Origin of the sequence: Shewanella sairae (assembly GCF_023283535.1) — a bacterium.
Taxonomy (GTDB): domain Bacteria; phylum Pseudomonadota; class Gammaproteobacteria; order Enterobacterales; family Shewanellaceae; genus Shewanella; species Shewanella sairae.
The window spans coordinates 1-49,651 of the sequence record NZ_JAKILT010000039.1 but is presented as its reverse complement, the minus strand read 5'-3'; the positions used below and the strand labels follow the sequence as shown (position 1 = coordinate 49,651).

Annotated in this window: 36 protein-coding genes, 4 tRNA genes and 2 pseudogenes; 19 read left to right on the top strand and 23 right to left on the bottom strand. The window is 42.8% G+C overall.

Annotation, left to right across the window (positions count from 1 at the left end):
* Window positions 1-175: 175 nt before the first annotated feature.
* The 7 genes from L2748_RS15850 to L2748_RS15820 all read right to left on the bottom strand — a co-directional run bounded on the left by L2748_RS15850 (window position 176) and on the right by L2748_RS15820 (window position 3,115).
* A tRNA-Val gene (locus tag L2748_RS15850) sits at window positions 176-252 on the bottom strand.
* A 2-nt stretch (window positions 253-254) separates the two neighbouring features.
* A tRNA-Met gene (locus L2748_RS15845) sits at window positions 255-331 on the bottom strand.
* 38 nt (window positions 332-369) lie between these two features.
* Window positions 370-446: transfer RNA gene (locus tag L2748_RS15840), tRNA-Val, on the bottom strand.
* A gap of 14 nt (window positions 447-460) precedes the next feature.
* Window positions 461-537: transfer RNA gene (locus tag L2748_RS15835), tRNA-Met, on the bottom strand.
* A 494-nt stretch (window positions 538-1,031) separates the two neighbouring features.
* Complete coding sequence (locus L2748_RS15830; RefSeq protein WP_220781192.1) at window positions 1,032-2,246, bottom strand: MFS transporter; 1,215 nt, start codon at window positions 2,244-2,246, stop codon at window positions 1,032-1,034.
* Window positions 2,246-2,437, bottom strand: coding sequence for a hypothetical protein (locus tag L2748_RS15825; protein ID WP_220781191.1), 192 nt, complete (start codon window positions 2,435-2,437; stop codon window positions 2,246-2,248). The genes L2748_RS15830 and L2748_RS15825 overlap by 1 nt, the downstream gene beginning before the upstream one ends.
* 180 nt (window positions 2,438-2,617) lie before the next feature.
* A complete protein-coding gene (locus L2748_RS15820; RefSeq protein ID WP_220781190.1) occupies window positions 2,618-3,115 on the bottom strand; it encodes a VF530 family protein in 498 nt (165 codons plus the stop codon).
* Window positions 3,116-3,458: 343 nt separating this feature from the next.
* On the opposite strand from L2748_RS15820, the gene L2748_RS15815 reads away from it, so the two are divergent.
* The gene (locus L2748_RS15815; RefSeq protein ID WP_220781189.1) at window positions 3,459-5,063 is read left to right on the top strand and encodes an ABC-F family ATPase; all 1,605 of its coding nucleotides are present in this window, start codon (window positions 3,459-3,461) and stop codon (window positions 5,061-5,063) included.
* A 186-nt stretch (window positions 5,064-5,249) separates the two neighbouring features.
* On the opposite strand, the gene L2748_RS15810 is transcribed toward L2748_RS15815, so the two are convergent.
* From L2748_RS15810 to L2748_RS15795, 4 genes and pseudogenes are all read right to left on the bottom strand, one after another.
* On the bottom strand, window positions 5,250-5,900 hold the full coding sequence (locus L2748_RS15810; RefSeq protein ID WP_220781188.1) for a CatB-related O-acetyltransferase: 651 nt from the start codon (window positions 5,898-5,900) through the stop codon (window positions 5,250-5,252).
* 42 nt (window positions 5,901-5,942) lie between these two features.
* Window positions 5,943-6,602 (bottom strand): annotated as a pseudogene (locus L2748_RS15805) (phospholipase A); the annotation flags it as partial.
* Between the two features lie 368 nt (window positions 6,603-6,970).
* Window positions 6,971-8,980, bottom strand: coding sequence for an excinuclease ABC subunit UvrB (gene uvrB / locus L2748_RS15800; protein ID WP_220781187.1), 2,010 nt, complete (start codon window positions 8,978-8,980; stop codon window positions 6,971-6,973).
* 326 nt (window positions 8,981-9,306) lie between these two features.
* Window positions 9,307-12,432: a UvrD-helicase domain-containing protein gene (locus L2748_RS15795; RefSeq protein ID WP_246616156.1), complete on the bottom strand. Its 3,126-nt coding sequence runs from the start codon at window positions 12,430-12,432 to the stop codon at window positions 9,307-9,309.
* Between the two features lie 346 nt (window positions 12,433-12,778).
* On the opposite strand from L2748_RS15795, the gene L2748_RS15790 reads away from it, so the two are divergent.
* The gene (locus L2748_RS15790) at window positions 12,779-13,120 is read left to right on the top strand and encodes a hypothetical protein (RefSeq protein ID WP_220781186.1); all 342 of its coding nucleotides are present in this window, start codon (window positions 12,779-12,781) and stop codon (window positions 13,118-13,120) included.
* A 189-nt stretch (window positions 13,121-13,309) separates the two neighbouring features.
* Here L2748_RS15790 and ftsZ read toward each other — a convergent pair whose 3' ends face one another.
* Together ftsZ and L2748_RS15780 are read right to left on the bottom strand one after the other, a co-directional pair.
* Window positions 13,310-14,515 (bottom strand): cell division protein FtsZ, encoded by a 1,206-nt coding sequence (gene ftsZ / locus L2748_RS15785; protein WP_220781185.1) that lies wholly within the window; start codon window positions 14,513-14,515, stop codon window positions 13,310-13,312.
* A 44-nt stretch (window positions 14,516-14,559) separates the two neighbouring features.
* A complete protein-coding gene (locus L2748_RS15780; protein WP_220781184.1) occupies window positions 14,560-15,588 on the bottom strand; it encodes a helix-turn-helix transcriptional regulator in 1,029 nt (342 codons plus the stop codon).
* 298 nt (window positions 15,589-15,886) lie between these two features.
* Between L2748_RS15780 and L2748_RS15775 the strand changes: the two genes are divergently transcribed.
* Window positions 15,887-16,972, top strand: coding sequence for an AI-2E family transporter (locus L2748_RS15775; RefSeq protein WP_246616155.1), 1,086 nt, complete (start codon window positions 15,887-15,889; stop codon window positions 16,970-16,972).
* A gap of 106 nt (window positions 16,973-17,078) precedes the next feature.
* On the opposite strand, the gene L2748_RS15770 is transcribed toward L2748_RS15775, so the two are convergent.
* Window positions 17,079-17,513, bottom strand: a complete 435-nt coding sequence (locus L2748_RS15770) for a DUF1090 domain-containing protein (protein ID WP_220781183.1) — start codon at window positions 17,511-17,513, stop codon at window positions 17,079-17,081.
* Window positions 17,514-17,679: 166 nt separating this feature from the next.
* Here L2748_RS15770 and L2748_RS15765 point away from each other — a divergent pair.
* The 4 genes and pseudogenes from L2748_RS15765 to L2748_RS15750 all read left to right on the top strand — a co-directional run.
* Window positions 17,680-17,817 (top strand): annotated as a pseudogene (locus L2748_RS15765) (hypothetical protein); the annotation flags it as partial.
* Between the two features lie 279 nt (window positions 17,818-18,096).
* A complete protein-coding gene (locus tag L2748_RS15760) occupies window positions 18,097-19,044 on the top strand; it encodes an extracellular catalytic domain type 1 short-chain-length polyhydroxyalkanoate depolymerase (RefSeq protein ID WP_220781182.1) in 948 nt (315 codons plus the stop codon).
* 233 nt (window positions 19,045-19,277) lie between these two features.
* Window positions 19,278-21,554, top strand: a complete 2,277-nt coding sequence (locus L2748_RS15755; protein ID WP_220781181.1) for a TonB-dependent receptor — start codon at window positions 19,278-19,280, stop codon at window positions 21,552-21,554.
* 216 nt (window positions 21,555-21,770) lie between these two features.
* The gene (locus L2748_RS15750) at window positions 21,771-22,442 is read left to right on the top strand and encodes a response regulator transcription factor (RefSeq protein WP_220781180.1); all 672 of its coding nucleotides are present in this window, start codon (window positions 21,771-21,773) and stop codon (window positions 22,440-22,442) included.
* 312 nt (window positions 22,443-22,754) lie between these two features.
* Here the strand turns inward: L2748_RS15750 and L2748_RS15745 are convergent, their stop codons facing one another.
* Window positions 22,755-26,309 carry a hybrid sensor histidine kinase/response regulator gene (locus L2748_RS15745; RefSeq protein ID WP_220781179.1) on the bottom strand — a complete coding sequence of 1,185 codons (3,555 nt, stop codon included), beginning with the start codon at window positions 26,307-26,309 and terminating at the stop codon, window positions 22,755-22,757.
* 215 nt (window positions 26,310-26,524) lie between these two features.
* Between L2748_RS15745 and L2748_RS15740 the strand changes: the two genes are divergently transcribed.
* Together L2748_RS15740 and L2748_RS15735 are read left to right on the top strand one after the other, a co-directional pair.
* On the top strand, window positions 26,525-27,709 hold the full coding sequence (locus tag L2748_RS15740; protein WP_220781178.1) for an MFS transporter: 1,185 nt from the start codon (window positions 26,525-26,527) through the stop codon (window positions 27,707-27,709).
* The gene (locus L2748_RS15735; protein ID WP_220781177.1) at window positions 27,697-28,671 is read left to right on the top strand and encodes an alpha/beta hydrolase; all 975 of its coding nucleotides are present in this window, start codon (window positions 27,697-27,699) and stop codon (window positions 28,669-28,671) included. Before L2748_RS15740 ends, L2748_RS15735 begins: the two co-directional genes overlap by 13 nt.
* Before the next feature lie 687 nt (window positions 28,672-29,358).
* Here L2748_RS15735 and L2748_RS15730 read toward each other — a convergent pair.
* The 4 genes from L2748_RS15730 to L2748_RS15715 form a co-directional block, all read right to left on the bottom strand.
* Window positions 29,359-31,536, bottom strand: a complete 2,178-nt coding sequence (locus tag L2748_RS15730) for an extracellular catalytic domain type 1 short-chain-length polyhydroxyalkanoate depolymerase (RefSeq protein WP_220781176.1) — start codon at window positions 31,534-31,536, stop codon at window positions 29,359-29,361.
* Between the two features lie 238 nt (window positions 31,537-31,774).
* On the bottom strand, window positions 31,775-32,131 hold the full coding sequence (locus tag L2748_RS15725) for a carboxymuconolactone decarboxylase family protein (protein ID WP_220781175.1): 357 nt from the start codon (window positions 32,129-32,131) through the stop codon (window positions 31,775-31,777).
* 122 nt (window positions 32,132-32,253) lie between these two features.
* Window positions 32,254-33,438 carry a thiolase family protein gene (locus L2748_RS15720; RefSeq protein ID WP_220781174.1) on the bottom strand — a complete coding sequence of 395 codons (1,185 nt, stop codon included), beginning with the start codon at window positions 33,436-33,438 and terminating at the stop codon, window positions 32,254-32,256.
* A gap of 74 nt (window positions 33,439-33,512) precedes the next feature.
* A complete protein-coding gene (locus tag L2748_RS15715; protein WP_220781173.1) occupies window positions 33,513-34,295 on the bottom strand; it encodes a 3-hydroxybutyrate dehydrogenase in 783 nt (260 codons plus the stop codon).
* Between the two features lie 286 nt (window positions 34,296-34,581).
* Between L2748_RS15715 and L2748_RS15710 the strand changes: the two genes are divergently transcribed.
* Together L2748_RS15710 and L2748_RS15705 are read left to right on the top strand one after the other, a co-directional pair.
* The gene (locus tag L2748_RS15710; protein WP_220781172.1) at window positions 34,582-35,322 is read left to right on the top strand and encodes a CoA transferase subunit A; all 741 of its coding nucleotides are present in this window, start codon (window positions 34,582-34,584) and stop codon (window positions 35,320-35,322) included.
* A 3-nt stretch (window positions 35,323-35,325) separates the two neighbouring features.
* On the top strand, window positions 35,326-35,982 hold the full coding sequence (locus L2748_RS15705) for a 3-oxoacid CoA-transferase subunit B (protein WP_220781171.1): 657 nt from the start codon (window positions 35,326-35,328) through the stop codon (window positions 35,980-35,982).
* A gap of 175 nt (window positions 35,983-36,157) precedes the next feature.
* Here the strand turns inward: L2748_RS15705 and L2748_RS15700 are convergent, their stop codons facing one another.
* Window positions 36,158-37,279, bottom strand: coding sequence for a DUF4124 domain-containing protein (locus L2748_RS15700; RefSeq protein WP_220781170.1), 1,122 nt, complete (start codon window positions 37,277-37,279; stop codon window positions 36,158-36,160).
* Between the two features lie 313 nt (window positions 37,280-37,592).
* On the bottom strand, window positions 37,593-38,510 hold the full coding sequence (locus tag L2748_RS15695; protein ID WP_220781169.1) for a YeeE/YedE thiosulfate transporter family protein: 918 nt from the start codon (window positions 38,508-38,510) through the stop codon (window positions 37,593-37,595).
* A 102-nt stretch (window positions 38,511-38,612) separates the two neighbouring features.
* Here L2748_RS15695 and L2748_RS15690 point away from each other — a divergent pair, with 102 nt between their 5' ends.
* The 8 genes from L2748_RS15690 to dndE all read left to right on the top strand — a co-directional run bounded on the left by L2748_RS15690 (window position 38,613) and on the right by dndE (window position 48,104).
* Window positions 38,613-39,191, top strand: a complete 579-nt coding sequence (locus L2748_RS15690; protein WP_220781168.1) for a hypothetical protein — start codon at window positions 38,613-38,615, stop codon at window positions 39,189-39,191.
* A 79-nt stretch (window positions 39,192-39,270) separates the two neighbouring features.
* Complete coding sequence (locus L2748_RS15685) at window positions 39,271-39,456, top strand: hypothetical protein (RefSeq protein ID WP_220781167.1); 186 nt, start codon at window positions 39,271-39,273, stop codon at window positions 39,454-39,456.
* A gap of 44 nt (window positions 39,457-39,500) precedes the next feature.
* A complete protein-coding gene (locus L2748_RS15680) occupies window positions 39,501-41,537 on the top strand; it encodes a DNA phosphorothioation-associated putative methyltransferase (protein ID WP_220781166.1) in 2,037 nt (678 codons plus the stop codon).
* 28 nt (window positions 41,538-41,565) lie between these two features.
* Window positions 41,566-42,711, top strand: coding sequence for an HNH endonuclease domain-containing protein (locus L2748_RS15675; protein WP_220781165.1), 1,146 nt, complete (start codon window positions 41,566-41,568; stop codon window positions 42,709-42,711).
* A gap of 160 nt (window positions 42,712-42,871) precedes the next feature.
* Window positions 42,872-43,981 carry a DNA sulfur modification protein DndB gene (gene dndB / locus L2748_RS15670; RefSeq protein WP_220781164.1) on the top strand — a complete coding sequence of 370 codons (1,110 nt, stop codon included), beginning with the start codon at window positions 42,872-42,874 and terminating at the stop codon, window positions 43,979-43,981.
* Complete coding sequence (locus L2748_RS15665) at window positions 43,974-45,740, top strand: DNA phosphorothioation system sulfurtransferase DndC (RefSeq protein ID WP_220781163.1); 1,767 nt, start codon at window positions 43,974-43,976, stop codon at window positions 45,738-45,740. The genes dndB and L2748_RS15665 overlap by 8 nt, the downstream gene beginning before the upstream one ends.
* 1 nt (window position 45,741) lies before the next feature.
* The gene (gene dndD / locus L2748_RS15660) at window positions 45,742-47,742 is read left to right on the top strand and encodes a DNA sulfur modification protein DndD (protein ID WP_220781162.1); all 2,001 of its coding nucleotides are present in this window, start codon (window positions 45,742-45,744) and stop codon (window positions 47,740-47,742) included.
* Entirely contained in the window at window positions 47,742-48,104 is a 363-nt protein-coding gene (gene dndE / locus L2748_RS15655; protein WP_220781161.1) for a DNA sulfur modification protein DndE, read from the top strand. Before dndD ends, dndE begins: the two co-directional genes overlap by 1 nt.
* Before the next feature lie 74 nt (window positions 48,105-48,178).
* Here dndE and L2748_RS15650 read toward each other — a convergent pair whose 3' ends face one another.
* On the bottom strand, window positions 48,179-49,366 hold the full coding sequence (locus L2748_RS15650; RefSeq protein ID WP_248957717.1) for a DGQHR domain-containing protein: 1,188 nt from the start codon (window positions 49,364-49,366) through the stop codon (window positions 48,179-48,181).
* Window positions 49,363-49,560 (bottom strand): hypothetical protein, encoded by a 198-nt coding sequence (locus L2748_RS15645; protein ID WP_248957716.1) that lies wholly within the window; start codon window positions 49,558-49,560, stop codon window positions 49,363-49,365. The genes L2748_RS15650 and L2748_RS15645 overlap by 4 nt, the downstream gene beginning before the upstream one ends.
* Between the last annotated feature and the right edge of the window lie 91 nt (window positions 49,561-49,651).

Genomic DNA, 49,651 nt, shown 5'->3' with positions numbered 1-49,651 from the left:
TACTTTCTACAAAAACTCTGCAACGACCTTCGCCTAGCTTTTACAAAGAGTTGAGCCCGAGTAGCTTTTACACTGCTCCATTCCGCGTCCGCAATAACAACTAAGCTCGAGTAGCTAACGTTGCTTCTCAAACCAGTGCTAAATAATAGATTTTTGGATTCTTCTACAAAAGAATTGGTACAACCGAGTGGATTCGAACCACCGACCCCTACCATGTCAAGGTAGTGCTCTAACCAACTGAGCTACGGTTGTATTGGTTGCGGGAGCTGGATTTGAACCAACGACCTTCGGGTTATGAGCCCGACGAGCTACCAAACTGCTCCATCCCGCGACAGGGTAATAGATGTTTTAATTCTGCTATAAAAGAATTGGTACAACCGAGTGGATTCGAACCACCGACCCCTACCATGTCAAGGTAGTGCTCTAACCAACTGAGCTACGGTTGTACTGCTTAAGAAACTGGTTGCGGGAGCTGGATTTGAACCAACGACCTTCGGGTTATGAGCCCGACGAGCTACCAAACTGCTCCATCCCGCGACTGTATTCTTACCGTTCGTTTGGCTATTGCCTTGGAACGAGCGCTATAGTATGGCTATAGCGTGATTGTTGCAAGTAAAAAAACACAAATAGCTGCTAAGCGGTGAATTGCTGGCCAACTTGGGTGTGCTTTAAGCTATTTTGGCATTTTTTAAGTAAAACAATTACAAACGAGAATGTTTAAGGCCAATTTATAAGCTTATATCGTTCGATTTTTAAAGCGGTATTCTCATTATTTCAGTAGAACGAAGTAAAAGTACCGCAATCATGACCTAAATGAGAAAGATATATAGCTAAAGTCGAACTTTGCATCTTTGCAGAGCTATCTATAAGCAACTGTTGCCACCCTAACTCTAAATCAAGTGAAACGACGACTTAGTAAATAGCAAAAAACCACCGACTGGTGGTTTTTCAAAGAGCTTAGATTTTTACTTATATTAAAGTGCTCACTAGAAGTCGAGATTAATCTTCTAAATTATAGCCCTATTCTACTATTAATAACTAAGCTCAGGCTTAACCTGAGTTGCTATTGGTCGCTCATCTATTGGTAAGTGCATTAGTGCAGCAATAAAAGCTAACACTACCGTGCTCCACCAAATTGGCTCGTAACTTCCATAATAGTCATAAATACGACCACCGACCCAAGCGCCTAAGAAACTGCCCACTTGATGAGTAAAGAATACTAAACCATATAGAGTCGAAAGATAACGAGCACCAAAGATCTGCCTTACTAGACCAGATGTGAGAGGTACAGTCCCTAACCAACAAAAACCAATTGCAGCACCAAACAATGCAGCAGTGTTGTCGGTCACAGGCAAAGTCACAAACGCAGCAATAACTGCCGTTCTTACGAAGTAAAGCGCACTCATGACATATCGCTTGCTAAACCTGTCACCCATTACGCCCCAAAAATAAGAGCCAAATATATTAAATATACCAACATAGGCCAAGGCTAGTGCTGCAGTAGAAGCATCTAAGTGCTTATCAGCAAGATAGCTAGGTAGATGTGTGGCAATAAACATAACGTGAAAACCACATACAAAGAACCCCATATGGATTAACCAATAGTTACGATTAGTGGCTGCTTGCCTTAAAGCCTGCCCCAGCGTCTGCTCATCGGCTAGCTCTTTACTATTGCTCTCGCTCTTAGTGGTTTTCATAAAAGAGGCAAACGCAAACATAATGCAGCAAAGAAGCGCAAAAACTTGCAAAGCCGTTTGCCAATCAAAGTGTGTTAATAAGCTTTGCGCCCCAGGGATGACCGCGAACATGCCAAATGATCCAGCCGCCGTGGTTAACCCAAATGCTTTAGCGGTATGCTCCGCAGGTACAACCTTAGCAACGGCGCCTAATACAACCACATAACTTGTGGCACTTAAGCCTAAGCCAATCAGCATACTGATAGAGAAGTAGAACATCTCACTATTAGTTGATATAGAAGTCAGCAATAAACCTAAACCATAAGTAAGCGCCCCAGCCATTATTATTTTCTTCGAGCCTAGTCTGTCAGCGGCCATCCCGACAAAAGGCTGAAACACACCAAAAAGCAAATTTTGTAACGCAATAGCAAAGCTAAAGAACTCACGACCTGAATCAAACGTCATCGATATTGGCATCATAAAGATCCCAAAAGATTGGCGGATCCCAAGGCTGATAATAAGTATACCGATGCCAAGCCACACTAATAATGGAAAACGAAAAATACTCATCAGTTTAACGCTCCATTTTCTAACATCTTTGGTGTTTTATCACTTTTAGGCATTTGGTGGCAGCCAACTTCTGCACCATTGTCGCTAAAAGCATTAAGTAAAGGGGGGAAGTGATTGATTAAAATTAAAGTTAGTCCTAGTACCGCGGTCATACGTAGCAGCTGAGCAGAGATAGATTGAGATCGCATCATTTTACAAGGTTACTTAAAAAGGAGGCGCATACTACTGATTAGTCTGCCATGAAACAAATGAATAAATAGAATCTGCACTATGCACCTGATGCATGTGTTAACTTGAAAGAATGGAGCAAATAAAAAAGGACCTTACAGGTCCTTCTATCGACAAATTACAATAATTGTATTAAATGCAGATCACTTACCCCAAGGGTTAGTAGGGTCTTGTGACGCAGGTGGGCGCTTAGCGCCACTTCGGCGGTTTTGTGCATAAGAATCTTGAGCTTTAGGTTTGTCTTTACCGAAACGTGGACGCGACCCGTTTTTCTTCATTTCTTTATAGTTTTCCATGGCTTTAGTGCGCATTTCTGCAACCAACTCCACAGTTAACTTTTCAGGTTTACGCGGCACAATACCGTCAGCATAACCACGCTCGCGTGGTTTAAGTGCCATTTGGTCTTCATTGCCTTTTGGCATGCGCTTAAAACGATACAGGTAAAACGCTTCTACACGTTCCCGCGCCCACTCAGTCTTTTTCAAAAACTTTACACATGCATCCATATTTGGATTTAAATTAAAGCATGCCAATCTAAGGGCAGCGTAAAGTACTTTATAGTCATAAAACTTCACAAGCTCAGTTAGCATGGTTTCAAGTTTTAAGCCGTGAAGCGGGTTGTTCTGTTGATGTTCAATCATGGGGTGTCCAAATGTCGCAGGTAATATGTAAAGCGCAAGCACCTATTATAATGATAACCATTTAATAAATACTGAAGACCACTCATAGCGCTGGTCAAAACAATGTCTTAATAATAACAAGAAAAAGCCCTTATCACCCAATCAATTCGTACTCCGAGCGCATTTATTGGCAAAAGCCAGCTCAAACACTATAAATATCAGACTTTGCAATACATGATTGCTCGACATCTAAGCACCTACCTCTGTATAATCCGCGGCTGTTTTGCCTCTCGAACAGGATTAGCCTTGCTAACCTGTTAGCGTCTTTGGCTTTCACTTTATATTATTCACTCAGGATACTCTTTTGATTTCTACCGCAAACATCACGATGCAGTTTGGCCCAGAGCCATTATTCGAAAACATTTCCGCTAAATTCGGTAACGGCAATCGCTACGGCTTAATCGGCGCAAATGGTTGTGGTAAATCCACCTTCATGAAGATCTTAAGTGGTGAGCTTGCTCCTACGTCAGGTAACGTTTCAATTACTCCAGGTCAAAAAGTCGGTACTTTGAGCCAAAACCAGTTTGCATTTGAAGAATTCAGCGTCATTGACGCGGTAATTCAAGGAGATGCAAGACTGTGGGAAGTTAAGCAAGAGCGTGAGCGCATCTATTCACTACCAGAAATGAGTGAAGAAGACGGCATGTACGTTGGCGAACTAGAAAGCGAGTTTGCTGAAATGGACGGCTATAGCGCTGAAAGCCGTGCTGGTGAAATCCTGCTTGAAGCGGGCATTGAAGAAGAGTTGCATTTTGGCCTAATGAACCAAGTGGCTCCAGGTAAAAAGCTGCGGGTACTTTTAGCGCAAGCATTATTCTCAAACCCTGATATCCTGCTACTTGACGAACCTACCAACAACTTGGACATTCACACCATTAATTGGTTGGCTGAAGAGCTTAATAAGCGCAAGTGCACCATGATCATCATTTCGCACGATAGGCACTTCCTAAACACTGTATGTACCCATATGGCGGATATCGACTACGGTGAGCTACGTATTTATCCAGGTAACTACGAATACTTTATGGAAGCGTCTGCACTGATACAAGAGCAACTATTAGCGGGTAACGCTAAGAAAAGCGCTGAAATGACTGAACTACAAGACTTCGTTAACCGCTTCGGTGCAAACGCATCTAAAGCGAAACAAGCAAGTTCACGCGCTAAGAAGCTTGAAAAAATTAGCCTTGATGAAGTTAAATCCTCAAGCCGTATGACGCCATCTTTGCGCTTCGAAGACGGTAAAAAGATGCATCGTCAGGCGCTTATCCTTGAAGATGTAGGTCACGGTTTTGATGGCGAAATGCTGTTTGAAGGCGGTGAATTGATCCTTGAGGCAGGTGCAAAACTTGCTGTTATTGGTGAGAACGGTGTGGGTAAATCAACCTTCTTACGTTGTTTGGTAAATGAATTACAAAACAAGCAAGGTATAATCAAATGGTCTGAAAACGCGTCTATCGGCTATTGCCCACAGGACAGCAGCAAAGACTTTGATAATGATATGACGCTATTTGATTGGATGTCACAGTGGCGCTTACCAAAGCATAACGACCTAATGGTACGTGGCATGCTTGGCCGTTTGTTGTTTACTGAAGATGACATCAACAAAAAAGCGCGTAACTGTTCTGGTGGTGAGAAAAACCGCCTGTTATTCGGCAAGTTAATGATGATGGACATCAACGTACTTGTTATGGATGAGCCAACGAACCACATGGATATGGAGGCCATTGAAGCACTAAACAATGCGCTTAAAGTGTACCAAGGCACATTGGTTTTCGTGAGCCATGACCGTGAGTTTGTATCATCACTCGCTACACGCATCATCGACGTAAAAGACAAAAAACTGGTTAACTTCCAAGGTACTTTCAACGAGTACATGGCAAGCCAAGCAGAGAACGAAGCAAAGAAGTAACTTACGCTTAATCAAAAGATGGCGCTACCTTAATGGTGAGCGCCATTTTTGTTTGTACTGCTGCACTTAAATTAAAACTTAGAGCTACACTTAGAACAGTTGTACTTAGCATTTTTAAAGCAATACTTTTAGTACGTTAATACATAGTGCTTTACAAAAGTTGAGCGGTTTATAACAGAACTAAAGCTATTTATTGGCTAAATGATATTGATATAAGCCTTCTATATCAGCACTACACATTAATGGCATCGCCCCTTTCAACTTTTCAAGCGGCCAATCCCACCATTTCATGGTGAGCAACTGGGCAACCGCTGCATCATCGAAACGCTGCTTAACCAATTTATTATTGCCCACCACCACGCTATAAGGTGCGACATCTTTAGTGATCACAGCTCTTGAACCAATCACAGCGCCATCGCCAATGGTAACGCCCGGCATAATCATCGCCTCAGAGCCAATCCATACATCATTTCCAATCACCGTATTGCCTGCTCGCTCAAAGCCGCTCTTAACGTGGTCGCCAAACTCCTCAGGCGAAAATGGATAAGTAGAGATCCAGTCCATGCGGTGACCTTGATTGCCTGCAAGCATAAAGCAAGCGCCCGAGGCGATTGAGCAGAATTTACCAATAATCAGCTTATCGACTTCGCCAAAAACGCCCGCTTCCCATACATCTATGGTCGAGCTGTCTCCGAGAAGGTAGCGAACAGATTGCTCTTCAAAAGACTTGCCATGATAAAACCCGGAATAATAAGAGTATTCACCCACTTCAATATTAGGGTTAGTGATCTGCTGCTTAAGTTTTTTAGACTCTAGCCAACTAGAAAATTCGTTCATTTTTACTGCCTAAATAAATATTCTGCATATTCTTATGTGTTCTTAAAACGCGATACCAAGTCCTACAGCATTATCAAAATGATTGTAGTCGGAAATCGTTAACCCATAACCACTTTGCACTTTTAAATAACCTTTCAATCCTTTATAAATGGGAAACCGCCAACTGAGTTCCTCATAGCCATTAGAAAAGCCACTCTCTAACAAGTTACGCACAGTTACACTAAGCTGATGCTCACCAATATACCAATCGGCTTTGATCGCGCCGTAGCCCATATAATCATCTATATCTTGGTTGTAATCGGTGCTTAAACTTATCCATGGTTTAAAGCTGAGTTCTATCTCATCAAATGCGAGTGATAATTCGGCATAAGCACGATTCCAACTACGCTCATAAATGCCGCCTTTACCGTTAGACTGATGCTCAAAACCAATACTGGTACTCTGCCAGGTGGCTTTCTCATCAGCGTGTTGCCAAAACCAAAGCACCTGCGGCTGATATTGTGAGTCGCGAAAATAAGCAGAATCATCATAAGCCTGCCAATTTGATATTTGACTATAGGCGACGTAAAAACCGTCATTGTCGGTAAACAAGTTTCTAGCAATGCCATATTTTAAACTGAACTGAAATTGTATATTAGTTTCGCTGATCTTACCCTTATTAGGGTTTTGCGGCGCGTAGTAAGCTTGATTCGCAGATTGAGTTTGGTAAACAGGTTATATGAAATTATTGTCAAACACTTTCAAACTATAGAGATCTTGTTCTGGAACCAAGCCTGCAACACCTGTGACTTCCTTACTTAAGTGACCTGCCTCTTTAGCCTGTATACTTGCCGCGGCCAGTGTGCTTGTAAACAATACAATTGTGACTTGATAGCTCAAGATTAGTAATCTCCCTATAGAACCGTACCATCCAACAATAAAAAGACACAGAGGCAATTTATACAAACTCACCTCAATGTCTTAATATATTTGAATAATATTGATTTTTATAGCGAAAATCTCAACTAACCCATCAATTATTCTAAAAGATTAAAATTCTTGATGAAGTATTATCACTTAAAACACCTGCTCTACATATAAATAAACTGACGATAAAGCAGCACTAACTGTTCTCGTACTCGTTTAGCATCCTCTAGATTTGATGAATCTACCAGGCTTATTAATTCTTTCTCTTTATCGGTAATTAATTGGCAAAGCTCAGCCAAACTTTCACAAAAACCGACTCTGTCTTGGGCTCTTGTAATGACCTCAAGACTTGGTTGACCATCGGTTTGTGTCTTCTCAAGCTTACGCCCCGATGAGCTAGGTACAATTGAATTTAAGCGGTTGTACTCAATTTGTTCTGCTCGGCGATTTTCTGAATCATCTATGGCTCTTTTCATCGCAGGAGTCATCTTATCTGCGTACAAAATCGCCTTACCATGTTGATTACGAGCAGCTCTACCGATAATTTGAATCAAGGCTTGTTCTGAGCGTAAAAACCCTGCGTGATCGGCATCAAGTACCGCCACAAGTGACGCTTCGGGAATATCTAATCCCTCTCTTAATAAGTTAATCCCAATCAATACATCATAAGTACCAGCGCGAAGCGCGTTTACCGTCTCAATTCGATCGTGCGTTTTCACATCGGAGTGCAAATAGCTGACTTTAATTCCTTTGGCAGCCAAATGATTATTTAAGTTCTCCGCGCTTTTCTTGGTTAATGTCGTAATCAAGGTTCTTTCGTTACGCTGGTTTCTGAGCTTAATCTCATGAAATAGATCTTCAATACTGTTAGCTGATGGCCTAATTTCAATTTCTGGATCCAGTAAACCGGTTGGGCGAATAATTTGCTTAAACACCCGCGACTGTGATTTTTCAAGCTCATAGTGACCGGGTGTTGCAGATACGAATATGGTTTGTGGTTTGATCCCTTCAAATTCAGCAAAACTCAAAGGGCGATTGTTTTTGGCAGACGGTAAGCGAAAACCAAAATCGATAAGCGTGCTCTTACGGCTCTGATCGCTCTTATACATAGCCGAGATCTGCGGGATCATCACATGGGATTCATCAATAAACAATAAGCCGTCTTTAGGCAGATAATCGAATAATGTCGTTGGCGGTAAACTAGGATCTCGTTGATTAAGATAGGACCCATAATTTTCAATACCGGAGCAATAACCTTGAGTCGTTAACTGCTCTACATCAGCCAACGTTCTTTCATATAAACGTGCCGCCTCTGTGAATCTATTTTCACTGTTAAGTTGCTCTACTTGGCGCTCCATGTCAGCCATGATTTGCTTACATGCTAATTCAACCTGCTCTATCGATACTGAATACAATGTTTTTGGCGATACCAGATATTGTTCAATATCATCAAGCTTGTCACCGCTAATTGCATCTACCCAATAAAGCTTGGCGATATGGGTGCCAGAAAACTCGACAGTGAGCGACCTATGTTCTGAATCCGCCGGAAAAATATCTATCGCTTGGTCACGCACTAAAAAAGTGGCTCGCTTGATGGTGCGTGTACAACGACTGTACTGCAGGCGCTCAAGTTGTGAGATTAAAAGCTCAACATCAACCTCTTGACCTAACTGCAAGTGAACTTGTAACGACCGATACGCCTCAGGATCTCCTAAGCCATATACAGAAGACACCGAAGCAACGACAATTACATCTCGGCGTTCAATTAGGGCTTTAGTGGTCGATAAGCGAAGGCGTTCAAGTTGCTCATTAATAGCAGAGTCTTTACGAATAAAACGGTCACTGCCAGGAAGATAAACCTCCGGTTGGTAGTAATCATAATAAGAGACAAAAAACTCCACTGCATTTTCGGGAAAAAATTGCTTCATCTCACTATATAACTGAGCCGCCAGCATTTTGTTATGTGCTAGAATAATTGTTGGTCGTTTGAGGCGGTGAATAATGTTGGCGACCGTAAAGGTTTTGCCAGAGCCAGTAACGCCTTTTAAGGTTTGATGAGTGGCGCCTTGCTCAATTCCGTCAATCAGGCGAGCAATAGCTTCTGGCTGGTCGCCAGATGGTGGATAACTGGAATGCAATATGAATTTATTTTTTGAAGAATTCGAATGAGACATTAAAACCGCCTTTATAATCGATAGCTGGCAGAGGCTAGCCCCCTATTCAAATAAAAAGTCTAATTAAGGGTCTGGTTGTAGCCACGAATGTAAGATGTATTTTTAGCCGCCTTCTCAATCAATTACAATGTTTTTAGCTATAAACAGTAACAATTATTTAAAATTGCATCACACTTAAAAAATCTAAAACAAGCCATTACTCCCATCAAATTAGTTCAACCTAAATTCAAATAACTTACACAGCATTGAGGTAAAAGGTCACTTTAGCTGATGGCAGGGATTAATAATTTGCATCAATATTATTCACCTAAAATAAAAATAACTCTTTAGGCTGCCGTACTCTGTTTATCACTGGCGAGATCACAGGTGTACTTACAACGAGTCGCATCGCCCCTTTTACCCCGACTACAAGCTAAAAATAGTTTTCCACTTTTAGCATTAGTGCGCTGCACAAGTTTACCCGCTAAACACTGAGGACAAATTTGCTGTTGATGCCCGCAATTTGCAGAGCCACAAACATAATAAGTCTGATTAGCTAACATAGGGCCGCTATTGCATGCTGGACAAGCGTCTAACTTAGTATCGCAATAATCCTTGCCTAGTGAGCAGGTATAAAACAGACCATATGGCCCTTGCCGCGGGATAAGCCTGCCGTCATTACATTCAGGACAAGACGCTGAGTCATGATACAAGTCAGCGAGTTCACTCAAGTGAAGCAGAACATCGTCGCCATAACTGCGTAACTCCTTAACAAAGCTGGATTCTTTACCCAATTCCGCTTGCACAAATACCGTTTGCTTAGCACGAGATAACGCGACATAAAATAAGCGCCGTTCTTCGGTGTCTTTAAATGAGTCCAGCTTAGGTAGCAATACGTCTAAAATCAGGTCATTAGCTATCTTGCTAGGGAAGCCATATTTGTCATCGTTCACATCCAGCACTATCACAAAGTCAGCTTGCTTACCTTTAGATGCATGAGCAGACATGCCTGAAATGGCTAATTGCGGATAACGCTGACGCCAAACACTTAAGTCATTCAAACTACTTTTAAAACGACTTATCAGCATAACGCTAACTTGGCGATTGTTACTCTGGACAACAATGCTTGCAAAAGCCTGCTCCAATGCCGCTTGCTTAGTTTCAATAAGCAAACACACTTGAGGGTTATCACTCTTACTATGGGTGGTAAGCTGTTTGGCTAACTGTGCAGGGTTAGCCTGAATAAACCGAGACGCGACCTTTTCAATCTGGTCATTAAATCTAAAGGTTTTATCTAGGGTAACGGTTTGCGTGGTGCCAAATGTACGTTCAAACTCCGTGGTTAAGTTAAGATCACTGCCAGCGAATCGGTAAATGGCCTGCCAATCATCACCTACACAAAACAGTGCACAATTTGGATTTGCATCTCGCAATGCCTTTACCAGTTGTGCACGTTCACTTGAAATATCTTGAAACTCATCAACCATGATGTATTTATAACGAAAACGATTACCCGTTTTTTGATGAAACGCCTTACTTTTAGTTATAGTCAGCGCTTTGGTGATCATGTCCGAGAAATCAATGGTGTTATTCTCCTCCAGATAAGCCTCATAGCGGTCAATAACCCAACTAAACAAGTGTAAGAATGCCTTCCATCTCAGCTGGTTATATAGATTGATTTGTTTAGCTGCAGCCTTAGCGCTAACGGCAGGCTTTTTGTCATCGTCATCACTGACTTGAACATCAGTCAGCTTTAATTTTAGCGTATTCAACTTAGCAAGGGTTAATCCCGATGATTTAAACAAACCCACAAAGCTTGCCATCAAGCGGCTTACATTACGATAAACACCCAATGCCTTAACTTGCTCAAATACCGCTTGCGGGGCAATTGGCTTAAATAACTCACTTTGGGGGAGTCCAAGCTCATCACATCGCTTACATAACTGTGCTTCAAGGCTTTTCTCTAGCTCGACGATATTGGCCTGCCAACTAAACGTTTGCAGTAAACAAGTGCCTTGCTCTTGATGTAGCGCAATCTTCCATTCACGACTTTGGTTATATGCCGCTTTATCAATATCAGGGCGAGTATTGCCCTTTTTATCGATGCCAAAGTGCTCTAGATACGCATCAAGTTTAGGAATATAAAAATCGGGTTGATAAGCGCCCTTTCCGGGCTCACGGGCACTAACACTGGCGCTGGATTTGACGTTCGCAGAACCGCGGTAGTTAGGCTCATATTCAAACTCAATGCCGTGGGTGTAGAGGTAATTACAGATCTTAAGCTCTTGAAAGCTTTTAACCAAATCACCTGAAAGCGCTCTTATATCGTTATTTTTAAGGTAAGCTCGGTATTGACCTTCCGACTTAAAAGCCAGTTCATTAACCTGCGGATACAAAAAGCGCCCAAAATACTCGGCGACGGGATCAGCCATTGCAGGATCGGTAACAATACTATCAATCTGCTGAGCGATAAATTGGGTAAACTGTTTCTCATCACTGGCAAGCACGGATATTCGTAGAGGCTGATATGCGGTATTTGTCGCTATGCCATCAGAGAAGTACTCAATAATCTCTTTGCCGATAGCGTGAAAAGTACTAATTTTTATACCGCCGTCTTTTACAGCAATATCTTTTACACCACAGTCATGTCCGTTTGTGGGTCGTGTTTCAAAAAGCTGCTCAAATACCGCTTTAGTCCGCTGTTCTAGTTCAACTCGGGCATCCTTACCGTATGCCAGCATTAAAATTTCTTCAGGCTTGGCTAACCCTTGTTTAACTAAATAAGCAGCCTTTGCTGCCATAGTACTGGTTTTACCGGTACCAGCGCCTGCTATGACCAAGGTATTGTTTTCATCAATCACGCAGGCCTGGCGCTGCAGCTCAGTTAATGGGTGCGCTTCAAGAGAGTCGAATAATCCGGCATGAGCAGATAACTGCTGCGTTTGCCACCACTGGTTATATTTATCGGCGAATAGTTGCGGCTGCTTAATAAATTTAGCTAAGCGGCAGTTAAGTTTGTCGGTTGCAAAACCAAGGGAAGAGAAATGCGGCTCTAATGAGAACAGCGCTAAACTGGCTGCATAAGCTTGCTCAAACTGCTTAATGTCAGAACTACGTAGATAGCGCTGATGTTTAGCAAAGTGATGATTAAACGCCTCAATATCCACCAGCAAATCATCAAAACTCACTTGTAACTGAGCGCGATTAGCTACGAGACGATTATCCAGCGCTAATCTAAATAACGGTTTGCTATTGATTAAATGAAAAAAGCTAAAGCGGTTATTGCCCCAGACTAAGGTTTTAGTGAACCAACCTCGCCTCACTTCAACAGTTTGTTCCATCGGCGGATAAGGGTAAAGCTTGCCATTAATGGTTAGGCCTTGTTCACACAAGTGAGCGCTATTACAAAATACCACGCCTTGTAAAAATCCAAACTTAACAGAATGTCGCCTAAGCTCCATCGATAACCCCATCCGACAAAAACGCCATACTATCAATTAACACTGTGACTCAGTAGTAACAAGCGCCTTAAAAAACCAAATCAAAACACGAATGCACAAAAATAATACGATAAAAACCAACGAATTATTCGCTTCAAACATTTTTAGCTTTTTTCACTTATAAAAACCGCGTAACGACTGTGATTAAGCACACAAAAATGATGCTAAACCCTCAAAATGAGGCTTGCCATCACATACCCATTAATAAGTACATGCTAGCCTTTATCCATCTAAAGTAGCACCTCAAATTATTAGAAATGCTACCGAATATCATCTAGATAACGCTTCCATAAGCGAAATGAAAAAAGGGTTCACAATAATGAAAAAATTACTTATTGCAGGTCTTGTAAGCTGTTTATTCGCAGGTACGGCTAGCGCTGAAAACTTAGATACTGACACCGCAGTTGGCATGGCAAGCCTAATGATTTGCACCTCTTTTTATGCCGAGCACGATATGCAAATTGAAGGTCAAATCGTAGGTCAATCTATGATGTCTCATAGAAGTGCAGGCATTGAAGAGATGATTATGACCAAAGAAACAAGCCAAGCACTAGATGCTTATATGACTAAGTTCCAAGCAGCGAATAAAGAGCAGCAAGTGGTACTATGTGAAGACGCGATCAAATTTGCTCGTGAAAGTACATTTGTAAAAGTAGACTAAGCTCATGAAATCATTCCTAGATAGGGAATGAGCTAAGGCCTTTGATAAGTATTGGATTGAATGGGTTTAATGTTTATCACAAGCTTTATTGATAACCCCGCTAGGGGTTATCTTGTTTTAGGGATAATATGACAGAGCTCAATAGCTCATCTTAACGCGCTAAAAAGCCTTTTAGTGCCAACAGCCCTATTAACAGGTCTGCTTGCGTGTATAAGTCGGAATGTCTAATTCCTCCTCGGGCAGGTTAATCGCCCTTGCTGATTTCTCTTTTAAAAAATCATGCAGGTTAAGTAGCTCTGAGGTATCAAAACGTGCTTTATTAACCGTAACAGGCTTGGCTAACTCTTTTTTACTATCTTTATTAAGCGTTTCATCTTCAACTATGCTGGTTATTTGGATATGAGCATCATCAGCTTTACTTACCTTATCAAGCGATTCATCGCTAATGCCCGTAGCAATGACCATGAGCTCAAGCTCACAGTCAAGCTCTGGCACTAGGGTTAACCCGATAATCACTAGTGCATCTGGGTCGAGCTGTTGCTGCAAGGTCGCGCCGATACAGTTATATTGGCTGAGCTCAATTTGATCGGTAGCCATTACACTCACAATGGCGCCTTTAGCTTTAGTTAAATCAATCTGTTCTAGTAGCGGATTTTTAAGGGCATTATTGATGGTCAGTTGTAAATCATCGCCTTGCATTTGTTTGGCTACGCCCATCGCCGCACGGCCATGGTGGCTAATTACCTCGACAAAATCATTAAGATCGATATTGATTAAACCCGCCTGGCTAATGGTGGTGGTTAAGCCCTGAAGCACATCTTGTAAAATACCATTACTTTGATAAAACGCGTTCACTAAACTGATCTTCTTATCTAAGGCTTCAAGCAATTTATCGTTTGGCAGCACGATGACCGCATCCGCTTGCTGCATTAGCTGATCAATTCCCGCTCTGGCAATTTTACTGCGTTGATGACCCTCAATACTAAAAGGCGTGGTCACCACAGCGACCAGAGGCTTATTTAGCTCTGCAGCAATAGATGCCATAAACGGAATCGCGCCAGTGCCTGTTCCGCCGCCCATACCACCGGTGATAAACACCACATCAGCCTGCTCAATCAAATCACGAATATCAGTATCAGACTCTTTTGCCGCTTCATAACCCTTTTGCGGCCTTGCCCCCGCGCCCAAACCTTTAGTCACTTGCTGACCTATCTGTAAGCGAGTACTACACTGTGAAAGTGTTAATGATTGGGCATCGGTATTAACTGCCACCAGCTGAACATTGTCTGCAACGGCAGATTGGCTAAGTTGATTAATGGTATTGCATCCACAGCCGCCTACGCCAAATACGGTAATACGCGGCGTCTGCTCATTGGGGGTTAGTAATTCAAACATCGGCAGTTATCCTCAATACATAACAAAAATTTGTATTGATAAGACTAAACCAGCTCTGCGACAACCTCCGTCGTAGCAGTTTGATATTTATTAATAACCTTACTGCTGAGCTTGCAAAAATGCGCCCGTAGCTTAGCTGGAGCGATAACTTCAACGCTGTCAGCCATACTCCAAAGAAACTCTCTTAACTTAGACGTATCCATGACGTTTGCCTTAACTAAATAGCGCCCATCGACGCGGCGCTCTAGTGTTTGACTGTCGCTCAATTTAGCATTACGCAATATAAAGCTCGCAGAAGGCTCAAATAACAACTCGATATCGATTGTACTTTCTGAGTTAATATTACCCACCCGTGCAATATCAAAATCACTGCGCATCACCGCTATAGTGCCGAGTAGTTCAATATTACGCAGCATGTGTATTGGCTTTGCGTAGCGCCTAGAATGAGTGTTACCTAAGGTAAAGGCCAGTAACACCACCCCACCACTGATTTTTATCCCCTCGGGGTTAATTGGTCGGTAGTCAATCCAATAGCTTTTGCCTTTAATCACTCGTTGAATTTGGCAACCGATTTGTTGATGGTCAAGCAGCGCTTGCTGCACGGTTTCCAGTGCTTTGGGATCGGGCTCATCAAAGGTAATGGGCAGCGGTTCGGGTAATTGAGCCACACGGCAAGCCCAGTACAGCCATGGGTTATCAGGATCGCTACCTAGCACTTGATCTGCTTTTTCAAAATAAGGCTTTAACTGCTTAACGCTTTGTGGAGGTAATAATTGATTAGCACTGTGCTGTAACGTGTGAAACGCCAATGCCACATGCTTATCCATCAAGGTTAAATTAATACCGTGCCAACAAGCGGCAATAGACCAACCAAACGGTTTACATCTATCGTCCATCACTAAGCCAAACAACCCCATATCATGCATAGCCTTAAGCTCACGCTGCACTGTTCTTAAGCCAATATCAAAATCGCGGTTGTTTAACTTTTCAGTAATATTGTTAGCGGTTATTCGTCTTGGATGACGCGGGATCAGCTCAAGCATCGCAATCTGGCGTTGAATATTGGTTTGCATCAAAGGATCTCATAATTTTCTGAGCAGACAGCATAATACTCTCTTGCGACAAGTTGTGTCGCAGCAAATTATGAATAATCAAACCACTAAATAAAAGCTGCGTTAGACAAAGTTCAATCACAGAAGTAATTACTAGCATTGACTATAGTTAACCTTACTCTTAACCTTTAACGAACCTAATTCGATTATTTCAATATTAATCCGCTTTTATCACGCAACATACAAAGCTTAAGATAAAAGACTTAAAATAGTAGCTAGCCCTTATTAAATCACTTATCCAAAGTGCTTGGAGTTTCTTTTGATAGACAGTTTTAAACTAAAACCCCACCACGCCATATTACTGCTCGCATTGGCGATAGCGTGTTATGCATGTTATTTGCTGGTATCCCCCTATTTAGGATCTATCGTACTTGCGTTTATTGTCGCCATCCTAGTCATGCCGCTTCATATTAAAGTGCAGCAACGCATGCCTAATAGTCCGAATATAGCCTCTGTGGCTTCTTGCACATCGATAACTGTAATGGTGTTAATTCCTTTACTGTTCGTAGCAGTCGCAATAATAAATGAAGGCATCAACTTTATGAGTAATGCCTACCAATGGCTTACCGATGGCGGTGCTAAAGACTTTCTTGCCCACCCCTATATTCAAAGCGGTGTTAGCCTATTAAATAAGTGGTTGCCTTTTGACACCATTAAAATAGATGAACTGGTGCAGCAAGCGGCAGTTAAAGTCACCCAATTAAGCAGTAGCTTTTTAAGCGCCAGTACAGGTTTACTCGGTGATGTTGCCGACACGGTGCTATCATTTTCGTTAATGCTATTTGTGCTGTTTTTCTTCCTTCGAGATCAAGAAAGGATCATTGCCAGTATCAGGCACATCATCCCATTATCCCGTTCACAAGAAGAGTTACTATTTAATGAAGTGAAAATGGTGGCAAAATCTGCCGTTTTCGGCGCGTTTTTAACCGCGTTAGCTCAAGGGGCACTAGGCGGCATCGCTATGTCCATGGCAGGGTTTTCAGGGCTATTTTGGGGCAGCATGATGGCCTTTGCCTCATTTATCCCCTTTGTCGGCACCGCCATGATCTGGCTTCCGGCTTCAATCTACCTGTTCATTACTGGTGACTGGCAATGGGCGCTATTTCTAATGGCATGGGGCGTTCTGGTGATTGGGTCTATCGATAACTTCTTACGACCTTGGCTAATGCAAGGAAATACCGGTATGAGCACTCTGTTACTGTTTTTCTCACTCCTAGGCGGCCTACAACTTTTCGGCCTCATTGGCTTAATATATGGCCCTATTATCTTTGCGGTCACGCTAGTACTAGCCCGCTTATATGAAATCGAGTTTCAAGACTTTATCGAGCAGCAAGATAAGACTTAAAATGAGTGTTCTTAAGACGCATTTGTAAGTATTAAACTAAGGCGAGGCTCCTGCTAATAAGGTGCCTCGCCTGTTATCTAACAAGTTATTCCAGTCGTACGCGAATTTATGGATTCGCTTTCAGGCTAGCCAATTCTTGTTCAAGTTGCTTGAGCTTGGTATTTTCACTCAATAATTTTTGCTTGTATTTATAGGTTTTATCTAAATTACTCTCTTCCTCAGCTTCTTTTAACGAAGCCTCATACTTATCTATCTGTTGTTTTACATCGGCTATTTCATCTGTTAAATCTTGTTTTAATCCATCGTTGCTGCAATTCGCTTCAACATTTTGAAGTGCTGTTTCTAAGCCCGATACCTTATGCGTATTACCATGCGCCTTTGCCATAACGATTTGCTTTGAGATCTCACAACGCTTTTTGTCACAAAAAACCATAGTACTGCAGTCTTGATGGTGATCAGCAAAAGCAGGCTTTGCGGGCAGTGCAAAACTCAATATACAGGCGGATATAGCCGTTAACGCAACAACTGAGGTGTTTTTCATTTGAATATCTCCGTTTCTTTATCAATGAGCTCATACAGCAGAGCAGCTCTCGCTATAGGTTATATAGTCTCTAGATCACTAAACGTCCATTTAACAATAAAAATGGCTGTTATTAGCCCGATTAATTCGCTTTAACCGAAATGTTATTTGGCAATTAAACGATGAAGTAGCAATTAAAGGTGAAAAAAGCCAGAAACAGGCTTACGCCGGATATTTAATTAGAAGTAAATCAGCCCGCAGCACTGAAGGCGGTGTTCACAGTGGTATGGGCGTCTTGGATTCGCTGGTCTTTAGTAACAAATAACAAGGTTAACTCAATTGATCCCTCGCTATTAAATACAGACAGGCAGTTGTGCCAATGTCTAGGGCCTGACTCTACCGAACTGTTAATCATAATAGTTCGGTTTCTAGCGTCATCAATAAGCCCTAACCTATTGATATTAGATATTAAAAAGTCTTCCAAGAAATAACTAAAACAAACGTTGTTTCTTTCCCTATAGATCTAAAGTGCCATTGTCGTAAATCTAAAAATTCAGCAAGTTGAGCCTAAGCATTAACTTTTCCCTAACATGGAAGGTCAACAATGGGCGCAATTAGCAATCAAATAAAATGTAGTAGCAGTGCAGTAAAAGGCTTGATTTTAAGTCTTTCGCTACTACCTGCCTCTGCCTCTGCCGCTTTTATTCCCCTTACAGATTTTGGTGCAAACCCAGGTTCACTAACGGCAAGCTACTTGGAGCCTAAAGAGGCAAACAAAAATCTAGTCGTGTTACTTCATGGTTGTGAACAAAATGGCGAAACCTTGGCTGAACAAAGTGGATTGGCATCACTGGCCAAGTCGCATCAGTTCTCACTGCTTATTCCTCAGCAAAGCTATGATAACAATATAAAAAAGTGTTTTAACTGGTTCTCTCCTCAGGATACAAACCTTGACTCTGGAGAGATGCTATCAATTAAAAACATGATCTTAGCCGCTAAAAAAGAGCTTGATACCAGTCACGTTTACCTTCTAGGTCTTTCGGCTGGCGGCGCCATGAGCAGCGCTATTTTAGTCAATTATCCTGAGCTGGTGGACGCTGGCGCTATCATCGCCGGACTGCCTTTCCCCTGCGCTAATAATCTCACAACCGCCATTTCCTGTATGCGCAAAGGTCCATTACAACCAGCATCTGAGCTGGTATCACAGGTTCGAAAAGTACAACCCATACAGCAAAGTTGGCCAAGGCTTACAGTGTGGACTGGCGATAGTGATTCAGTCGTGAACCCCATTAATGCCGAGAAGTTAGCCTATCAATGGGCTGGACTTAAACAGCAACAAGATCAACCAACTAGCTCTCAAGCAAAAGGCGTACACACAACACAATGGCGAGACAGTAACAACGAGGTTGCCGTAGAACTAGTAACAATAACAGGTTTAGAACACGGTATAGCCGTCAATCCAGCGGTTAGTCATGGCGGTACAAGCGCACCATTCTTGCTTACCGCCCCCATTAGCAGCGCCATTGAAATTGTTAGATTTTGGAATATCTAACTCAATAACGTCCGCTGGCAAAATGCGTTATCCGCTAAAAAACAGCCAGCGCTTCGAATCTAAAAACACAAAGCAAAAATTAATAACCATTTAAACCAGAAGCTTAACAACCGTATACTACTATAGTGCAGATTTAATTATTACTTCATTGCTATAGAGTCAATGCCAAGAAAAACAATAACAATGAGTTAACAGCCAAGTGCTAGCAACTCAGTACTCAACAGGGAACCTCTATGGAACAGAATACTATCAAGCTAAGCTGCCTCGCCTTAGCCATTTCAACCGCACTTACAAGCCAAGTTGTACTGGCTGCCGATGAAAAAGCTAGCATTGAGCAGGAACCTATCCTAGAGCGCATTGAAGTCACCGCGCGTAAAACCGTTGAAAGCCTACAAAATGTTCCAATTGCCGTGACCTCGGTCAGCGCCGAGCAACTGGCTGAAAACGGCATTACGGAAATGATTGAAGTGCAGCAGTTCTCGCCTAACACCACGCTGCAACGCAGTCGCGGTACTAACTCAACCCTTACCGCCTTTATCCGTGGCGTAGGTCAAGAAGATCCACTTTGGGGTTATGAGCCTGGCGTCGGCATTTATATCGATGACGTGTATGTGGCACGCCCACAAGGTGCAGTACTGGATATTCTCGATGTCGAGCGTGTCGAAGTACTTCGCGGCCCACAAGGCACCCTTTACGGTAAAAACACCATAGGCGGTGCAATCAAGTATGTGACTAAGAAGATGTCAGGCGATGCGCAGCTTGATCTTAACGCCACCTTAGGCAGTTACAATCAGCAAGATTTTAAAATTGCCGGTCAATATCCTTTAGTCGATGACAAACTCTATTTTGGCTTTGCGTTAGCAAGCCTTCGACGTGACGGTTATGGCGAATTCATCACATCTGCACTCGCAGGTCAAGACAAAGAAAACTATAACAAAGACGTGATGGCAGGTCGTTTGACGCTGGAGTATACCCCTACAGACGATCTCTTTATGCGTCTTAACTATGATAAGACTGAAGATGAGTCCAATGCTAAAGGTGGTTATCGTCTGCTGCCAAGCCTACTGACTGACGCGCCAGTACCCGATAGCGTTTATGATTCTTACACCAGTATGCCTACCTGGAATAAAGTTGAAACCGAAGGATTAAGCTTTACCTTAGAGTATTTCATTAACGATGAATGGACCTTTAAATCAGTTACCGCCTCACGTGAAAGTTATTCACCGACAAATATTGATTTTGACAACACTGACCTACGCATCTTCGATGTCCCAGCGATTTATGACGATGAACAATTTTCACAAGAGTTTCAAGTAAACTATGATACTGAAGACTTAAACATCGTCTCAGGACTGTATTATTTTAAGGGCGACTCCTGTGGCCACTTCGATGCCATATTAGAAGAGGCCTTTATGGCTTATGGCGGACTAACCCGAGAAGTACGTGGTTGTAACAACAGTGAAAGTTACGCGGCCTATGCACAGGGTTCTTACAATTTAACCGAGCAATGGTCGCTGACCCTAGGCGCTCGTTACACAGAAGAAACCAAAGATGCCACCGTATATAACGGAGTGGTCTTTGACAGCATTTATCCAGAAACCGGATGGTATCCAGATTTTGAACGCGATGAAGATCTCATCAATGCCAATATTCCATTGGTACTCGACGACAGCGAAACTTGGTCACGCTTTACCCCTAGAGCCGGTATAGAGTACCAACACAGCGATACATTAATGATGTTTGCCAGCTACTCTCAGGGTTTCAAATCAGGCACCTTTAACCCTAGAGCGACAGGGCCCGAGCCAGCGGTTGACCCAGAGGTCGTCGACTCTTATGAAATAGGTTTTAAGAGCGAATGGAATGACAATTTACGCTTTAATGCCACCGCTTTTTACCTCGATCATAAAGACAGACAGTTCGTCACCGTTTTGCCAGGTGAAGATGCCGCCGATCTAAACCAACGTTTGGGCAATATAGGTTCAACTACCGCCAAAGGTCTTGAACTAGAGATCCAATATGCTGCCACTGAGTCACTCAATCTATTTGGTACTCTTGGCCTAATCGATTCATCATTTGATCAAGTGATTTCTTATGATGAAAATGGCAATCAAATCGATATCAGCGACAGTTATACCGTCGCAAACACACCAGAAACCACAGCCAATGCTGGCTTTAATTATGACTTCAGTACTGGAATTGGCGACTTTGTTTTCAATGGTAACTACTACTATCGCAGTGAATATGACTTAACGGTAACAGATAGCCTGCTCACTCAAGAAGGTTACGGACTACTTAACTTTGGCCTTAACTGGTATAGCGAAGAAGGTAGTTGGACCGCAGGCCTGCACTGGAAAAACGTTACAGATGAAGAGTACTTAGTCGGTACCTATGCGTTTGTCACCCCAACCGACGACGGCGGTTATCTACCCGGTCTTGGCGGAGATAACACCTTAATCGGCTACTATGGCGATCCGCAAACCATCTCTCTCACTGTTGGCTACAGCTTTTAATGTGAGTCGACAACGATTGATATAAGCAACATAATAACCGAACTGGGCAGCCAGTTCGGTTATTGCGTTAGTACTAGCAGTACTAACGCCAATTTTACAAGTATTTATTTATAAACATGAGTTTAGAAATATCAATCTAAAGACATGAGTTTCTAAATAATGAGTATGTTAATGTACATATCGTCAGCAAAATGGAAGATCCTAAAGGAGTAGATTATGTCACAGGCTAAAGTCGCAATTGCAGATGACCATCCGCTATTTCGCGCAGCACTCAAACAGGCTGTCGTAGCAAGCTTCGATAAGACTGATATTTTAGAGGCGGAGAACTTTCAAGATCTATTAACCCTAGTTGAGCAGACACCAACGCTTGAGATCGTTTTTCTCGATCTACATATGCCTGGTAACGATGGCTTTACCGGCCTCACCTTACTGCAAAATCATTTTCCAGACTTGGTTGTTATCATGGTGTCATCGGACGATCAGCCTGAGATTATGCGCAAAGCCGTCGATTTTGGTGCCAGCGCCTTTATTCCAAAATCAGCCAATCTCACTGTCATTGGCGAAGCGATCAATGAAGTGCTCGATGGCGAGATCTGGCTGCCAGAGCACAGCAATATCAATAACGATCAAGAAGCAGCCGCCGAGCATCAACGCCTAGCCGCCCAACTTGCACAATTAACCCCGCAGCAATATACCGTACTCGCCCGTATCGCAGACGGACAACTCAATAAGCAGATAGCTTATGACTTGGATATTAAAGAGACCACAGTGAAAAAGCATGTATCAGCAATACTGCTTAAACTTGAAGTGTATAACCGCACTCAAGCAGGGCTAGTTTACCAACAGCTGATGATCACCTCGCCAGAAAATGACGTGGTTGTTGCTTAACATCTTAGCACTTCGACTGGTGACTTAGATTACTAACTTAAAATGTTCATTTAACATGCTAACTTCATCGCATCTTGCCCCCGCCCGGGAGACGCGAGGGCAAATACTCGCGCAAAACGCTTAGCCCCCTGTAAACATTCAACCTGAATATGCCCTTTCCAATAACATAGATTGGTTACTTAAGTTATTCGCACAGGTTTTCAGCTAAACCGCCACGCTTAATGATTCAGGCCGCCAGAAGCCTTAAGCTATAACGGCAAGGGGCAGAATATGCACTACTCCATGTAAGACTTATATCACTGTCATGTCAGGTTATAATAACTTCTTAATTATCTTTTTAAGCGCAATAGCCTTTACCGGTTTACGTACAAATGCATAACCCGCAGCCGTCGTATGCTGCCGCACTTGCTCAGAGGGATCCGCGGAGCAGATAACACAGCTAGGTGGTTGTGATACAAAGACGCTATGGCTGGCAAGCAACCTCTGACTTAAATCGACGCCGTTTTGCTCATCATCTAGATGGTAATCGGCAATGATCAATTTAGGCACCTGTGTACCCGCTTCCCTCGATTTTCCAGCATTAAGCCTTAATTGCGCATCTAACAATTCACGTGCACTTGCTTCATCTTTAGCGGCAAGAACATGACAACCCCAGTCACTTAGCTGGCTAGAAATGGCTTTTAGCATCAGCTCATCGTTATCTATCACCAATACACTAATATCAAATTGTGCCCTGCTGATTTGGCTTTCATCACTTGGAAAGCTAACAACATTACTGCGGTGTTTCTGCTTTGCAATTCTGGGGACTTCAATAGCAAAGCAAGTGCCTTTACCAACAACTGAATGCAAGGATATTTTTAGATTAAGTAGCTTTGCAATTCTATCTGAAATCGCTAAACCAAGACCTAAGCCCGGCACCTCACGTGTTTGCTCTAAACGTGCAAACTCACCAAATATCGTTTGCTGCTTATCTTCTGGAATTCCAGGCCCGTTATCCCACACTTGAATTAAAATACTTTGTTTAAGGCGCCTAACGCCTAAAACGACCTTAGGACTAAAACTACGGTTTTGTGAACCACACTGTAGGGCAGTGTTCTGTACACCTACTTCATTGCTTGTGTGCTCATGCTCGTATCCTCCAGCGGGCGAGTAGTGAAATGCATTAGATAAAAAGTTTTGAATCACTCGCCTTAACATGCGTTGATCGGTTTGAACAAAACAGCTCGAAAACTGGTAGCTAAAATCGATGTTAGCTTGATTGGATAACACATTGAATTCATTAGTCAGTGTCGATAGCAGCTCATCAATAGCAAAGTCACTACACTCAACTTTCTGCGAGTTGCCATCGAGTCTTGAGATCTCAACTAAATCAGAAAGCAAGTTTTCCACCACATTGAGCGAGTCCTCAATATGGTCCGCTAACTCAGTTAATTCTGTCGATTTAACCCTTTGCTTTAGCATATCGGTAAACAAAGTTAACGCATTGAAAGGTTGCATTAGGTCATGGCTTGCTGCAGCTAAAAATCGGGTTTTAGAGCTATTGGCAGCTTCTGCTTCTGCTTTAGCCATTACTAACTCATGGGTGCGACTTTCTACCCGCTTTTCTAAGGTTTCATTGGCCAATTGCAACGCCTTTTCCGCCTTGATATGCGCAGTAATATCAGAAAAGGTACTAACAAAACCGCCACCTGGCATAGCTTGACCGCGGATCTCTAGCACTATGCCATTGGGCAAGGTACGTTGATAATAATGACCGTTGCCCGAGCGCATATGTTCTATCCGTCGCTCAACTAAATAGCTCGCTTCATCGCCAGTTATCACCCCGCGATCAATATTAAAGCGGATCAGCTCCTCGATAGGGATCCCGGCTTTGACAAAATTTTCAGGGTACTCAAGTAACTCAATATAGCGTTGATTCCAAGCAACAAGGCGCATATCAGCATCAACCACACTGATCCCCTGCTCGATATTCTCCACGCCAGATTGCAATAGCTCACGATTAAACTCAAAAATCTGGCTGGCTTCATCAACAATACTCACCACATCTTCAAGCGGTACCTTTTGTGAAAATGAAGCCGCTTTCATCACCATACGAGTCGAGGCCGAGCCCAATACGCCAGATAGCTTTAAGCGGGTATATTCCACCAGCTTACCGCTTCTATCCGACTCATTCTCATGCATAGTTTTAGCAAATGCCAACAAGCTATCGGCTTCCTGTTTATCGATAAACCGATGCAACAAGCTATAGAGATCGTCCACGCTTAAGTTACGCTCAAACTGACTCTGGGAGCGGTTTAAAAACAGCTCAGCCTGAATTGACTCACCAACACTGCGACGAGAGAGTAACGAAATCAATACATAACAGGCTAAATTTGCCGACAAACTATAAAACACACCGTGAGTGACAGGATCGAGCCAACTCAGCCCAAACAAACTGGTCGGAACCAACCAACTTAGTTCAAATGGGCCGTATAACACCCAGTTAGCGTCAGTGAAAATAGAAGGCAGCAACAAGGTATAAAGCCAGAAAAACGTGCCTGCAATCAAACCGATTAGCGCCCCGTTGGAAGTCGCTTGACGCCAAAACAAGGCGCCGACGGCTGCGGGCGCAAACTGAGAAAGCAGTACAAATGACAATAAGCCAATACTGGCTAGATGACTTTGCTCGTCGATGTAACGGTCAAAAGCAAATGCAAAGAGCAAGATAGCAGCAATGGATACACGTCTTAAGTTAAGTAGCGCACCAGCAAGCTGAGGTGTCTGTTTGGCGTTAAAGTGAGGGTGACGCAGTAATAACGGCGTTAATATCTCAGTAGAGATCATAGTGCTCAGTACAATCGCTGCCACAATGACCATAGCTGTCGCAGCCGCTAGCCCACCCACATAAACTAAAATTCCCAACCAGGCTTGTTGGTAAAACAGAGGAATGGTCAACACATAAGTATCGGCAGCAACACTGCCTCCCGGGAAGGTTAACTGGCCTGCTATGGCGATAGGCAAAACAAACACATTGATTAAAATCAGGTAAAGCGGAAATAGCCAGCGTGCAGCCTTAAGCTCCTTTTCGTGATGATTTTCTATCATCATCATGTGAAACTCTTGCGGCAAAATAAAGATGGTTATCGCACCAAGAACCACTTGTATCAATACAAAGTAAATTGAGCCACTATCGGTCGCCGGTTTTAAATGCTCTTTTTGCGATAATAGATCGCCAAAACCATCAAAAATAAAAAAGGTGGCAAAAATGCCTACCGCAGTCAAAGCAAACAACTTAACCACAGAGCTAAATGCAATAGCGAACACTAAACCCTGATTTTGCTTACTGGCAGCAATTTGCCGAGTACCAAACCAAATACTGAAAACGATTAACACTAAGGTCACCACAAAGGCAGTGCTAATACCAGATTGGAAGGTACCTGTGAGCAAATCAAAACTTGTACTAATCGCTCTAAGTTGCAGGGCGATATAAGGAATTGTGCCAAGCATAGAGACTATGGCAATGGTGGCGGCGATTTGCGGCGATCTGTCATATCGACAAGCGATAAAATCGGCAATAGAGGTGAGGTTCTGCTCCTTAATTATCTTAAGGATCCGCATCAACATCGGCCAAGCAAACACTAAGCAACAGATAGAGCCTATATAGATAGGCGCAAGCCAGGCCCCTGTCGTTGCGGCTTGTCCTACCGTGCCATAAAAGGCCCAAGAGGTGCAGCTCACCCCCAGAGATAAACTATAAACCCAAGGCCGGCTCAGCCACTGGCTTTTTGCCTGATCTTGCCCCCACTGCGCCACCACAAACAACAATCCCAAATAGGCGATAGAAATAAAGGTGATCAACCAAGTATCCAATGACAACCAAGCTAACACTGTCTCTCCTTCACGCGCTTACTCCTTTTATCTGATCTATCTTTACCAACCTAAGCCCAGCCCCAAAAAAAGTAAACACAAGTTGGTAACTAACTGATAAACCCAGCATAACACGATGAGTCGACCTATGTAGTGCACTAAGGTAGTACTTCTTTATCCCTAACCATCAGATAACCTAAGTCTCAGTATTCACATAAGATTTGAAGCTAGACTCTATGAAAATAACCAATAAATACCTCGTTGAATCCCTCGTTTTCTTTAGCTATGTTTTGTTTGCCATGGCTTGGGTCGGCGGCACAGCAAGCATGGATCAGATCATGGCTTCGATGCAGATCGACAGTCTGGCATCAGCCAGTTTTATTAGTGGCGCCGTGACGTTAGCCAAAATCGTCGGCACCTTTGGTGCAGCCTTGATAACCATTAAGTTCGGTGTCAAATATGCCTTTTTGATCGCCAGCTTATTAATTGTCACAGGCTTAATGACGCCCTTCTCCCCTAACTATGAACTCTTGTTGATCAGTCGATTTTTGATGGGTCTAGGCGGCGCGTTTATGATTGTCTACTTCAACCCTATTGTAATGCAGTGGTTTACGCCTGAAGAACGCCCGGTGGTCAACGGCCTCAATGCCGTCGCTTTTAATGTGGGCACCGCCATCATCTTGTGGTTTATGGCCGATATTAATCAGCTCACAGGTGGCTGGAAAGCAAGTTTAACCCTGTTTTCTCTCTCAAGTTTGCTCTTAGCTATAGCATGGTTATTGGTAAAATTTGAAACTGAAACATCATCAAGCCAGCAAACGACTGCCGACACAGCCCATTACAGCTATATGGATGGTTTAAAAGATAAGTTTAATTGGGCGTACGGGTTTACCTACTCAGGTCTTTTATCTTTCTATATCTGTTTATTTACCTTCTACCCCAAAGCTGGCATTAGTCAAAGTAAGTGGGTCATTGGCTTTGGTATATTGGGCACAATCGCAGGCATACTCTACAGCAAGCGTAAACCGCTTAGATTACCTGTGATCCGCTTTTCAGGGGTTATCATCACCTTAACCATATTTGGTTTGTCATTTAGTACCGATGCCTGGATTCAAACCCTATCCGCCATCGTATTAGGCTTCTTTATCTTCTTCCCTGTCACTGCATTAGTAACACTGCCCCATGAAATCCCCAATATGACAGGACAAAAAATAACCGTGGTGTTTAGCCTGTTCTACTCCATTAGTTACCTGTTCTCAACCATAGTGCTTTGGGTCTTTGGCAAATTAGTTGATATCAATGGCGGCGACTACTCTGCCTCGTTTATCTTAATCACCCTTATTAGCACCACCTTTTTTATTGGCAGTTACCTTTTACCTGAAACAGGTAAAGCTAAGGAGCTCAAACCATGCGAGGCATAATATCCCCTAAACTTGAAGACTTTCTAACTCAGGCCAATAACGCTTTAGCAGAAGCCAAGCGCAACAAGGTTGAATGGACAGCAGCATTAATACGCGGCAACCTAGACAAACTCGCCGCCTTTATGAGTGAAGCGCCGGAGCTCGCCTTTGTTGAAGATAGATCGTTAGACTTTGAAGGCCGAGAGCTTGCGGTGCGAGTCTATAGTCCAGCGCCAAATGAGCCCTTGCCAGTACTGCTGCACTTTCATGGCGGCGGCCATATGTGTGGCAGTGTTGAGCTATATGACCCTATTAGCCGTCAATTAGCCAATACAGTCCGCTGCGTGGTTATTTGTGTCGAGTATCGGTTAGCACCAGAGCATCCCTATCCGGCTGGTATTCATGATTGCCAACATGCCTTAATCAATTACAAAAAGCTGCTTAAAGGCGTCGCTCATAATGATACTGTAGGCATAATGGGTGACAGCGCGGGCGGCGCTATCTGCACGACACTGAGCATGAATAGCTTAAAAAATAGCGATATAAAGATAGATAAACAGATTTTGATCTACCCAAGTGTCGATTACACCATGAGTAGCCCCTCAATACAAAGCAACGGCAGTGGTTTTTTATTGGAGCAAGATAAAATCCGTTGGTATTTTCAGCAGTATTTTTCGCTTAAGGCCAATAACAACTTACAAACGACTAATGAGTCAGAACTGCAAGTTATCAAACAAGCCTCCCCCCTTTATGGTCCCTTTTCAAACAAGATGCCAGAGACATTAATCTTTACAGCAGGCTGCGACCCGCTGCGCGATGAAGGTCTCGCCTACGCTCACGCGCTTCACGAAGCAGGTGTTAAGGTCAGCCATCACCAGTTTGACGGGCTAATTCATGCCTATATGTTGCTACAGGATCTGGTAAAAGAGGAATGCCAACAAACCTACCAACAAATAGCGGACTTTATGCTTGAATTGACTTAAAGTAATTTATTTAAAGTTATTTACTTAAAGTTATTGGCTTAGAGTAATTTACTTAGAGTGCCCGCCAGTTAGGTCCTCGATATCAGCAGTGCTTTTATATAAAAATCTTATAGAAATCATTTATATAAAGGCACTGCTTATGAAAACACCTGTTTATGAAAACATTTATTTATGTAATCACCTGCTTATCAAAACAACTGTTTATGTAGAAAGTCTCTGATACCGACTTTTGCTCCTTTCACTTTTTATCTTCTTAGCCTTTCCGAGCCTGACAATAAGTCTGGAAACAAGCTCGATATAGCCTCCAAAAAAGTCTAATAATTCCTCCATTAGAAAGCACGTAATTGCCCTGTGATGTACCAGCAAGATTGAGCAAAGTGCTTATCTGAATCCTCTATCAATTCAGCCTTTAAGCGACTAATAATTACATTCTACAATGGCACTAAGCGGATGGTATTAGCTTGATGAAAACGCAGGCTTATAACGATAGGAAAGCGTTTAAAGAGTGGAGATCACTAGACTTTAAAAACTAGAGGTTAGAAGTGTAGTTTCTTACTTAAAATAGAAAAGCCAGCTTATATTGCTGGCTTTATAACTCTGGTTTTACAGTTCTGGTTTTATAATTCTGGCTTTTGCGAACACATAGACTTAAGCCTATTTGAACCTATTAATGAAAGCGGCTTTTAACTAGGGGCAGCTTCCCACCGTAAAATAATTACTGCTGGTTTGCGCAAGTGTTGTTGAATAGAACACATTGTAAAGCCCCATATTTGTACCTGAACCCAATGCGAAAGCATATATCCCATTTGTCGTGGCGCGCCCAGCTAGAACATGGGCATAATTACTGGCCGTGGATTCACTGCATTGAAAACTATCACCATCTGGCGTTGAGTCACATACATTGCCAATCCCATCTGCATCGTTATCCAATTGGTCGCTATTGGCCATATTCGGGCAATTATCTAGCTCATCGCTAATGCCATCACCATCGCTATCAACAATTTCACCGTCGGGTGTTGAGTCACATATATTGCCAATTTCATCTGCATCGTTATCCAATTGATCGCTATTAGCCATATTTGGGCAATTATCTAGGTCATCGCTAATGCCGTCATTATCACTATCAGGCGTTCCCGCCCCACCGCCAATACAAGCTTGTACAGGGCCTGCGCAGCTGGTATCTCCGTCGGCTACCCATTGGCATTGATTAGTACCAGATGGGTATTCACGCATAGTAAAATCGGCCGTACCAAATGCAAGGTAACATGCAGAATAGCCAACGCCCCAACTAATATGCCCTTGATTGATATGTAGGTTATAGTCACCTGTCACACCGGCGTCGACAATAAATGACACACTATCATGACTCGATAATGCCGTTGCATCTGTTGCGATAACATTGGCGATTTGACTACCACCTGGTAAATTACAGGCCTCTGCCGAATACCGATAACCGCTAGCGGAATCAACAATACTGGCATGAACTTGGTTGCCATTAGCAAAACTCACCGTTACAGCGGTTAAATCTAGGTTTATATCAATTGCGGCCCCAGAGATTGTAGCGCATTGGCCCGAAATCGCCGCGCTAATGCCACTTAACTGAGGCGCTGTTGCCTCAGGTACAGCGCCCACTCTGACGGTAATAGTTAATTCATCTCCCGCTTTGGCTTCATTATCAAAGGCAATAGCTGTCACAGAGTAAAGGCCATCTACTAACGCACTGCTGCTTTGGCTGAAACTGGCATCTATGCGAGATACCTGACTCGTCAATGTTTCTACCAATTCGCTAACGCCGGAGCCTAAGCGATAAATAGTAAGCTCAACACGTTCAACTGAGCCCTCTACATCAGTTGCCGCCCCAGACATTAATAACCCACCATTGGACTCAACGGCTGTAAGATCACTTAACGCAGGCCCTGAGTTTCTATCGACTCTTAAATTATTATCGGTAAAGAACTGACCAAGATATTGGGCAAAATTAATGCTATCAGATGCAACATAATCGCCAGATGCGCCCGCGCCACCAGACCATGAGTGATCAAGCCCTTCAAACCAAAGCATGCTGACACGATTATCACTCCACTGATGCTCTTGTGCAGTTTGCCCCACACCATCGCTCACTACACTACTTCCCGCTTGCTGATTTGCTCCATATACCAAGGCAAAACCATTTGCATTTTGTTGGTTATAACAAGTATTCACCGTTGTATCGGCAGTGCCATGGCCGACTACCGCAATCTGGCTAGAAAAGTGACTCTTATAACTGCCGGCATAGCCTTCACAACGTGACTTGAAGGTCGATGCCGCAACAGACTCACAAGTCGTAATCGCCCCATTAGAGCTTGTGCCTATAGTAGGCCCCGCACTGGGTGCAACTCCGGCAAAAACATCAGGTGCGACACACGCTGTTTGCGCTGCCATCGCACCACCAGACGAGAGCCCTGCTATATACACCTGCTTTGGGTCAATATTACGTTGGCTATCACCACTCATAGTATTCGCTAAGTTGATCAAGTTTTTATAATCTGCAGAAGATCTATTGATACTCCCTTGCCAGTATGACCAGCAGCTATAGCCCGCTTTATTCATGGCATCTGGTACAGCGATAACCATGCCGTGCGCCTCAGCAGCTTGCTCAAGGTTTGCGGTTAAATAGTTATTAATGGGCTGTACACAGCCATGAAGCACAATAAGCAGGGACTTGCCTTGACCTATTTGGGAATCACTATCAGGTGTATAGATGTGAACTTTATTAAAACCACCAATTGAAACGTTTTGCTGCCAACTGCCGCCATAAGCAATGCTTGAACTTAGACCTAACACGATAAGAAGACATAGTTGGGGTACTTGGTTTATCCATTTCATTTACTTTCACCTATTGTTTAAAAAACAAACACCAAAACAAACCTAAGGAAACGGATTAAACTTGGGTATGGGTCTTTAGAGGTAGTTAAGTGATAACTAATAATAAAGGTAGGTAATAAGCAGTTTTTAAACACAACAAGTCATTGATGAAACGTAATCGATATAAGTGGCCTACCTTAGCGATGGACTTACGCACAATTCAAGCCGAAAACGCCGGAGCGCCGAAAACGCCAAAGCCTTAGCCAGAACCTATCACTTCACTTGCCGCTCTAAATGCCAGCTGTGCTGCCGGTGCGCCGCAATAGACAGCACTATGCAATAACACTTCCTGGATCTCCACTACCGAGGCACCATTTCTTAGCGCGCCGCGAACATGCCCCTTTAACTCTTCAGGGGATTTTAATGCTGCCAACATAGCAATAGTGACCAAACTACGCATTTTTAAATCGATACCGTCTCGGTGCCAAGTCGCGCCCCAGCCATGACTATTAATATAATCCTGCATAGGTTGTGTAAAATCATCAGCGTTTTGTAATGCACGCTCAACAAAGTCAGTGCCCATTACCTGACGCCTAATTTTTTCGCCCGTTTCCATACTCTGTTTATCCTTTACTTAAAACGTTTTCCTGAGCAATATAGCCCCGCAATTTACAGCCAGAAATAATGCTTGTTCAGTACCATTAATGGCTCACTATGTCGCAATCTATTAAATCTGCATCAGGGGACTTCGACTGCTATCGCCACAGCCTCACCACCGCCGATACAAAGCGCTGCAACGCCCTTTGACAGTCCTCGATTTTTTAACGCATGAATAAGGGTAACCACTATTCGAGCGCCACTTGCCCCCAAAGGATGCCCTAAGGCGCAGGCACCACCGTTAACATTAACCTTTTCGTTATCCAGCCCAAGTTCATTGACCGCCAACATGGTCACCATGGCAAAGGCTTCGTTGATCTCCCAAAGATCGACCTCCTCCTTTTGCCAGCCCGCTTTTTCTAACAGCGCATTAATTGCACCAATAGGTGCGAGAGTGAAATCTTCAGCAGCCTGTGCGTGGCTAGCGTGCGCTACGATGCGGCACAAAGGCGTTAAATGATTTGCTTCTGCCTTAGATGCTTTCATTAATACTAGCGCCGCCGCGCCATCCGAAATTGACGATGCATTAGCCGCAGTGATCGTGCCAGACTTGGCAAATACGGGTTTCAGTTTAGGAATTTTATCTGGGTTAACCAGTTCAGGCCCTTCGTCACGACGAATACAGATATCCCCTTTGCGAGTCCTTATCACCACAGGTTCAATCTCATTTAAAAAAGCGCCTGTTTCAGCTGCATAGCAGGCCTTTTTAGCAGAGTGAATCGCAAACGCGTCCATGGCTTCACGGCTGACTTGCTGCTTATCGGCGGTAATTTGCGCCAATGCGCCCATAGGCATTGCTTGGTAGGCATCTTCAAGGCCATCAAACATCATGTGATCTTTTAGCTCACCATGCCCCATGCGATAGCCCTCTCTGGCTTTCGCTAACAGATAAGGCGCATTCGACATACTTTCCATACCACCAGCAATCGCCACTTCAATGCTTTCGGCGTTAATGGCATCGTGAGCTTGCATTAAGGTTTTTATCCCAGAGCCACACACCTTATTCACCGTTGTCGCCCCTACGCAATCAGCCAATCCCGCTTTTAACCCAGCTTGCCTTGCAGGCGCTTGACCAGCGCCAGCTGGCAGCACACAGCCCATGAGTACTTCATCTACCTCATTAGCTTTTATTCCCGCACAGGCAATCGCGGCTTTAATCGCTGTTGCGCCTAAGTCAGTCACTTGAGCCAGACATAATCCACCAAGAAAGCTCCCCATAGGGGTGCGCTTAGCAGAAACAATTACAACGGGATCATTCGATGACATAAAAAAGCTCCTAGCGGTTCAACAACTCGCGATTAATACAATCTATGTTTGGGCGTTAGTGACTTAAAGCTGCGCTACTGTGACGTCCAGGCACCATCCATAGGTAAAGCCGAGCCCGTGATCGCACGTGCGCTATCACTACATAAAAACAGCACAAACTCACCAATCTGCCTAGCATCTAACATCTCTGGCAGAGGCTGCTTAGCCGTGACTAGCTGGTACTTGGCGTCTTCAAAACTGGTTTGGTTTTTACTCGCTATATCTGAGATTTGATTATTAATCAGCGGCGTATCGACCCAGCCCGGGCAAATCGCATTGGCAGTAATGCCCTGCTCGGCGCACTCAAGTGCTACCACTTTAGTCAGGCCAACAATGCCATGTTTAGCCGCGCAATATGCCGACTTGTTAATTGATGCCACTAAGCCATGAACCGAGGCAATATTGATGATCCTGCCCCAGCGGTTCTCGCGCATACCGGGTAATGAGTGTTGGATGGTGTGAAAGGCAGATGACAGATTAATCGCAATAATATCGTTCCATTTTTGCAGCGGGAAACTGCCCACCCCTTCGGTATGCTGGATACCGGCATTGTTAACTAAAATATCAATCGTGCCTAAGCTCGCTATGGCCCGCTCCATAAAACGCGCAATGCAGTCCGCGTCACGCAGATCAGCATTATCGAACAGAGTTTTTATTTGATAACGCTCAGCAAACTCCAGCGCTAAAGCCTGACCTTCAACATCACTCATTAACCCGTGCAACACTAGGTTTACCCCCTGCTCAGCTAACACATGGGCGGTCGCGAGTCCTATCCCACTTGTTGAACCTGTAATTAACGCAACCTTTCCACTTAACATGCAGACTCCTCATCAGCACAGGCGTGCTGGCAGACAATTTAAAATTAGGCATGATCAAGATGGCGTTAAACGACTTTATGCAGCTATAGCAAAAAGCACTAACAACAAACTGGATTGATAAGCCATATCAATATCGCAAACCCCATCCGATCACCCATTCAGATTACTGCAACAGCCAGCAGATTTATTTGGCACCTTAGTAGCATATGAGCATCTGTTTTTTTGAGTAATAGTGAAAAGAGAAGCACAAAGACGGCTCGCATCGAGTCTTAGAGGAGAAGCATCTATGTCTGGATTTAATAAACTCGTGACAAGCTATCAAGACGCAATGGCCGGGCTCGAAGATGGTATGACGGTCATTGCTGGTGGCTTTGGCTTATGTGGCATACCAGAAAACTTAATCAATGAAATCAAAAATAAAGGTACCAAACAACTCACCATGGTCTCTAATAATTGTGGCACAACAGAGCATGGGCTAGGCGTATTATTGCCAGGAAAACAGATAAAAAAAATGATCGCCTCCTATGTAGGCGAAAATGCAAACTTTGAAGCGCAAATGATGTCAGGCGAACTTGATGTCGAGCTAACGCCACAAGGCACACTCGCCGAAAAAATGCGGGCAGCAGGTGCAGGTATCCCCGCCTTTTACACAGCGACCGGTGTTGGTACACCAGTGGCAGAAGGTAAAGATACCCGAGAGTTTAATGGCCGAGAATACATACTTGAGCATGCTATCAAGGGTGATTTTGCCATCGTCAAAGCGTGGAAAGCCGATACTTACGGCAACCTTGTTTATCGTAAAACAGCCCGTAACTTTAACCCTCTCGCCGCCACCGCCGGCAAAATAACTGTGGTTGAAGTAGAAGAGATCGTCGCGGCTGGTGAGTTAAACCCAGACGAAATTCACACTCCCGGGATCTATGTCGACCGGCTTATTCAAGGCAGCTTTAGCAAAATGATTGAACAAAGAACCACCCGAAGCAGACCCGCAACAGCCTCAACACCCAACACATCTACAGGAGCGTAAGATATGGCACTTTCCAGAGAGCAACTCGCGCAGCGCGTCGCCCAAGAGTTACAAGATGGTTACTACGTCAATCTAGGTATTGGTATCCCGACTCTAGTCGCCAACTATATTCCACAAGGCATGGAGGTGATGTTGCAATCAGAAAACGGCCTGCTGGGCATGGGGCCCTTTCCCTATGAAGAAGAGCTGGACGCCGACCTGATTAATGCAGGCAAACAAACCGTCACTATGGAGACAGGTGCAGCAGTTTTCGACTCGGCAGAGTCCTTTGCCATGATCCGCGGCGGCCATGTAGATCTCACCGTATTAGGTGCATTTGAGGTTGATACACAAGGTAATATCGCTTCCTATATGATCCCGGGAAAACTAATAAAAGGCATGGGCGGCGCAATGGATTTAGTCGCTGGCGCCGACAATATTATCGTCACCATGACCCACGCCTCAAAACATGGCGTATCTAAATTACTCAATAAATGCAGCCTACCGCTTACAGGCAAGGGCTGTATCAAACGCGTATTAACCGACCTCGCCCTTATCGAAATCAAGCAAGGCAAATTTCACCTTGTTGAGCGCGCCCCAGGGGTCAGTGTTAAAGAGATAATCCAGCTTACAGCCGGCGAAATAGTCGTGCCAGACCATGTACCAGAAATGAGATTTTAAGCTCAAACAGACAAGTTCCTAGAGGCAATGTTTAGATTTTAGAGTATATCGCTGGGATCTAAACTTCACTTCAGCCTCTAGGAACGCTTTTTCTTGCCACAGGTAAGATTGGTTTACTCGCAACAAAAAAGTGCTGGCGTATATAGTTGCCATCATTGGTGAACTAGCCCTTAGCCTAGCCTCTTCGCCACCTTAGCCAATCGTTATTCAGTTTACGCATACCGCCGGAATAGGTTGCTAGTGCTTCTTTGGGCGATTTTGCGCCACAACGTTGTTCACTAAATTGAATAAATAACGAGTTTAGTGTTTTTCGCCCTTGATAACTCGACATCAAAAATTGGATAAACTGCCGCGAATTTTGATAAAGCGCACTACGTTTACTACCACTCCAATCCGCATTAGTCGCATTAAACAGCTCCGTCAAGGGTAAATACTCCCCGCTACGGTAGTGCTTTCTAGCGGTGCGCACTTGTCTAGATGTCACTAGTTGGTGTTGACTCTTATCATTCAGTCGCCACAAATACAGCGGTGATTCAAAATACTCTGCTAAGCCTTCATTAAACCAACGCGGCGTCATACCAAATTGTCCTGCATTCATTACATGCACAGATTCGTGCAATGCCGTCCTAAAAGCTTGGGGGTCATTGTTATGTAATACCGCCGCCACATTATGTTTGCTGGAATAAAAGCCTTGGCTTGCACTTACTGAGTTCGCGTACTTACGTTGTAAATTTTTATACGCACTTGCAGTGCCTGCGAGGATCAAATCAATCTTAATCGGCAACAATTCACGCTTTGGTAAAAGTCGACGGTAGTCGGTATCAATATGTTTTAACGTGGTAGTGAGTTTACTGCGCAGAAATGGCGGAGGATTAGTACCAACTGAGTTAATCTCAATATCAAAACTATATTGCGGTTCAGTATATTGGGTAAGCTGGCTTTGCTTACTCGCTGCGGCGACATCAGAAAAATGGGTCAAGCCATTATCATCAACCCAGGTATAAATACCATTATCCTGCTTTTTAACTTCAAGACCTTGGGTAACAGTTAACGCCTCACAAGCACTGCGCTGTACAGCAGACATTTCATATTCATGATGCTCAACTCCACTAGCGCCAATTATCAAAGGCTGCGGCGTAATATCGCCTGTCCGCTGTAAATATTCAGATGTTACTTCAGTAAAAAAGTCATCAATAAAAGGCACATTAAACCATCGGCCTTGATAGTGATTAACAACCAAACCTATAGCGACAACTAAAGAAACGAGTAACACATATCGACTTAACCGGCTTTCCATAGCCTAACACCCTAATATTCTTAAATATCCTATACTAACTATCGCCAGTATATCTGTAACATAGAGTCGCTTCAAACCGCTATAAAACCAATAATACTATTGCTGGAATTAACAATGCATACCAGCTACTGCCTGATATCTCGTCCGCTGCAAATCGCCCTTAACAATGAAGACGTCATCAATAGAGGCATGGGTGTTTTTCGCTCACGAGTGTTGATAGTTAAGGATGAATTATCAATCGCTGGAACGAAGGTTACGATTAAAACGAAATATCAAAGGATTAATACCAACCTTAACCCTCGGTAGCTTCTTGCTATTTACGTCTCAGTTTAATCACTCTAGGCAATTTAAGCCCCACGACAATGCCAGCTAGCATACAAAGCACAGTCGTTATACCTGCTGGAGATAACGAAGGTAAGCCAAGCAAAAGCTGACTATCGTTACCGCCACTTGCAATAGCAGCCCCTACTCCCATTAAGCAACCAGCTAGAAAATGTTTAAAACTACTGCGGCTAGTTAATGCTACAAGTTCGAACGTTTTCTTATGTAAAGCAGCTAAAACCATACCTATTAATAAAGCTGTAATAAGCATAAAACGGCTTTCATCGGGCCAGGTTTCGGATCTTTCATACCAAAGCGATAAGCTAACATCCTTCAATAGTCCGCTCGGAGTCCATTTAGGTTCGTGTAAAAATACAATACCAGCGCACAAGCCTATGCCTAACATGCTCAGCCAAAGCTTCCGATTCGCTCGGTTCATTTTTATTGTACATAGCAAAATGAAAACAGATATACAGACTAGAATTCCTGTATGTAGACTAAGCTCAATTTGATAAGGTGAAATACGATAATCAAGAGAAACGGATGCTAAAAGTAACCAACCCGCTAACCAACCACTAATTGTCAAAAGCATCACTAATTGACCGCGAGCTAATTTACTAATCGTTGAGACCCCACATCCACCATTAAATGAAGCGCCAAGCCCAAACAGCAAACCACCGACAACTGCCAATATTGAATACTCATAAGAAATAAAGGGGGTTTCAACACCAACAAGGTAACCGATAAGTATAGAGACCCAAGCCAATGAGCCGCTCATTACAATGGAAAGTAGAAACATTGGTTTACCGGCTAATGCCTCATTTACACCACGAACAAGGCATAACCCAGTTGTTTGAGCTAAGTAACCAAGCAAACCGATAAGAAGTATCGAAAATACAAACAAAGTCATTAAATATTCCCTTAGCAGTAGCGACTAACTCTGTATAGACTAGTAAGGCAAATAAACCCCATTTCGTCCATCATCACAAAAATTTCAATCAAATTGGCAGCTATGATAAATAGAGATTTAAAGCAGCATATTAGTCAGCATTTTATTTTTGAGGACTTAACCATTTGTGGTGAAACTGCTACTTACTCGAAAATAGCCAATATCCCGCAACAAGAAATGACTTGGAGCGCATTACAACAACTGGCAGTACACCTTCTCGATCCTATCGTTGACCAGTTTGGCCCAATCACCCTCACCTATGGATTTTGCTCGCCAGAATTAGCGCGAGCAATATCCAAGACTATCAATCCACATATTGCGCCTAACCTTGATCAACATGCGTCGCACGAGCTAAATAGCAAAGGAAACTTAATCTGCCCTCGCCTTGGTGCCGCAGTTGATTTTTATGTTGATGCAATGCCAGAACAAATGGAAGAAGTTGCGCTGTGGATAGCTGAAAACCTTAAGTTCGACCGTATCTACTATTATGGCAAAACACGGCCGTTGCATATCAGCTATGGTCCTGAGATGAACCAGTTTGTGCAGCTGATGAATACCAATCAAGTCACAGGACGACGAACACCAGGAAAACGAGCCATTGGAGACAACGCCTTATCCTTGTTAACACAGCTTAATTACTAGTTTTGTAGTGGCATAGCGTTTAGCCAAAGTGTTATAACTGAGGTTTGTGAGTTAATAAAGGTTAATCAGAAATACAAAGATGATTGATAACGAACCTGACAGTAAACAAACTGATAAATCCAGTATTTGGCTTACAAGTAAAGAAGCCAAGAAGCATTTTGGTTTGTCTGGTTGTGAGCTTATGCATAAGCGTGAACGTGGTGAATTAACATTTAAAAAGCAAGGCAATGCCTACCTGTATTTACTCACGCCAAAAAACAAGTAACTCAAACGTTATGTATAAAATAGTAAGCTAATTAAGGGTATAGTGTGGACGCCACTAAATTTAATCAACTCGTTAGCTCTGTTCCTTTAGGGAAGAAACTACCTGAAGCGATCTATCTACATAAAGACTGCTTTCCTGAATTAGATAACTCCCTAACTCAATTTATTCTTGCAGTTGGCAAAGCGCTGAAAATAGAGCCCCACGAATGGCATATAGTTAAGTTATCACGCAATGAATTCAGACTATCGCTACTCTCCTACCCGACCTTTTTCACAGAAGCTTATCCATCACTCACTCAAAGTGTAACTGTCGACCTAACTAAACTAAGCCACCGTATCGTTGACTACAAAGATGGTGACAATCCACCAATCCTGCACCGCAAAGAAACCATGCTTCCAGTTCAACATGAATGCTTTGATGAATTTAAAGCAATCACTGAAGAAGGAGAAAATGCCGGACTTTACCAAAATAGCCGCATGATTGGTTTCAAGCAAAGTTGGCTACGCACCATTGAGGCGCATGGCTATACATTGGTAGACGGCCGTTTATTTCGCAGCTCTGCAGTTATAGAACCAAGCAATACAACAGCAACAAGTATTGACCGCCATAAAACTGCGATTGTTAGGCATGAACTGTCGGCACCGATGAAGCAACTCGCTAAGCAAGGCTACCTTAATGGCGAGCACACCATCTTTGATTATGGCTGTGGCCGAGGCGATGATTTAACAGAACTAGGAGCCCACGGATTAGATGCTTTAGGCTGGGACCCGAATTTTCGACCAGAAGCTGAAAAGGTAAAGTCTGATCTCGTTAATATCGGTTTTGTCATTAATGTGATTGAAGACAAAGTTGAGCGTGATGAAGCAATCCTCGGCGCTTGGGAGCTTACAGCAAAATTACTTGTCGTTTCTGCTATGTTAGCCAATGACAAATTCATCAGCCAGTTCACGCCCTATAAAGACGGTGTCATTACATCAATAAATACCTTTCAAAAGTATTATGCGCAATCAGAGCTCAAAGGTTACATAGAGCGCACACTTGATGAAAACGCAATTGCCATAGCGCCCGGTATTTTCTACATATTCAAAGATAAACTTGAAGAGCAACGTTTTCTTTCTGGTCGCTTTAAACGTCACCACTCATGGAATCAATTAACCACTCCAACTCCAACAAGTGAAGAACAAGCAAGGCTGCGGTTCACAAAGCATAACGAGCTGCTTAACCGCTTTTGGGACAAATGCTTAGAGCTTGGCCGCTTACCGGTTTTAGAAGAGTTTACTGAAACGCCAGAGATAAATGCCGCAATTGGTAATGCCAAGAAAGCACTAAAACTGCTACTACAAGTTCAAGGTGAGCAAGCAACTAAAGTATTCGAGGCTGCTATTGCAACTCGGCGAGAAGATTTATTGGTTTATTTTGCTCTATGTCAGTTTGAACAACATAAAGGCTATACCCACTTACCCAATGGGCTGAAGCGCGACATAAAAGTAATCTTTGACACATATAAAGTTGCCCAAGCAGAAGCTAAAACCCTACTCTACCGAATCGCTAATACCGAAGAGATTGAACAAGCGTGTATTGAAGCGCATCAAACGCTACCAGCGAGTAAGTTAAACAAAGGTCACTCACTTGAACTGCACAAACAATTTTTGCCGCTTCTGCCAGCATTGCTGAGAGTTTATGTTGGCGCGGCCGTTCAGCTATATGGTGAGTTAGACGAAATAGACATAGTAAAAATTCATATCACCTCAGGCAAAGTCAGCTTCATGGGCTACGATAATTTTGATACAAGCCCCCTGCCGACACTACGAGAGCGTATCAAGGTCAAGATGTGGCAATTGGATGTAGACTTTTTTGATTATGTTGATGAGCACGCTAGACCGCCGCTTATCAACAAACACTTGCTACTGGCATCTACTGACGAGACTTATAAAAAGCAATTAAGTTTTGATAAGAGGTTAGGCAAGCTGCTAGGGCTTAATGAGCATGACAATGTGTTCATGTCAAAATGTGAGTTTGACTCAAAGCTATTAATGTTAAACAAAAAAATCATTGGATTTACCATTAAATCTGTAACATGATGCAACTTTAATTGTTAATGAGTTTCTCATGTTACCGCTACCGTCCAGTAATAAACTCGATATTCCTGCATTAAGCCGAATATTCGACAATACAACCAACTCCTACAAGCTACTTTTCTTTCGTGCTTTACTTAGCTTGATTCAGGATGGGAAAACGCCGGACGGAAAAATTGACAGCACTGAACTGGCGCATTACTTATTAGCTCACGCTTGGGTACCATCAGTCTATTTTAAATTAAACCTCGGCACTCAAGATCAAATTGTTCAACACCTCTACGACCTAAATTTAGTAGCAGTCGACCTGTCACAGCATAAAGGTAAGCCCTTTACACTATTGCTCGAAAAGTTAGCCAAAACTAACAACTCTAAGATTAACAAACAAGTTTTAAAGTATGTGCCATACCGTTTACTTCAACCCTTCTTTAGTGCCGAATTACAAGGAAAAAAGGATGCCGAAAAAAATAACCTAACGTATGAACTATCACAAAGTCAGTTCGACATTGTTAAACCTATTTACAAAATCTCCTTTATTGAAGAATGTAATTTACCCCAAATAACATTACACCCAGACTGGTATGAGTACTTATGCAATAACATCATTTTAGTTCAAGGTTGGGCCGAGCTAAATTGGACTCGTTACTTACAGCGAAAAAACCCAAACACGCCTTCGATAAGCAATAAACTGACGTTGAATACTAAACGTGAATCATTAGTTAAGCAGCGGAAATTTTGGGATGAATTTATCTCGCAACATCAACCCAAATGCATTTTTACCGGAGAGCAACTTAGCACTGCCAATTACGAATTAGACCATTTTGTACCTTGGTCCTATGTTGCCCATAATCAGTTTTGGAACCTCTTGCCTATATTAAACAGCTGTAACTCATCTAAAAGTAACAAACTACCAGACAAATGCTTTTTGCAGGACTTTGCAAAGCTACATTTTGAAGCAGTTACTATGGCAATAAAGCACCGACGTATTGATATCATCGATGACTATATAACCATCCTTCAGTGCCCAAAAAGCGAATTAACTGACAAACTGAAATTCACTGCCAAACTGAGCCACGTGTTACAAACAGTGCTCGACTCTGCAGGCTTACAAGGGTTTGAGCCAAACTGGAAGTGGACTAAATCAGAGTCAAAACAACTCTGTATACCTAACCAGTTATAAATTGTAATTCGTTATCCTAATTCCTCCGTGCATTGCATCTAATAATAATCTAGAATATTCCCCCTCCTCGTTATACCTATAACGTCTTACTATATGTTTGACGTGATAAGTTGACGTACTAAGATTTAACTAACGTCATATTTAACGTTAGGAGTTTCATATGAAAAGCCCACAAGATGGTTATTGTTTTTCGTTTCCGGCAGTTAGAGGCATTCAAGCAGGAAAGCCTTTTTATATAGCAACTTGTCCTCTTAGCACTATTCCCAAGATCTTCGTTTTTGACGAAGAAGAAGTGCCACCAGAGTTGCGTGCCCAGCGAACGTTAAACAAATCACGTATCCCTGAGATGGTACGTTATTTAGTCGAAAACCCAAAAGACTACGTTTTTTCTGCGCTAACCGTATCTGTTGCGTCTACAGTGATATTCGAAGAAAGCGATCACAACAGCACACCAAATCTAGGTACGTTGAAAGTCCCAATGGACGCACAGATCCTAATTAATGATGGACAGCATAGACGTGCAGCAATTGAAGCAGCAATCAAAGAGCAACCAGAGATTGCACACGATAATATTGCAGTATTGTTTTTTGTCGATGAAGGACTAAAGCGCAGCCAACAGATGTTTGCAGATCTAAACAAATATGCAGTTAAACCAAGCCCTTCTCTAGCTGCGCTTTATGATAGTCGCGATGAAAGCGCCGAGCTTGCAAGATACCTAGCGCAAAACGTTAAACCGTTCGAAGGTTTTACTGAGATGGAAAAATCCAGCATAAGCTCGAAAAGCGGCAAGCTATTTACCTTAAGCAGCTTAAAGCAAGCTAATAGAGCGCTGCTAGGTAAAGGTGTTAAAGACAGCTTTACTGAAGAAGAGAAACAATTAGCCACTGACTATTGGCAAGCAGTATTTGCCGAGACACCTGAATGGCAAATGGTAATAAATAAAGATCTGTCCCCTTCTCAGTTTAGGCAAGAGTATGTACACGCGCACGGCGTTGGCCTGCATGCGTTGGGCGCATTGGGTTGCTCATTAATCACAGCGCAACCTGATGGCTGGAAAGAAACAATTAAGCAGTTAAAAAATGTAGATTGGCGTAAATCCAACCCTGTATGGGCCAACCGCAGCATGTTACATGGCAAGTTAAGCAAAGCGTCAACCAACATAATGTTGACGACAAATGCACTCAAGCAAAGCTTATCTCTATCATTAACACCGGAAGAACGCGCTCTAGAAAACAAACATATACCAAGTAGTGAGGCATCCAATGGCTGATTTATTCCAAGCCGATGCGCTAGATGATGAGCAGTTAGAATATATTCAAAATGAATTCTTTGCTGGTTTCAAGCGATACAAAAACAGCGATTCGTTACCAGCAGGTCTCGATAAATACGACAAACTCGATGATTCTTTAAAACATCAAGTTAGTATCAATTTATGTCGAGAACTATTGCGTGAGCAAAAGAATAACGAAGGCTTTACGTTAAAGCACTTTATCGATGATGTTCAAAGTGTTTATTGTTCTGATAACCGCCCTTGGGTAATTGGCTACAGTGGTGGTAAAGATTCATCAGCCGTTGTCACGCTCATTTACCTAGCTCTGCTATCACTTGATGAATCTAAGCGCACCAAGCCAGTATATGTTGTGGCATCAGACACATTGGTAGAAACTCCATTGGTTGTCGATCATGTAAATCGTTCACTTGAAAGCATTGGCAATAATGCCAAGAAAGATGGTCTACCGTTAACAACACATAAAGTATTACCAAAACCGCACCAAACGTTTTGGTCATGCTTACTGGGTAAAGGTTATCCAGCACCAACTCAAAGTTTCCGTTGGTGTACAGAGCGCATGAAAATCGATCCTGTTAGTGACTTTATTAAAGATAAGGTGTCGCAGCATGACGAAGTGATTGTTATTTTAGGCTCTCGTAGCCAAGAAAGTGCGTCTCGTGCTCAAGTTATCGCTAAGCATAAAATAGAGAACACTCGACTAGCTCGTCACACCACGCTAGCCAATGCATTTATCTATACCCCAATTGATACCTGGAGTATGGACGACGTATGGAAGCTAATTCGCGCCTGTAGCTTAGAGGTGACCATTTCACCGATGGGGATCGGTAAAAAGTGGGCTGATGAATATAGTCTTGAATGGGAAAACCCATGGGGTGGTAAAAACCTTACTCTATGGAACCTATATAAAGATTCATCAGACCAAGGCGAATGCCCAATGGTCATCGATGATAGTACGCCTTCATGCGGTAATTCACGTTTTGGTTGCTGGACATGTACCGTAGTCACAAAAGACCGTGCAATGGAAAGTTTAATCCAAAACGGTGAAGAATGGATGCAGCCACTGCTAACATTCCGCAACAAGTTGGCTGAGACCAATGTGCCTGCAAACAAAGATATCTACCGCAATTACAAACGACGCCAAGGTAAAGTCAACTATCAACGCGTAAAGGACGGCCAAGAATTATCTGAAGAACGCGCACATGTGCCCGGCCCTTATTGGCTTAAATACCGTAAAGAATGGTTAACCGAACTGTTAGTGCAGCAAAAAGAGTTCAATAAAGATGGCTATTCAGTCACTTTAGTTACCGAGCCAGAACTGCACGCTATTCGTCAAGAGTGGTTGAACGATCCAAACGAACCTGATTGGGCTGACTCACTGCCAAAAATCTATCGCGAAGTATTTGGTGTCGATCTTAATTGGGTAATTAACGACAACTCTAGTTTTGGTGAAGTTGAAGCGCAGATCCTTACCGATTTAGGCGAGCAATATAACGTTGAGCCTGAAATGGTACAAAAGCTTTTGGATCTTGAGCTTTCTTTAGAAGGCCTAAGTCGTCGTACCGGTGTATTCGATAAACTAGGTACGCTACTAAGGCAAGACTGGGGCACGCTTGATGAAATCAAACAGCGCCACGCTCAACTGCAAAGTAAGTCTGATTTTGATATCCATAAGGATCAAATCGACAAATATGAACGTGAAATTCTTGAGCTAGAAAAGCAAGCCAAGGTGGAGTTTTAAGATGATAATCAAAAGCCTGGTGATCAATAACTTTCGAGTATTTCGTGGCGTACACGAAATTGACTTAGAACCAAGATTAACCCGTAAACACCAAACTGCTGCATCGCCTATCGTGTTATTTGGTGGATTAAATGGTGCAGGTAAAACCTCTATTTTATCTGCAGTCCGCGTGGCCTTGTACGGCCGCGCAGCATTTGGTCGCGGCATGAACTCAGCTCAATACCAAGAACAGCTAGATGCATTGATTCATAATGGTGTTGGCATCAGTGCAGATAAAGCCTCTATCCAGCTCATCTTTACTCATAGCCAAAATGGTGTTGAAAGCGAATATCGCGTCACTCGTGGTTGGAAGCGTGGCCAAAAAGATAAATTGGTTTTAGAGCAGAACAACACTGAACTCAGCAGTATGAGTTACGATCAATGCCAAAGCTTCCTTAATGAGCTTATCCCGCCGGGGATCTCAGACCTATTTTTCTTCGACGGTGAAAAAATTGCCGATCTTGCAGAAGATGAATCCGGTGAAGTACTGCAAACAGCAGTTAGACGCCTTTTAGGTATTGATGTTGCCGAGCGTTTGCGTAGTGATTTAGCTATCTATCTAAAACGCCATGATTCCGCAGCAATGCCAGATAACATCAAAGCTCAAATTGAAAAGTTAGAATCTGATCGCACAGCAGCAGAACATGCCGCAGTTGAGCTAACTAACAAAGCCTCATTGTGCCGTGCAAAAATCGAACTAATAGCTAAAGACATTGAAAAGACCGAACTAGATCTATCTTCACGAGGTGGTGCTTGGGCACAAAGCCGTGAGCAAGAAAAGGCTAAACAGTTTGAACTAGACGCAGAACGCAAAGAACTAGAAAAAACACTACGGGCGGAGATTGAAGGTGACCTACCATTTGCATTGGCCCCCAATGCAATGCAAGCACTACTCACTCAATTAGAAGCCGAAAAGAAAGCTAAGCAAGCCGATAGTTTTAACTCTGAGCTAAAGGGCTTCTTAACTGAATTAGAGCAGAAGTTATCATTCTCGCTATCTAACTCCTTTGTCGCAATAGAAACAATCAAAGAATGTTTAAATGAGCGTGAATCACAGCAGGTTAAGACTGATATCCAGCTTGATTTAGCTGATAGAGAGTACGATCAAATTAAAGCGCAAATTAACAACCAAGCGCCCTCTTCCTATAAGCGTTTCGACGAAGCTCGTAAACGCTTAGCTATAGTTGAAGAGCAACTTGATTCTATCTCAATTAATATCGCCCGAGCACCAGAGCAAGAACAACTTGAGGCGCAACTTGAAGCGTTAAAAGAGCTCAATAGCCGCCGCACCGCTGCAATTGTAGAGCATAGAGATACCACTGAAGCGGCGAAGCGAAAATACCGTGAAGCAATTGATTACGCGCGCAAAGTACAAAAGCTGCATGACAAGCATAAAGTCGCCTCTACCGCTGAAGCATCACTAACAAACGCGCAAAATACCCACGCATTGTTAGCAGAGTTTAGTGAGCAGCTAACTGCCGTACGTGTTAAGCAGCTAGAGGCTGAGTTTATCAAAAGCTATCAAAAGCTTGCTCGTAAAGAAGACCTACAGCTTTCTGCCCGTATAAACACAACGACCTTTGACGTAGAGCTAATCGATGAGAATCAGCACACCATTAGCCGTAAAGGTCTGTCAGCCGGTGAAAAACAGATCTACGCAATTTCAATTCTCGAAGCATTAGGTAAAACATCAGGTAAGAAGTTGCCAATCATCATCGATACGCCGCTAGGTCGACTTGACTCTAAACACAGAGATAAGTTGATTGAGCACTACTTCCCAGAGGCCAGCCATCAGGTGATCATTCTGTCTACCGATACAGAGATTGATGAAGCATACTTTGGAGAGGATTATCTAAAAGATGACATTTCTCATGCCTTTGAGATCCAGTTTGATGGCGCAACTAAGTCATCAAAACTGCGTGAAGGTTACTTCTGGGAACAGAAAATGAAGGAGGCAATCTAATGCTACCAAACCGGATGAACCTAACTCGCTCTACTGAAGAGCAATTGAAAAAACTGAAGCAATACACGGGAATCGCACCCAACGTATCATCTCGTATCGCATTCTTCCGCTCAATTGAGTCAGGTTTTACCTATAGCCCCGCTGAATCTATTGAAACCGAAACAAAGTTAGATGGCAGCTTGGTGTTAGATAAAGTGACCTGGATGGGGGAAACGCAGTTAGTGAGTGAACAGCTACTAAAGCTTAAGTATCCAACACTAGAAGGTCGCTCACTGATGTCTGCATGGGCAGCACATGTTGAAGATGGCATAGCGTCAGTGAGAAACCATAAAACTACTTTAAATTTCTGTGATCAATTATAAATTCATTATTTAAAAGTTTGGATTTTATAATGGTGACTCTGCAAACTTTCTTTCACAGAGTCACTTTTTTTATTTTAACCAGCTGCCAACACAATTTCTTCATCGACTTCATCAGGCTTTAAAATACCAGCTTTCAATCTAAATACATCAAGAAGCCTCTTTTTTGTTGCAGTCCTTGGGCTAAAGTAATCACCTTCGAAAGTAATATCTGAAAATTTCCCCAGAAGAGTATCAAATTCAAGATCAGGACCTAAATCAACAAGCTCCTTTACTAGTAATTCTTTTAAAAAATCGAATTGTGCTGTAATCCCAATAGCTCTAAAAACAATATTGTCATTGTTTTTATTTTTCCACAAACTCTTTTTCAAGCTATTAAAGTAACGTTCAATCACCATTTCTATAGCTAAATCATTACCTTCAATATAATATTTTCTGAGTGGATAATTATCATTCATTTTTAAACATGACCTAGAGCCATGACCCAATATGTTTTTTTTACCAATAATATATCGATCATTTTTCGCGTTTCCGGATAATAGTGAAACGACACCAGAAATAAAACATGCTGAAGAAATAGACCAGGAATTATCAGGAACATCCACTAACGTCACATTTTTAGGTGGTTTTGGCTTTTTCACTAATACGATTTTATTCTCAAATGGGCCATTATTTTCAAGGTTAAATTCCCTTGATAATTTTACAGCAACGATATCAGGTGACCAAGATTCACTTGTTGATTCATCTAATTGATATCCAAAAAGCTGATATGCCAAACTCTTATCAACCTTTTTTTGATTGAAATTAATTGTTGCAAAAATCAATGCTTGGAGAGATGGTGGTAGCTCAAAATAAATTGAACAAGGAATGTCCATTTCTACCTTTGAATTATAGAAACCATTTATTCTGTGTTGCCCATCGACAATTCCGGCCAATTTAAGTGAAGTATCAGGTATATCTATAAACAACCCATGTTCATCTTGACCCAAAGACCACGCCTTTCCAGGCTCAGTTTCCAAATTATCATCATCATAATAATTAGCAGCTAAAATTACTGAGTTAGGAATTGCAGCACTAGCAGTTTGTAGATATTTATTAATATCCACAACTCTAGTGTCATCTAAACCTCTTTGATTACCAGTCAACTTCATACCATCAATACTAGTCACCCGAGAATATGTTAGCTTTTTTAACAATTCAGATGATATGGAAGCTAAATAAAATGGACCTAATGGTTGGTCAACTTCTATACAACGAATTTTCATAAGCCTTTTCCTTTAATTAATATTTTATCCTCTTTTGAATCACGATTCTGTAAATCAGGAGTAAGATTAGCTAAGGCCAAACTATCTATCTTTTGAAACTTGGGTTTTCTAATATTAACTAGTAACCAAAAAATGAAAGTAGCACACAAAGCATAAGTGATACCTTCATTATCTTTTAAAGCGTAAAAAGCCATTATGTAGTGGCATAGTGAATTTGGACACCAAGATGTAAGGGGTATAATCCCCATCTAAACACAAGGTGAACAAATGACCCGTAAATCAAAA

What these genes read in the sequence shown, in the direction of transcription:
- L2748_RS15830 (WP_220781192.1), bottom strand. Translation starts at nt 2,246, where the DNA reads ATGAGTATTTTTCGTTTTCCATTATTAGTGTGGCTTGGCATCGGTATA.
- L2748_RS15825 (WP_220781191.1), bottom strand. Translation starts at nt 2,437, where the DNA reads ATGATGCGATCTCAATCTATCTCTGCTCAGCTGCTACGTATGACCGCG.
- L2748_RS15820 (WP_220781190.1), bottom strand. Translation starts at nt 3,115, where the DNA reads ATGATTGAACATCAACAGAACAACCCGCTTCACGGCTTAAAACTTGAA.
- L2748_RS15810 (WP_220781188.1), bottom strand. Translation starts at nt 5,900, where the DNA reads ATGAACGAATTTTCTAGTTGGCTAGAGTCTAAAAAACTTAAGCAGCAG.
- uvrB (WP_220781187.1), bottom strand. Translation starts at nt 8,980, where the DNA reads ATGTCTCATTCGAATTCTTCAAAAAATAAATTCATATTGCATTCCAGT.
- L2748_RS15795 (WP_246616156.1), bottom strand. Translation starts at nt 12,432, where the DNA reads ATGGGGTTATCGATGGAGCTTAGGCGACATTCTGTTAAGTTTGGATTT.
- L2748_RS15790 (WP_220781186.1), top strand. Translation starts at nt 12,779, where the DNA reads ATGAAAAAATTACTTATTGCAGGTCTTGTAAGCTGTTTATTCGCAGGT.
- ftsZ (WP_220781185.1), bottom strand. Translation starts at nt 14,515, where the DNA reads ATGTTTGAATTACTAACCCCCAATGAGCAGACGCCGCGTATTACCGTA.
- L2748_RS15780 (WP_220781184.1), bottom strand. Translation starts at nt 15,588, where the DNA reads ATGCAAACCAATATTCAACGCCAGATTGCGATGCTTGAGCTGATCCCG.
- L2748_RS15770 (WP_220781183.1), bottom strand. Translation starts at nt 17,513, where the DNA reads ATGAAAAACACCTCAGTTGTTGCGTTAACGGCTATATCCGCCTGTATA.
- L2748_RS15760 (WP_220781182.1), top strand. Translation starts at nt 18,097, where the DNA reads ATGGGCGCAATTAGCAATCAAATAAAATGTAGTAGCAGTGCAGTAAAA.
- L2748_RS15755 (WP_220781181.1), top strand. Translation starts at nt 19,278, where the DNA reads ATGGAACAGAATACTATCAAGCTAAGCTGCCTCGCCTTAGCCATTTCA.
- L2748_RS15750 (WP_220781180.1), top strand. Translation starts at nt 21,771, where the DNA reads ATGTCACAGGCTAAAGTCGCAATTGCAGATGACCATCCGCTATTTCGC.
- L2748_RS15740 (WP_220781178.1), top strand. Translation starts at nt 26,525, where the DNA reads ATGAAAATAACCAATAAATACCTCGTTGAATCCCTCGTTTTCTTTAGC.
- L2748_RS15735 (WP_220781177.1), top strand. Translation starts at nt 27,697, where the DNA reads ATGCGAGGCATAATATCCCCTAAACTTGAAGACTTTCTAACTCAGGCC.
- L2748_RS15730 (WP_220781176.1), bottom strand. Translation starts at nt 31,536, where the DNA reads ATGAAATGGATAAACCAAGTACCCCAACTATGTCTTCTTATCGTGTTA.
- L2748_RS15725 (WP_220781175.1), bottom strand. Translation starts at nt 32,131, where the DNA reads ATGGAAACGGGCGAAAAAATTAGGCGTCAGGTAATGGGCACTGACTTT.
- L2748_RS15720 (WP_220781174.1), bottom strand. Translation starts at nt 33,438, where the DNA reads ATGTCATCGAATGATCCCGTTGTAATTGTTTCTGCTAAGCGCACCCCT.
- L2748_RS15715 (WP_220781173.1), bottom strand. Translation starts at nt 34,295, where the DNA reads ATGTTAAGTGGAAAGGTTGCGTTAATTACAGGTTCAACAAGTGGGATA.
- L2748_RS15710 (WP_220781172.1), top strand. Translation starts at nt 34,582, where the DNA reads ATGTCTGGATTTAATAAACTCGTGACAAGCTATCAAGACGCAATGGCC.
- L2748_RS15705 (WP_220781171.1), top strand. Translation starts at nt 35,326, where the DNA reads ATGGCACTTTCCAGAGAGCAACTCGCGCAGCGCGTCGCCCAAGAGTTA.
- L2748_RS15700 (WP_220781170.1), bottom strand. Translation starts at nt 37,279, where the DNA reads ATGGAAAGCCGGTTAAGTCGATATGTGTTACTCGTTTCTTTAGTTGTC.
- L2748_RS15695 (WP_220781169.1), bottom strand. Translation starts at nt 38,510, where the DNA reads ATGACTTTGTTTGTATTTTCGATACTTCTTATCGGTTTGCTTGGTTAC.
- L2748_RS15690 (WP_220781168.1), top strand. Translation starts at nt 38,613, where the DNA reads ATGATAAATAGAGATTTAAAGCAGCATATTAGTCAGCATTTTATTTTT.
- L2748_RS15685 (WP_220781167.1), top strand. Translation starts at nt 39,271, where the DNA reads ATGATTGATAACGAACCTGACAGTAAACAAACTGATAAATCCAGTATT.
- L2748_RS15675 (WP_220781165.1), top strand. Translation starts at nt 41,566, where the DNA reads ATGTTACCGCTACCGTCCAGTAATAAACTCGATATTCCTGCATTAAGC.
- dndB (WP_220781164.1), top strand. Translation starts at nt 42,872, where the DNA reads ATGAAAAGCCCACAAGATGGTTATTGTTTTTCGTTTCCGGCAGTTAGA.
- L2748_RS15665 (WP_220781163.1), top strand. Translation starts at nt 43,974, where the DNA reads ATGGCTGATTTATTCCAAGCCGATGCGCTAGATGATGAGCAGTTAGAA.
- dndD (WP_220781162.1), top strand. Translation starts at nt 45,742, where the DNA reads ATGATAATCAAAAGCCTGGTGATCAATAACTTTCGAGTATTTCGTGGC.
- dndE (WP_220781161.1), top strand. Translation starts at nt 47,742, where the DNA reads ATGCTACCAAACCGGATGAACCTAACTCGCTCTACTGAAGAGCAATTG.
- L2748_RS15650 (WP_248957717.1), bottom strand. Translation starts at nt 49,366, where the DNA reads ATGAAAATTCGTTGTATAGAAGTTGACCAACCATTAGGTCCATTTTAT.
- L2748_RS15645 (WP_248957716.1), bottom strand. Translation starts at nt 49,560, where the DNA reads ATGGCTTTTTACGCTTTAAAAGATAATGAAGGTATCACTTATGCTTTG.